This is a genomic window from Finegoldia sp. P1-F-LS, assembly GCF_052932205.1.
Genome location: NZ_JBRFJH010000007.1, coordinates 1 through 57,671 on the forward strand (window position 1 = coordinate 1; position 57,671 = coordinate 57,671).

The following is a 57,671-nucleotide window of genomic DNA, read 5'->3' on the forward strand; positions in this document are numbered from 1 at the left end:
TAAATCTCAAGGAAGTGACGAGTACACTCTATCTAATAACAATATTATACAGCAAACCTGAATAATACTTAGTCGAAAAAGGGTTATAGGTTACCTTTAACAACCTAAATACATTATATAAGGAAGTGATAAAAATGGCAGACAGTTTTCATTTTTCAGTAAACATAATATCAAGAGGAAAAGGCAAAAGTGCAGTAGCAAGTGCAGCATATATAAGTGGAGAAAAAATAAAAAATGAATGGGACGGAGTAACCCATGACTACACCAAAAAGCAAGGAGTAATTAGCAAAGAAATATATTTACCAGATCACGCACCAAAAGAATATAAAGACCGAAAAACCTTGTGGAACTCGGTAGAACTTTTTGAGAAAAACTCTAATGCCCAACTTGCAAGAAACTTTATCATATCATTACCAAAAGAGTTAAGCATAGAAGAAAATAAAAAGATGATAGAAGAATATGTTCAAAACAATTTTGTAAAAGAGGGAATGATAGTAGACCTAGCAATTCATGATGAAAGTAGAGAGGGGAATCAAAACATTCACGCTCATATAATGACCATAGTAAGACCAATAAATGAAGATGGAACATGGGGGCAAAAAAGTAAAAAAGAATATATCCTAGATGGAAAAGGAGAAAAGATTTTAAACAAAAATGGAAAACCTAAAACAAGAAAAGTAGAACTAACAAGCTGGAACGATAAAGGCAATGTAGAAAAATGGAGAGAAAATTTTTCAGACCTTTGCAATGAATATCTAGCAAAAAACAAGATAGAAAAAAGAGTAGACCATAGGAGTTTTAAAAGACAAGGTATAAAACAAATACCAACAATACATCTAGGGGCAAGTGCTAGTGCAATGGAAAGAAAAGGAATAAGAACAGAAAAAGGAGATATAAATCGTGAAATAAAAAAACAGAATGAACTATTAAAAAACATAGGCAATGAAATAAAGAAAATAACAACATGGTTAGTAGGCTTCAAAGATAAGCTAAAAGAATCATATAAGGAATATAAAGACCAAAGTAAAAAGCAAATCGAAAATGAATCAGGACTATTTAACCTCTATGAATATTTAAGCTTCTATCAAGAAATGCAAGAAAATAATAGAGCTGAATTATCATTTTATGGGAAAAGAAACAAAGCAATCTATGATCTAAAAAGATATGCAAGTGGAATAAATTATCTAAGAGAACATAAAATAAAAACCATATCAGACCTACAAGGGCATATAAATATCTTAAGAAGTAAAAACTCTGAAATATATAAGACTATAAAAGAAAATAGTCAAAAGATAGAAGACCTTAATAAGTGTTTAGCCTATGCAAAGACCGTAAGAAAAACAAAAGCAACCTACCAAGAATATGAAAGCAAGAAAATATTCAAAGAAAGCTTCTACAAGAATAATCAAAAGGAAATAGACCAACATATAAGGGCAAGAAGCTTAATTGAAAAAATCAGTGGAAAGAAAAACTTAAGAGAAAAAGAATGGTTAGGAGAAATTAAAAACTTAGAAGATGAAATCAGTAAACTAAATACAGAGTCAGAAAAGATAAGGGGAAGATACAAGGAAATAAATCATATCAAATATGCAGTAGAAGTAGTGAATGAAGAATATGATATCGACCTATCAATAGAAATTGACAAGGCGATTAAGAGAGGAGAAAAAGAAAGTATTATAGAAAAGATAAAAGAGTATAAGCAAGACAGTGATAATTTTAATAAAAAAAGACAAATCACCAAAGACTATTACAAAAATCAAGAAAGATAAGACCTGGTAAAAATATCTTATCCAAGCTATAATATGACCAAGAAAATAAAGGCAGATCTAGGAGGTAATAGAGATGAATAAAAGGCAAGAGCTAATAGATGAACTCATAAAAGCAGATCAAGATGGAACATACAAAACATATAGAAGCACAGAAGAAATAAAATCAATGAGCAATGAAGAAATACAGATTATATATTCTAACATGAAAAACTATCTATCAGACAAAAGAACACACACAAACTACTAAAGGTGGAAAGGTATTGTAAGCTATTTTAAATTATAAAAGGTATAAAGACCTAAGAAATATATAAAAACATCAAAATAAAGCATTCCACCACCAACAACAATAAAATAAAAACAATCAAAGGGAAGTATAGAAAAATTAAAGCCTATACTTCCCTTTTTTTAATTCAAACAAAGGAGAGAAAACATGATAAACGAAGAAATAAGCAAAGAAGCTGGTCAAGCAGCACAAACCATAATAACATACACAATAAAGGCAGCAAAAGAATCAATCAACTTAGACAAAGAAATAAGAAAAAAGATGAATGAAACTTTAGAAAAAGCAAATGGCAACCTAAAAAGTCTTATGGGCGATGAAATGAAAATAAAAGACCTCTACAAGAAAGGACAACTAGAAAATATAAGCATAGATCAATGCGACCTCAAAGACTTAAAAAAAGAACTAAATAAACTTGGAGTAAGTTTCTCAGTAATGAAAAACAAAGAAAGCAATAACTATGAAATATTCTTCCAAGCCAAAGACATAAAAGTAATGGAATATGCTTTTAAGCAAGTCATAGCCAAAGAAAATAAAAAAGAAAAAGAAAGTATCCTAAAACAAATAACGAAATACAAAGACCTATCCAAGAACAAGGATAAGACAAAAGAAAAAGTCAAAAGGAAAGTAAAAGAAAAAGTAAAACCAAACAAAAAAGATATGACCAGAGAAATCTAAGGGAGTAACGAAAAGTTACACCCTTAGATACCCAAAATAACAAGACTTCTGAAAAGCAGAAGTCCAGAATTCCGAAAATCGGAAATCAAGAATTTCGATTATCGAAATTCTTGAATACATCAATGTAGATAGGATATAAAATTGAATAAATGTAAAATTTATGATAAAATGACACTGATAATTGTTATCAACAGGAGATGAAAATGTTAAAAAAATTTTTTGAAAATGTAAAAAATCCTAAAAATAATTTCGGTGGTCGTTTCATGGTGAAAGGAATGAACGTTGGCCACGAAAAATTGGCGAAATGGGGCAGATCCTTTCTGCATATTAAAACCTCGGATGTAGTTTTAGATCTAGGATGTGGTGGTGGACGTAATGTTCAATACTTCTTAACAAAGGCTAAAAAAGTATATGGAATGGACTACTCTAAAACAAGTGTAGATATAGCAAGTTCAGTAAATAGCGAAGCTATAAGAGATGGCAGGTGTAAAATTATTGAAGCAGACGTGGCTAAGTTACCTTTTGAAGATGAATCCATAGATATAGTAACTGCCTTTGAAACCATTTATTTTTGGAAGAATATAGAAGTATCTTTTAGGGAAATTCATCGTGTACTAATTAAGGACGGTCAGTTTCTAATATGCAACGAAGGAGCATATAGAGAACATAAAAATATAAAAAAATGGGCGGATATGCTAGATTTTGAAGTTTATTCTCCCGAATATCTCACAGAAACATTGAATAAGATAGGATTTAAATGCGAATACCATCTGGACGAGGAAGATCATCTAGTATTTTTAGCTAGAAAATTATAAAAAAATTTGTGAATAATGAAAAATAAATTTTAAGGAGAAGTAGAGAAAAAATCTGCTTCTTTTTTTATTGCAAGGAGGATTAGAATGGCAATAAACAAAAGATATTATTGGATAAAATTAAAAGAAGAATTTTTCACAGACAAAAGGATAAAAAGATTAAGAAGAATATCGGGAGGAGATACCTACACGATAATCTATCTAAAACTTTTATTACTAAGTCTAAAAGATGAGGGCAAACTCTATTATGATGGAGTAGAAAGTGATTTTATAAAAGAGTTAGCACTAACCATAGATGAAACAGACGATGATGTAATGGTTACAGTTAATTATTTAATCAATCAAGGCTTACTAGAAGTTGTAACAGAAAATGATGAATACTATTTAACAGAAATACCAAACTTAATCGGATCAGAAACAGCATGGGCAGAGAAAAAAAGAAGATACAGACAAAATAAACAGAGGACATTGTCCTTAATGAGTCCAACACATGTCCGACAAGAGATAGAGATAGAGAAAGATATAGAGATAGATAAAGAGAGAGAGGGAGAGATATAAAAAGATAAAAAGTCCACCCCCATCTTTTATGGAGAATTCAAAAATGTAAGGCTAAGCAAAGAAGAATATAAAAATCTAAAAGAAAAACTAAACTCACACACAGAAATAATGATAAATAAACTATCAAGATACATGAAAAGCAGTGGAAAGACCTATCAAAACCACTATGCAACAATCTTAAATTGGTATGAAGGAGATAAAGATAAACTAACACAGAAAGGTTTAAATAAAAAAATGAACTATGATGTAGGAGAATCTTTATAGATAAAAAAGAGGTGGAAAGGTACTATTAAAGACTTTAAGTCTAAAAGGTATCAAAGTATGCCAGAGATAAAAAAATATAAATATGACACTTTAAAGGCGATTAGAAAATTAAAGAAAAGCCAGAAGACTTTTAGATGTAAATGTCAACCCCAAAATGGTCCACAGTTATTATCGGAAAGTGGTCCACATATAGTAAAAAATTGATCACATATCTCTTTCCCCTAGGGGAAAGGCATTTTACACAGTCTCTTACAAAAATTTAAAGACCATCATATTTTATTTAAAATTTATGACAGAATAATTTTTTTCGACTAGACGATAAAAAAAAAAGATGATATATTGATATTGATTATTAAATAGCACATAGAAAGAAGGTTAATATGAAACTTTATAAGAAATTATTTTCCTATATGCCTGAAAGAAAAATCCATGGAATACTTGCGGCGATGCTAGCTGTAGTTGGGAATTTGCTACAGTTCTATGCTTATTATTTAATTTGGATTTTGCTTAGAGATGTATTTTGTGGAGAAGATTTAATAAACCTTAAGATTTTCTCTATAAAAATTCTAGTCCTCTTTGCCAGCTGTAGTATCTTCTACTTTGGTGGAACATGGATGAGTCACTTAGCTGGATTTAGACTTGAAACTAGGCTTCGTGAAAAAGGACTTAGGCACCTACTTAGAGCTTCAAATACTTTTTTTGACACCCATAACTCTGGTGAGGTAAGAAAGATAATCGACAACAATGTGGAACAAACACACATGATTGTCGCCCACCTCATAACAGATCAAACTATGGCAGCTTTAACTCCTATACTCATGATAGCCTTGACCTTTGCAATTGACATCTATCTTGGAATATTTTTTGTAATCATCATTCTACTCAGTATGTACTTACTCTACAAAATGATAGGAGACCAATCATTTATGAAGAAGTACATGGAGAAGCTAGATGAAATGAATGCTGGGGCTGTGGAATATGTAAGAGGAATGCCAGTGGTGAAGATCTTCAACACGCCACTTATCGGTTTTACAAAACTTTACGACTCAATCATGGTCTATAAGGACATGGTCTACAAATATTCGATGTCCTGCAGGATTCCCTATGTCCTTTTCCAATGGCTTTTAAATATTTTTATAATCACGCCAGTCTTTCTAGCGATATTTATGGTTTCAAAAGGACAAGATCCCAATGTATGGGCGGCAAAAATTTTATTTTTTACTCTATTCATGGGGATATTCTTTTCTAACACAATGAAAATTATGTATGTATCTATGTTTGTTTTTCAAGCTAACTCTGCTGTAGATAATCTTGAAAATCTGTTCACAGAGATGAAAGAAAAAGAAATAGTTTTTGGTACACAAAAAGATTTACAAAAGAAGAATATAATCTTTAAAAATGTTGATTTTTCATACGATGACAAGAATAAGATTTTACATAATTTTTCTTTAAATCTTGACGAGAACAAAGTATATGCTCTTGTAGGTAGCTCTGGATCTGGTAAGTCTACCATTGCTAAGTTAATCTCTGGACTATATCCTGTGGATTCTGGAGAAATTTTAATCGGCGACAGAAATATTTCTTCCTACGATGGAGAAAGCTTGATGAAGAATATCGGCATAGTTTTTCAAAATCCTAAACTATTCCAAGGAATTTCGATTTTTGAAAATGTAAAACTCGCAAATAAAGATGCAGATGATGAAGAGGTCTACAAAGCCTTAAAGCTTGCCCGCTGTGATGACTTTATAGATAAGTTCAAAGACAAGTACGATGCGATAATAGGTGCTGAAGGGATAAATCTATCTGGTGGCGAGAAACAGAGAATCTCCATTGCGAGAATATTTTTGAAAGATCCAAAGATAATTATCCTTGATGAAGCTTCTGCTGCTGCAGATCCAGAAAATGAATATGAATTACAGATTGCCTTTAAGGAACTCATAAAAGATAGGACGACAATTATGATTGCTCATAGGCTTTCTTCGATTCGTGGAGTGGACGAAATTCTACTGGTTGAAGATGGAAAAATTCTAGAGAGAGGAAGCCACGATGAACTTATGAAGGAAGACAGCAGGTATAAGAAGTTTATCGAAATGTACAATGAAGCAAATGAATGGAGGGTTGATCTATGAAAAACTATTTAAAAGATAGATTTGCACTTACGGACAAAGGTGCAGAAGGAACCATCGTTGCGATTAAATATTCTACCTTAAAGAATCTGTCCTACATGCTTCCTATGTTTCTTCTTATGTATGTCATGCAAGGTCTCTTGGGTCTAGGCAAGTTTAATCTCAAGATTTCGGTGGTTTTATATATAGTAATTGCTCTTATAATGATTTTCGTAATAAATAAAGATTACATTACAACCTATAATGAAACCTATAAAGAATCTGCAAATTTAAGGATTGAACTTTCTGAAATAATAAAAGATCTTCCCCTTAGTTTCTATTCAAAAAGAGATTTAACTGATTTTTCTCAAACGATTATGAAGGATGTAGAGGCAATGGAGCATGGTCTTTCTCATGCAGTTTCAGGTTTTTATGGCTTTATAATAAACCTAGTTATTATTTCCATTTTGTTGCTAATTGGAAATGTAAAGCTTGGTCTTGCAGTTATAGCTCCAATTTATATTTCTGCTATTTTGAATTTGACTTCCACCAAAATCCAAAAGAAGGCGACGGCGACCTACTACAAAGAACAGAGAAAGTCTTCGAAGATGTTCCAAGAACTAATAGATCTATCCACTGAAATCAAATCCTACAATTTGACTGAAGAAAAGGAAAAAAGTGGCATTGACTTTGTTAGGTCCTTAGAAAAGAAACACATTAAGTCAGAACTGGGACAAGTTATCCCCATTGTTTCTGCAACAGTTGTGGCAAACTTATCCCTAGCCCTTGCAATATATGTTGGATTAAATAGCTTGATAAATGGAGAAATAAATATCTTGTATTTTGCAGGCTACCTATTTGCTTCAGCAAGATTAATTGATGGAGTTGCTGCCTTTAACCAATTTTATGGAGAGTTAATGTACATGGATTCTCCAATAGAAAAGATAAAGGCACTTAGATCAGAAGAAATCCAACCGGGAAGAGAAACAGAATTTAAATCATTTGATATAGAAGGAAAAAATGTAGAATTTTCTTATCTCGATGACAAAAAAGTCATAGATAATATTTCATTCAAGGCTTTGCAGGGAAAAACTACTGCTCTTGTTGGTCCATCTGGTTGCGGGAAGTCCACTCTAATAAAATTGGTGGCAAGGCTCTATGATTATGACAGAGGAGAAATCTTAATAGATAAAAAAGAGATAAATAAGGCGAGGACAGAAGATTTATTTAAACATATTTCCATGGTGTTCCAAGATGTAATTCTATTTAACGGTTCTGTAATGGAAAATATAAGGCTCGGCAGACCTACTGCAAGTGATGAAGAAGTGCTAGAAGCTGCAAGGCTAGCGAACTGTGACGAATTTGTAAAGAAACTTGAGAATGGATACGATACGGAGATTGGCGAAAATGGATCTAACTTATCTGGAGGAGAAAGACAGAGAATATCCATAGCAAGAGCATTTTTAAAGGATGCAGAAATAATCCTACTAGATGAAATTGCGGCATCACTTGATGTGGAAAATGAAAAATATATCCAAGAATCTCTAAATAAATTAATTAAAAATAAGACGGTGATGATAGTTTCCCATAGGATGAAATCAATCAGAAATGTAGATCAAATCATAGTTATGAAAGATGGAAAGATAGAAGATTTTGGAAAACACGATGAACTTATAAAAGAAAGTAAAACTTACCAAAAGATGATTGAATCATCTAAAAAATCTGAAGAATTTATATATTAAGGAGGGAAAAATGAATAAATTTGGAATTCGAGATTTAATAAATGCAGGAGTATTTTCGCTTTTAACTGTAATGGCACTCTGGTGTGGAGGTATGATAGGTTTTATACCTGTACTTATGCCCCTAGTTCCATTTGCTTGCGGTTTAGTTTCAGGACCAGTATTTATGCTTTATTCAACAAAGATAGATAAATTTGGCATGATCTTAATCATGGGAATAGTATTTGGACTTACATTTTCAATGTCAGGTCATGGAGCGATAGTTCTACCTGCCATAATTTTATTGTCATTAATCTGTGAAATTATATTAAAAAAGGGTGGCTATAAGTCAATAAAAACTGCAAGACTAACCTACACAGTCTTTATGATTTTTGCAGCTGCAAATTTAATACCAATCTACTTTGCTAGAGATGCCTATTTACAGTCTTTAATCGACCAAGGCTATGGGGCTGAATATGCAGAAAAACTACTCTCAGTTATGCCAAACTGGTCCTTTATACCTGTAGTTCTACTAGGTATGCTCGGTGGATACATAGGATGTACCATTGGAATTAAAATCTTAAATAAACATTTTAAAAAAGCGGGAATGGCTTAATGAAAATTGATTTTAGGACAAAATTATTCTTAACAATTATCATAGGGGTATCTGCAACAGAAGGTTCCATTAGTATGAGTTATAAATACCTTGGAATTTTGTTAGCTATATTTCCATACCTACTTGCAATCCTAGATAAAAAATGGTCCCTTATTGGTAAGGGACTTTTTTATACTGGGATAGCCGTAGTAGGACAGATAGTAGCATCCAAGTATCCAAATTCTTATTTAGGGATGGTCTTTAATCTCTACTGCGGAATAATACTTAGAATACTTCCAGGAGTGATGATGGGTTATTACACTGTGACAACTACTAAGATGAGCGATCTCGTCTATTCACTAAAGAAAATCAAATTTCCAGACTATATAATCATACCAATTTCTGTAATGTTTAGATTTTTCTATTCTATAAAAGAAGATTACAAAATCATCGGAGAAGCTATGTACATGCATGGACTTACGATGAAAAACTTCTTTAAAAATCCGGCGAAGATACTGGAATATAGATTTGTGCCATTACTTATGATTGTATCTCAAACAGCGGACAATGTTGCGATATCTGCCATGACAAGAGGCATGAAAATGAATAAAGAGAGGTCTTCCATATCATGTGCAAGGCTTAAAACGGCGGACTATGTCCTACTTAGTTTCGGAATTTATATAATAATATTATTTATAAGGATAAAAATATGCTAGAATTTAAGAATTTTTCTCTTTCATTCAAAGAAGATGAGGGAGAAAATAGAATACTTGAAGATATAAATTTAAAATTTGAAAAGGGATCTATAAATGTCATCACAGGCAGATCTGGATGTGGTAAATCATCTCTAATCAAGACTATAAATGGAATTATACCAGAAGTTGATATGGCAAAGATGGAAGGGGATCTTTTATTTGATGGAGAAAGTATTTTGAAGTTGGATATAACCGACAGATCAAAATTCATCTCAACAGTCTTTCAAAATCCAAAAAATCAATTCTACGCCATTAATTCCCTAGATGAAATCGCATTTGCCCTAGAAAACAGGAATGTTTCTAGGGATAAAATTTATGAAAAGATAGAATATTTTTCAAAACTACTAAATAGTCAGGATCTTTTAGGCAATGATTTATTCAAACTATCAGGAGGGCAGAAACAGCTAATAGCCATAAATTCTGTGGCGGTTATGGACAATGAAATATATATTTTCGACGAACCATCCGCATCCTTAGACAGAGAATCCATAGAAAAATTGACCCACTGCCTAGAGGTTTTAAAATCCTTGGGCAAGATAATAATCATCGCTGAGCATAGACTCTACTATTTAAAAGAAATAATGGATAGACTACTTGTAATTGAAAATCGGAAAATTTTATCCTATAGTAAAGATAGAATCTCAGAAGAAATACTTGAAAAGCACAGACTTAGAACCCTTAAAGACATAGAAAAAGAAGAACTTATAAGTAAAAGCTACGAAGTGAAGAACCTATTCGACCACAGTTTCGATGAAGAAAAATCACTTGTATGTAGAGATTTTTCCTGCCAATATGAAAAAAATCCCAAGCTATTTGATTTTTCAATGAGCTTTGATCCGGGAATATATTTCATAATAGGAGCAAATGGAATTGGTAAATCTTCATTTATAAGAAATCTTTGCGGTCTTAATAAGAAGCAAAAGGGCGAAGTATTTTACAAAAATAGAAGAATAAAAAACCATGGAGACTATATTTCTCTAGTGATGCAGGATATCAATTATCAGCTATTTACAGAATCCGTTTTAACGGAGATGAAAATAGTAACAGATGACGAAAAAAAGATTGAAGAAATATTAAAGAAACTAGAGCTCTGGGATAGGAGAGAAAGCCACCCACAGAAGTTATCTGGAGGAGAAAAACAAAGACTCGCTCTGGGACTAGCAATGGCAAGTCCAAAGGAAATCGTGGTGCTTGACGAACCTACATCTGGACTGTGTTTTGAAAATATGAAAAGACTAATTGGAATATTAAAAGAGATGAAAGATGAAGGAAAGACAATAATCGTCATAAGCCATGACTATGAATTTATAAAAAATTCGAAAGAAAATATAGTGGAGTTTGTATGAAAGAGAATAGACTTAAATCTTGGGGGTTCGAAGAATTTCCCACAGAGGATCCTAGAATTATAAATTATATAGGCTTAGAAAGCCCTGAAAATAAGATGACCTCTTACGAAATATTTCCGGGGGTCTTTGTACTCTACATCAGTCTAAAGAAGAAATACAACGCCCATAACTCTTCTACGGAGGGAAATAGAGGCTATAGGATAGGATACTGCTATGAAGGCAATCATTTCACTTACATAAACAATAGCAAAGTTCTCATAACTACAAATGAAATATTCGTAGGAAGATCAATACCAAATTCAAAATTTTCTTCCACAACAAGTCATCGAACCACGGCATTTAACATAGTAATAGCAGATAAAATCTTGGATAAAAATTCCCCCTACTTTCCATACATTGGAGAATTTATATATAAATTTAAAAATGTAAAAGACATGGGATGTGCCATTAAAAACGAAGATTTGGTAAAACTTGCAAATGAATTAATTCAAGCACTTAAAGAAAGGGATATGCTATTTATAAAATTAAAATCCTTGGAACTCATATATAGAATAGGAAAAGTTGGCATAAATCCAAGTAAGACCAATTATTTCACGCCCGGAGGGGATAAACTAATGGAAGAAGTAGAGAAATATATGAAAGAAAACCTGGATAAAAATCTAAACTTAGATCATCTAGCGAAAAAATTTAAAATATCAAAATCTACTCTAAACACAAAATTCACAAGATCCTTTCAATACACGCCGATGAAGTATATCCAAAGGTTAAAACTAATATATTCAGAAGATTTGCTTATAAACACAGATAAATCCATACTAGAAATAAGCAATGATCTAAACTTTCAGAATCCATCTAACTTCAACAGAGCATTCAAAGATTTCACAGGACTTAGTCCTAGCCAATATAGAAAACAAAACGAACCTGAATAATAAAATTTAGGTTCGTTTTAGATTTTTCATAACAGAATCCAAAAAATCTCATCTATTTTTTATTTCTAAATATAAAATGGTATAAAGAAGATAAAGATAAATTAAGACATCAAGGAGGAAATAAAAAAATGAACTATGATGTAGGAGAATCTTTATAGGTAAAAAGAGGTGGAAAGGCATTATTAAAGACTTTAAGTCTAAAAAGGTATAAAAGTATGCCAGAGATAAAAAAATATAAATATGATACTTAAAAGGCGATTAGAAAATTAAAGAAATGCCAGAATACTTTTAGATGATAGATACGAAAAGGGTCCAATTTTCACTGTTACTCATGCAGTGTGAATTGGACCTTTTTACATAAGCAATTCTATTTCAAAATTGGTTACCAAGAAATACTTCTTTTCACTGTTAAGTATAAGAGGGTAATTTTAAACAATTTTGTTTCATCAAGATAAGTATTTTCTGATGGTTAAATTTTAAAAAGATTAATAACTCTCGATAAAATTTGAACCTTAACAATTGAATAGACCATGACAAGACATTAATTATTTTTGGAGCGTAATAACCTATCCGCCAAGATCTTTCTGCTGAATAATTCGGCAAAACAAGTACTGCTAAGCAAAAAGAAAGTGGCGATAAGTAAGAGTTTGAATATAGGGAGGGATACCCTATCCGCTATGAAGAAAATGAGGATAATGATACTTCTAAGGTTGAAGCCGGCTCATCCGGAATAGAGGCGGAGGTGAGATTCCTATGTTGCTAATCCAAGGCACTTGTCAATGTCGTAAAACTTAATTAAACAAATAATTATTAGATATAAAACTTTAGAGGAGGTATATATTGGACAATGACTGGAATGGATTGGCTGATTTAATAGCAAATCTGATTGCAAAATATGCTGGTGCCTTAGATTTAGATAATCTGCCCGATCTAACGCCAGCAAAAAATCAAGAGATGAAAAATAGTTTTGACAAGGCAAAAACACAAGTTGAGACGAACTAATAAAAGTATTATAATATACTTGAAATGATAGTCCAAACTTAAATTCAAAAAATTATATATGATATAGAAAAATTATATTGAGGTTAATGCTATGTCAAAAGAAAAAATAAAAGTATACCTCTATACACGAGTATCTACATCAATACAGATAGAGGGGTATTCGTTAGAGGCACAAAAATCACGAATGAAATCTTTTGCTATTTACAACAATTATGAAATTGTTGGAGAGTATGAAGATGCCGGAAAGTCTGGTAAATCTATTGAAGGTAGAATTCAGTTCAATCGAATGATGGAAGATATAAAATCTGGAAAAGATGGAGTATCTTTTGTTCTTGTGTTTAAGTTATCAAGATTTGCAAGAAATGCCGCTGATGTTCTTTCTACACTTCAGATAATGCAGGATTATGGAGTTAATCTTATTTGCGTTGAAGATGGCATTGATTCATCTAAAGATGCTGGGAAACTAATGATTTCTGTTTTATCAGCTGTGGCTGAAATAGAAAGAGAAAACATACGTATTCAAACAATGGAAGGTCGCATTCAAAAAGCAAGGGAAGGAAAATGGAATGGCGGCTTTGCTCCGTATGGATATAAACTTGAAGACGGCAAGCTGTTTATAAATGAAGAAGAGGCAGTTGCCATAAGAACGATTTTCGACCAGTATGTAAACACTACGATAGGAGCCAATGGGCTATCTAAATACTTAGAGAATCATGGAATTAGAAAAATCCCAAGACAGAATGGTAAGAATCCTTTGTTTGATGCAGGTCTTATAAGAAAGATATTAAAGAATCCTGTATATAATGGGAAAATAGCATTTGGAAGAAGAACTTTAGAAAAAGTTCGTGGTACAAGAAATGAATATAAGCAGGTTGAACAAGATGAATATCTAATATCAGAAGGGATACATGAAGCTATAGTTTCCGACGAAGTTTGGCAAGCTGCTCAAGTTAAGTTAAAATCTCAAGCAAAGAAATATGAGCATGTGAATAAAGGAAAAGATACACGTACACACTTGCTTTCTGGAATTGTAAAATGCCCGATATGCGGAGTGGGAATGTTTGGAAACAAGTGTGCCAAGAAAAAGAAAGATAGCACAAAATATAAAGATTTTTATTACTATGGTTGTAAACATAGGCAGATGATAAGAGGTCATAAGTGTACTTTCCGTAAGCAAATTAGAGAAGAATTGTTAGATGATGCTGTTGCAGAGGTAATTGTCAAGATTGTAAGTAACCCGAAATTTGCTTCTATGATGCAAGAAAAAATCAACATGAAGGTGGACACCTCTGAAATAGAAAAAGAAATAGATAATTACCAAAAGGAATTGAGGAAGAGTCATTCTACAAAGTTTAAGCTAATTGAGGAAATAGATAATTTAGATGTTGAAGATAAGCATTATAAGAGAAGGAAACAGGATTTAGATGATAGACTATATCGTATGTATGACAAAATAGATGAATTAGAATCATCACTAATTGATGCGAAAGCAAAGAAACAGACTATTGAAGCTGAAAAACTCACAGGAGATAACATATATAAGGTTCTGATCTATTTTGATAAACTCTATAAAGTCATGAATGATGTAGAGCGTAGGCAGTTAATTACAGCTTTGATTTCTGAAATTCAAGTTTATGAAGAAAAACAACCTAACGGACAATGGCTAAAATCAATTACTTTCAAGCTCCCAATTATAGACGATGACCTAAATATAAGTTTGGACAATGATGAACAAGTTGAAGCTATAGCGTTGATACAAAAGATGTAAATTTAGAAATCCTGCATTTTAAGCAGTTTTATAAGCATTTTGTATTTGAAAAATATGAAGAAGGATATGTAAAAAAGACTCAAAAAAACTACATGGACGTGAGAGTAGTTTTGCAACTAGTATGAGGAAACACAAAAAATATAATTAACTTATTTTGTACTTTCTACAAGAGTAGCTTAAAAGGCTGCTCTTTTTTTCCAAAAAGTAGGTACATATAAATTTTTAAAATTACTAATAATACAAAATCTGATTTCCGAAAATCAGAAGTCCAGACATCCGAAAATCGGAATTCAAGAACTCCGAATAACAGATTTCTAGAACTCCGAAAATCGGAGAGTAATTATAATAATATTAGTAATATTGAGTTAAGAAAGAATAATTTTAGAAAGGGTGTAAGGATTCGTTACATCCTCTTCAAAATATAAAGCATTCACAAGCCAACTTTACATATTCGCTTTTATAAGATATAATAAAAGCGAAAACGAGAGGAGGCGGACTATGAATACACTTAAAGATTATATACAAGAAAATTTAGTAATCACCAACAAAGAAGCAGAAGAACTTGGATATACTAGGCATAATCTATCAGAATTAACAAAGAGCGGACAATTAGAAAGATTAAGACCAGGACTATATCAATTAAAAGGAAAAGTAATAGACGATTTTGTTTTAATATCATCAAATAGTAATCGAATTATATTTTCCCATCAAACAGCCCTCTATCTCCACGACATATCAGACAGAACTCCAAATGTATTTCATATATCTGTACCCCAAGGCTATAATGCAAGTCATATCAAAAATAGATATAAAGACCTCCAAGTTCACTATGTAAAAAAAGACTTGTACGAGATTGGCAAGACAGAAATAAAATCACCACAAGGCAACCTTATTCCAGTTTACGATATAGATCGAACAATTTGCGATATCATAATAGACAGAGAAAAAATAGATAAGCAAATTTTTACAGAAGCCATAAAAAGATACTTTAAATCACAAAATAAAAATCTAAGACGACTCATAAAATACAGTAGATTATTTAAAATAGAAAATGAAATTAGGAAATATATGGAGGTATTATTGTGATTAATATCGAGAGTATAAAGGGCAAGATAAGAAGCATGGCAGAGAAGAAAAATCTAAAGTCACAAGAAGTTTTGCAAATATATTTTTTTGAAAGATTTTTAGAAAGGATATCTAAATCAAAGTACAAAAATAATTTTGTAATAAAAGGAGGATTCCTAATATCTTCCTTAATTGGAATTGAAAATAGAACAACTATGGATATGGACACAACCATAAAAGGCACACCCCTAAAAGAAGAAAAAATAAAAGAAATCGTAGAAGAAATTATAAATATAAATGTAGACGATGGAATAAGATTTGAAATAAAAGACATCTCTTATATAAGAGAAGAAGATGAGTACGAAAACTTTAGAATTTCACTAATAGCCAATGTTGGTAAAACTAAAAATCCAATGAAACTAGACCTAACAACAGGAGATGCAATAACACCAAGGGAAATAGAATATACCTATCCCTGTATCTTTAGCAAAGAAAATGTAAAAATAATGGCATATCCATTAGAAACAATTGTAGCTGAAAAATATGAAACCATAATCAGAAGAAATATAACGACAACACGAATGAGAGACTTTTACGACCTATACACCCTCTACAAGCTGAAAAAAGATGAGATAGACTATAAAGTTTTAAAAGAAGCAATAGAAAGAACTTCAAACCAAAGAGGAAGTCAAAAGGAAATGCAAGACTATGAGGAAATAATCGAGGATATAAAAGAGGATTCATACATAAGATCCTTGTGGGAAGTATATCTCAGTGAAAATAAGTATATCGGTGATCTGACCTTTGATAAGGTAGTTGGTGCAGTGAGAATTATTTCAAATGGAATTAATGAGATGTAATTTAGCATACACTGTTTGGCATATCATAGATAAAAAATATTAAGTATTAGAGAAGTGAAATGATTTTATTTTTTTAAGCATAAATTTTATATCAAGGAGAACGTTTTATTTTTGACGTATATTTAATGGTATAATAGAATAAATAAAAGATTTAAGTAGGATGTAGTGATATCATTTAATTATAAAATGTTATTACAAAAATAAAAGAATTAGGTATGATAAATAGTGAATTTATGGAAAAGCAAAATTAGGAAAATTACATTTTATAAATTAAGACAGACAAAATTTAATTACAGATGTTCTGTTTTTGATATTTTTGAATTAGAAGGCATACAGAAGATTATAGAGTGATTTTTGAAAAAACTAATTAAATATTATAAAGGTTACATTATAAATGCATGACGACATAAAAGTGAGGTGATTATATTGGAATATTCGAACTATTATATGAATTTACCATTAGATTTAGCAGGTAGTAGAACGAAAAATAGATTTAGAGTTGAATTGTTGTGGGGAGTTGGTAAATTAATTGATGCATATAAGCTGTACGATGACTATACAATTGTGTTTGATTTCAAATGTGATATTGAATTGCATCGTGATAATGGTCTTGATTTTTACCAGGTGAAAACAATAAATAGAGGTAATCATAGTTCTAAAACACTAACTAAGAGAAAAGGAAATAGTAGATCTATTTTGGGAACATTGTATGCTCTTTACAACCCAAATCATAATATAAAGCTGGCTGTAGTTTGTAATAAGCATTTGAAAATTGATAGTAAAGAAGATTTAAGGCAAGAAGTTTGTTTAGGTGAGTTGGACAAAACAGTAATAGATTTTATTGAAGATAAATTGCAAGAAGAACTAAAGTTATCAGAAGTCATTCTTGATAATGTTTTTTATGTATGTGAAAGTATGGACTTAACAAATCCTCATTATGCTTTGCTTGGAAAGTTAATTGAAGCTTTCCAAGAAATAAAAAATGAAGAACCTAATAATCCTAATGCTTTATTTCGATTAGTATCTGATACAGCTCAGAAAAAAGCTTCTTATGAGATGGCAATCACTAATTATAATGATGTACTAGAATTAAAAGGAATTTCTAAAAATGAGTTTAATAAAATGCTTGAATCTCATAGGAAAAAATCTATAACAGGCATTGAGCAGGTTAAAGATTATATTAAAACTTTATTCCCATCAGAAAGAAGATTATATAATCAAGCTTTAACTAATTTACTGGAAATTGATCAAAGCCATGAGTTGAATGTATTAAAGATATCAATTTTTGAGTATATTGAAGGGAATATAGATAAGATAAAAAACGAAAATGACCTTTTTAATATTTTAAATAATGTATTTGATAGTGAATTCCCTATAGAATACACAAAATACATGAAAAAAGTATTTTATTTAATGGTATTTTATTTATACACAGAGGGAGGTGATATTTAATGGATGTTATTTTCAATAAAATATATATTTTTGATATTTTAACTAAAGAGGCTTTTGTTACATGTTTTGAAAAAGGTTTAAATATTGTTACTTCTAGTAATATTGATGGAACAGATAGAGGGAAGTCAGTCTTGTTACGTAGTTTATATCATACTTTGGGTGCTGATGCCCACTTCGATAAAAAATGGAAAAATGAAGATAAAGTATATATTTTAGAGTTTTCGGTTAACGATAATATATATTTTATATATCGCCATAAAAAGTTATTCAAAGTATTTAATGATGTTTTTAAGATATTATTTCAAACATCAACTATAATTGAGTTATCATATTTTTTAAGCAATATTTGGGATTTTGAAATATTTTTACCGAATAGAAGGACTGAGAAGCTGGAGATTGCTCCACCAGCATATACATATGTAATGAATTTTATTGACCAAGATTATTATGATGGAACATACTTTAGTTCCTTTAAGAGATTAGGACAATATCAAAATTTTAAACCTGATGTAATATATGCACAATTTGGAATATATGATAAGAATTATTTTGAACATGTTGAAAGTAAACAAAATTTATTGGAACGTATAAATGATTCAGAAGACGCATACAGAGAAACTAGTAGAATGAAAGAAAAAGTATCTAAACTATTAGGTAATATTGTTGTGCCTGAAAATTTAAAAGAGCTTGAAAGGGAGCTTTCTATTAGAACAAAGGAATATGATTATATTCTGAATTCTATTAATAAATTTAGGTATGAGCTTACAAATTTACGAAATGAAAAGTATGAGCTTGAAATTGCATTGAACCAAATTGAAAGGTTTAAGAATAAAAAGGAAAAAGAAATAAAGTATATTTTAAATACAGATATATGTCCTGAATGCCATTCAGTTTTGAAAGATACAACTGATCTTAGAAGTAAAAGATACAATTCAATTGAGGATTCGTTATATATAAAGGACAGCATATATGAGGATATAGAAAAGATTTCAAAATCAATTTTACAAATAGAGGGTAGTTATAAAGAGTTTTTAGATAAGTTGGAATCATACAAGAAAAACATTGGTATAGCTAAGACAGAAATAAAAAATTATAGCAGCTATATGGGGCTAAATGAACTATATAATAGTTTAAATTTAGAGTTATTTAATGAGTTTAATTTGCAAGGAGAACTTAAAGAGAAACTAGAAAATATTGAGGAAGACTTGAAGGAAGTATCTAAAATTAAATCGGATATCAATAAAAAATATCATGATATGATTGATAGGGAAGTCTTAAAGTTTGGATTGAATGAGTTAGAGGAAGCACAATATAAAGCAATTAATCGAGTTTTTTGTGCAAGTGGAAGTAATAAACCAATTTCAACAGTTATATGGTATTTTATACTTAATGATATTAAAAAAATTTTTAATAATAAATGCTTGAATTTACCTATGGTATTAGATAGCCCTAAGAATGCGGAGATGGATTATGATAAGGCACAATCCTTAATTGAATATATATTAGATAATTCATCAAATTATACCCAATTGATTTTTTCATCAATTGGGTTTGAAAGAAGGAATTTTGAATTTGAAAGCGAAATAAATATTATAGAGCTAAAGAATGACAAATATCAGTTGCTTGATTCTGAAACTTTCTCAAAATATAAATATGTTTTAGAAAATGCTTTAAGTGCCCAATTGATTAAATAGTAAGATAAAATCACCTATATATCTACATCCTAGTCTACATGAATAAATAATTTTTTTCTTATTTTATAAAGTTTAACGATATTGTATTTTTATTAAGAATACTCTTGCAAAAGGGTATTCTTTTTTTATTGCTTACTTTAGTGAATTGAGCGAACGAAAGAATTCATGTGGAGGAAATTAGCTTTAGCTTCAAGCACCAAGAAAACATCCTTAAAGTATAATTTTGATAATAGCATGGAAGCTGGATATGCAAAGATTATATAGTATTTGCACAAAAAAATAAGCTGAAATTAATTTCAGCTTAAGCTTGACTTTTGTTAGCAGGTTTTTGTTTCAAAAAATGCTATAGAATATGATTTTTCGTGTTTTCATAAATTGTATATGAGCAGTAGCTGGATGACATTTGAATGAAGATACCAAGACTTTTTCATCAGTTTTTTCACTATTAGTAATGTAGTCTATTGCCAAATTTAGAGTTGATTTTATAGGATGTATTTTTGTAATTGCCATATTAGTCACCAGAACTTTCCTTTGATTTATTAAGAAGTAGGGAATGGATCTGCCATATTTCTTTTGATAATTTTTCTATCTGTTTATTCATTGATTCAATTTCATTTTTGTAAATAATACCAGTTGTATTAGTTGCTTTTGCAATCTGGTTTATATTATTCGTAGCATTTGAAAGCAGCCATTGTATATTTCTAAATGGTTCTAAGTCTACAACATATATCTCTTTTTCTAATACACATTTCCTAAGAAAGTGGGACATAGTTTTGCAATTAGCAAGTTTCATTTTCTTTTCAAAAACTTCTTTTTCTTCTTTAGTTAGTTTTATTTCTATTCTTTCATTTCTAAATCTATTTGCCATTTTATTCTCCTTTATAAAATATATTTCGGGGTCTTAGGGTTCTCCCTAACAAGGTAAAAATTAAAAAAATGGAGCATTCCGTAAAGGGCTGCTCCATTAATTTTTTCGTAAGTGTCCGTACATTTACTGTGCTTGTTACATAAAGAATGAATTAGATAGCAAGCATTAAGCAAGTTTTGAATCTGTTATTAAATTATACCATAAGGACGCCATAATTTACACATGTAACTTGACAAATATTGAATTTTGATTCTAGTATCGTCAAACATTTGTGACAATACTAGATAGGAAACCGAATAAATTAGTAATTGATAATAATTATTGACAACACGGTTAGAATATGCTAAGGTAGTATCGAGGATATAGTCGATAAGAAAGGAGAGCGTTAATTTGACAAGACAGAGACTACCTAAAGAAGAAAGAAAACATCAAATTCAGGAAGCTGCAAAAGGTATCATTTTAGAAAAAGGATATGAAAACACAACCATGGACGAAGTAATAGAGAAATCTGGAATGTCTACTGGCGGAGTTTATCATTACTATAAAAGCGTATACGAAATTTTTTACGATATTATGTCGGAAGGTTTAGATTACGGAGAAGAAAGAAGTTTTTTGAATTCAGAAAATAGCATTCAGACATTCGTTGAATATCAGTTGGCAAAAATATACGATGACAATGAGTATAAATCTCTATTTTCCATATTGTTGCAGGGGATTGCAAGAAACGAAGAACTAAGAAAGATGTATATGGAATTAAATTTAAAATATGCAGATAAGCTTCATAGCGACTTTGAGAATAGTGATGTTTCTAGTTGTTTGTTAGATGATGAATTTTTAGTATTTTTCGTACATTCACTTATGTTAGGCTATGAATCTTTTGCTCCGTTAGGATCTAAAGAAGTTTTCAAGGATAATAAAGGGTTTATAAAAGAAGTTATTATATCTTATCTTAAAAAAATCAATAAAAATCAAGGAGGAAATTGAGATGCAATTAAAGTTAAAGGATGTAATTATTGTTAGTTTATTGGGGGTTGTAGGATTTATTTTGAGTATGTTTTCGTCCACAATCACCCAGATGTTTGGAACATATGGAGTTTTTGTACATGTGTCAATCGGTAGTTTGTTATGTGCACCGATTTATTTCGTTATGTGCCATAAGATTCCTAAGCATGGATCTATTTTTATTTATTACCTGTTAGCAGGCATTATTTACTCAATTATGGGATTTGTGCCAATGCTTCCAATAATGGCTGCTGCTGGTTTGATTGGTGAACTTTGTATAGGAAACAAAGAAAACTTTGAAAATGATAAAAGAATTAGTATTTCTTATGTCGTATCTCAATTGATATATGCACTTCATGGCTTCTTCTTTATTTTGGTATTTGGAGTAAATGGGTTGGTAAAAACTTTCCCTAATTTATTTACGATAGAAAAAGCCCAAATGGTAAAAGATACATTCTTTAATCCTAAAAACATGACAATTATTTTGGTGGTGGAAATCATTGCTGCTATATTAGGAAGTTTACTTGGAAAATTTATCTATAATAAGTTTTTCAACAAAAATATTAAAAGAGAAGGAATGCTATCTTGAGTTTTACAGATAATAGAAGCAAAAGAGAGCTCCAATTTAAACCGATTTCAATTGGTATTTTAATGATCATGTATACAAGCATTGTGTTTTTTAGCACAATGCTTGTGTATTGGTTGATGCTTGCATTTAGTTTCCTTTTACTTGTAGCTATGAAAAAGAAAAAAGCCATGTCTTTTGCTCTATTTTATATATTATTGTTTGGTCTAATTATGATAGCTTCAAAGAAATGTGTAATTACCGGTTGGATAGGTTCTCTTTACACAATGGGATTGATTATACTGAAACTTTTTCCGTTATGGATTTTAGCTGCAGTGTTATCAAGTTTTGGGACATCAACTATGATTTACTCATTACGAAAACTTCATTTGCCAAATTCTTTATGTATTGGAGTATCTATTTTTTTCCGTTTTATTCCGGAATACAGAGAATATTTATTGGATATAAGAGAAGGCTTAAAGGTTAGAAGCATGGGGTTCAGTATTATGAGACCAATACATAGTTTGGAAATTTATTTGGTTCCTATGATTTATAAGGCTTTTGAAACAGGTGAAATTTTAACATGTGCATTGATAACAAAAGGGATTGAATATGATTGTAAAAAAACATCATATGAGGATCTTTCTTTCACGTGGAAGGACTATAGTGTTATTTTCATTGGACTAATATTTATGGGGATTACGATATGGCAAAAAATATAGAAGTAGATATAGAGAAATTTTCATATAATGAGGAAACTATTTTAAAAGATATACATTTTTCAGTAGAAAAAGGAGAATGTGTTGTTATTACAGGTTTGTCGGGATGTGGTAAAACCAGTTTGTTAAGATTGCTAAATGGATTGATTCCGACTTTATATGATGGGGATTTATGTGGAGATATAAAGATATTAGAAAAATCTATTCCTGATTATAAAACAGGTGAACTCGCAAGATATGTTGGCAATGTATTTCAAAATCCAAATGATCAATTCTTTGCAAAAAAAGTTGAAAATGAAGTGGCTTTAATAGGCGAGAATATGGGAATGGATTTTCATCAATTACATACAAGAGTTAGAAGCTCACTAAATGAAATTGGTATTTCAGATTTGAGAACTAAAAATGTAAGGGAATTGTCTGGAGGACAAAAACAAAAAGTGGCAATTGCTTCAACTTTAGTATTTGATAGTGAGATTATTTTCTTAGATGAACCATCAGCTAATTTAGATTATAAATCAATAATGGAGCTTGAAAGTATATTAAGAAATTTAAAAGAACAGGGGAAGACAATTGTTATTGCAGAGCATAGATTATCATATTTAAGTAAGTTATTGGATCGCCTGATTCTTCTAAAAGATGGAAGTATTAAGACGATTTTTTCATCGAAAGAATTGAATGATGAAATTGAAAGAGAAAATGACTTGCGTTGCTTTAATCATCAGGAATTAAAGTCAACAATGAAGATTCCAGAGAAAGAGCAGATGATTAAAGCAGAAAACATTTATATATCTAATAACGGATATAGATTAGACTCGCCTATAAATTTTAGACTGCATCGTGGAGAATGCATGGCACTAATTGGTGAAAATGGTATTGGAAAGACAACATTAGCAAAAGAATTAGTAGGTTTGCTCCCGATGCAAAAAGGAACAACGAATTATGGAAATTCCATTAAAAGTAGACTGTCTAATACAGCAATAAGTCTTCAGAATTGCAGTAATATGTTTTTTTGTGAAACTGTTGAAAAAGAATTGATACCTAAGGACAAGAGTAAAGATGAATCCTATTTATCCAAAGCAAGACATTATCTTCTTAATCTGGAATTATGGGAAAAGAGGATGTTAAATCCACATGATTTATCGGGTGGTGAAAAACAAAGGTTAGCACTTCTAATTGCTTTGCTAAAAGAATCAAAATTTATTATTTTAGACGAGCCTACAGCAGGGTTGGATTACAGAAGAATGCAATTAGTAGCAAATGTAATCCAAGAGAAAATAGAAATCACTCCTGTTATGTTGATTACACATGATATAGAACTCATATTTAAAATATGCAATACTGCATATTTAATTTCAAAAAATGGAAGTGAAAAAATAAATGTTCGAGGCAATGAAGCTAAAATCATAGAATTTTTTAATAGTATGGGAAAGGATAAGGTATTCAGAACCGGCAATAGGAAAGGAGATTAAAACTATGGATTTAATAAAAAAATATGTAAAAAAGAGAAAAGGCTCATATTTTATGTCAATCTTACTGGCAATAATTGGAGTAGTTGCTGGGCTTTTTTCCTATATATACATGGCAAAAATTGTTGTAAACTTAATTAATGGTGCAAATGATATGAGTTTATATACTCCACTATGCATAAATATTTTAATAACATTTGTTATTAAAGAAGTGGCAGCAGGAATATCAACAAGTATTTCCCATACGGCAACCTTTAATTCATTAGGAGAAATTAGAAATGATATTTCTAAGAAACTTTTTAAGATGCCACTGGGAGATGTTCTTTCAAGATCTTCAGGGGAATTTAAAAATATAATTGTTGAGCAAGTTGATTCTATGGAAACATCCCTTGCCCACTTAGTGCCAGAATTTACTGCAAATTTAGTAGGACCTATTCTATTGTTTATTTACATGTTTACATTAGATTGGCGTTTAACTTTATTATCACTAATTCCATTTGTGGTGGGAATGGCTACCATGATGTCTGTTATGAATGCTCATTATAAAGAAATGTTTGGAAAGTCAGTTGCCATTGGTCAACATATGAATAATTCCATTGTTGAGTATATAAACGGTATTGAAGTAATAAAGACCTTTAATCAAAGCGAATCATCTTATAAAAAATATGCTGATGCAGTTTATGATAATGCAAGCTTTTATTATAACTGGATGGGTGAATCTATGAATAGGGTTGCCATAGGTAGATTACTTTCTCCTATGGGAATTATTACAATCATACCCTTTGGGATTTTATTTTATATAAATGGAAGTATTGATTTAGGAAATTTAATTACCTTAATCGTCTTATCCTTTGCTACGGTTTCTAGCATTTTAAAAATCATGAACTATATGGATGATATGTCAAGAATATCAACTATAACTTCTGAAATAGGAAAGATTTTAGATTCAAGAGAGTTAGAAAATATTGGCAATGGAGAAAAAATAGAATCCTATAATATAGAACTTCAAGACGTAGACTTTTCTTACGATGGAAAAAATAAGGTTATAGATAATCTTTCTATGGAAATAAAAGAATCTTCTGTTTCAGCCCTCGTTGGTCCTTCTGGGTCAGGCAAGTCCACAATAGCAAAACTCATTGCTGGATTTTGGAATGTAGATAAGGGATCTATTAAAATTGGCGGAGTAGAAACAAAAGATGTGTCGCTCGAAAACTTGTCTTCACTTATTTCTTTTGTATCCCAAGACAATTTCCTCTTTGATATGACTATAAAGGAAAATATTAGGCTTGGAAATAAGAATGCCTCTGACGAAGAAATTATAGATGTATGTAAAAAATCTGCCTGCCATGATTTTATTATGAATCTATCTAACGGTTATGATACAAGAGTTGGAGAAGGTGGAGGTCATCTATCTGGAGGAGAAAGACAAAGAATATCTATTGCTCGTGCCATGCTAAAGAATGCACCAATCGTAATTTTAGATGAAGCAACTTCTTATATAGATCCCGAAAATGAAGCTCTAATACAAAACGCCTTGGCAAATCTAGTTAAGGGTAAAACTTTAATCATAATCGCTCATAGGTTAAAGACAATTGTTGATGCAGATAGGATATTTGTTATTAAAGATGGCAAATTAAATTCTTATGGTACTCATGAAGAACTATTAAAGTCATCAGAACTTTATAAGGAAATGTATGTTGCAAATTTAAGGGGTGATGAAAATGCTTAATGTGTTTAAAAAGATATGGAATTTTTCAAAAGAAGAACAGGTATATATTAGGAAATCTATTCTCGCTGGATTTTTGCACGCAGTATTTAATGCCCTTGAGTTTGGAGCAATTTACTATATGCTAGTAAATATATTTTCTAAAACTTTAGACTATAAGGCTATCTTTGTTTGTCTTGGAATATTAGTTATATCCCTTGTTGGAAAGATAATGACACAAAAATCATCACAAATGGCACAAACACACGCTGGATATTTTATGGCAGCTCATAAGAGGATAGAAATAGGAGAAAAAATAAAAAGAGTTCCTATGGGTTTCTTTTCAAGCTTTTCACTAGGAAGATTAACTACTATTGCTACATCTTCACTTTCCCAAGCAGAAATGTGGGTGCCTATGCTTTTGGTTCTTGTACTTGGTGGAGTTTTAAATACTTTAGTCTTTGTCCTTGGAACTTTAATTTTTAACGTAAAGGTAGGACTGGTTGCTGTAGCAGGTGTGGTAGTATTTTTCATCGTTACATCAATGATGGAGAAAAAATCATCAGCTAATGCAGACAAAATGACAGAAACACAAACAAGACTTACAAAAGAAGTATTAGCAACTTTACAAGGAATGCAGGTTATAAAATCCTATAATCTTGGTGGAGAAAATAACAGAGCTTTGAGAAAGTCTATAAAAGATACATCAAATATACTTTTAGATTTAGAAATATCTGTAGCACCTTACACAGTTATCCAAAGAATTGTAATGGGAATAACAACAGTAGCTATGGTCTATGTATCATTAAAATTAAATTTATCAGGTGAACTTCCACTTGCTGAAACAATTCTTATGATTATGGCATCCTTTATTATCTTTGAAGGCCTAATAGGGGCAGGATCAAACATGGCAATCCTAAGAGCTTGCGAAAATGCCATAGATTCTGTAGGTTTTATCGACTCTATGCCTGATATGAGAGAAGGAAGTATTACAGAGCCTATAAAAAATCATGATATAGTCTTTAAAAATGTCAGCTTTTCTTATGATGATAGACCAATTTTAAAAAATGTATCAGCAGAGATAAAAGAAAATACTATGACTGCCATAGTTGGTCCATCTGGATCTGGTAAGACAACATTTTGTAATCTTATTGCAAGATTTTGGGATGTAAATTCTGGCGAAATTTTAATAGGTGGAAAAAATATTAAGGATTATAAGATAGAAAATCTTATGAATTCAATTTCCATGGTATTTCAAGATGTATATCTCTTTGAAGATACAATTGAAAACAATATAAAATTTGGAAAACAAAATGCAAGCCATGAAGAAGTTATAGAGGCTGCTAAAAAAGCAAGATGTCATGAATTTATAGAAGCTTTACCAGAAGGATATGACACTATCATTGGTGAAGGTGGAGCAAGCCTATCTGGTGGAGAAAAACAAAGAATCTCCATAGCCAGAGCCATGCTAAAAGATGCGGACATCATAATCTTTGATGAAGCCACAGCAAGTATAGATCCAGAAAATGAAGATAAACTAAAAGAAGCAATAGAATCATTAACAAAAAACAAAACAGTAATTATGATTGCCCACAGACTAAAAACCATTAGAAATGCAGATCAAATCTTAGTCTTAAAAGATGGAGAAATAGCAGAACGTGGAAATCATGAAGAACTGATTAAAAATAATGGACTTTATTCTGATCTTATCAATGCAAAAGCTATGGCGGAATCATGGAAATTAAATAATTGATATAAAAGAAATATTTAAAGTCTTTGAAGAACAAAATATAGATACTTTGACAATGAATGGAGAGTTACTATTAACAATATTAAGTTCAGTAGCTCAACAAGAAGTAGAAAATACCTCAGCCCATGTAAAAAAAGGACTAAAAATGAAAATGGAAAAAGGGGAGCTTATTGGTTTTCAAGGTTGTCTTAGCTATGATTATGACCCTACAACAAAAAGTATCTCTATAAAAGAAGAAGAAATAAATGATAATACTTTAGTCAAAGATTTGAAAAAGTTAGAAAACCAATTAAATAGGATCATTAGTCAAGAAAGAAAGTTAGTTGATCTTCGTTTAGAAGATAGTATAGACGAAGAAGTTTGTGCTAAAAAGTATAAAAAACTTACAAGACAAAAAGAAGAATTACTTGATGAAAAGAAAACACTGGAACTAACAATAAAAGATGAAAGTTTTATTAAAGAAAGACTAAAGCAATTTAAAAAGATCTTAGAAAATAAAGAAATTATAGAGGAATTTAACAGAACAGTAATTGAAAGCATAGTTGATAAAGTCGTGGTGGGCAGAATCGACAAAGACGGAACAGTCCATCCATATGACTTAACATTCTACTTCAAAACAGGAATTAAAGATAGTCAAGATTCTAATAATTTCAAAGATAAAAGAAAAAATGCCAAAGACAATGACACTAATAAATTGTGCTCCCACAAGAATGACGAGGATAAAAAAATTATGTTCCCAAGCAAAAGACAATGCATGTTGAAGCCCTAGCCCTACTTGTCAAGAAGCGAAGCTACACTGAAAAGTAGAGGCAGGTCTCATGCAAAGATTTCCCAAGAGAAGCGGCCGAATAGGAAGCTTTGATTGGCAGGAATCGACTGCTGAAGCTATAGCGTTGATACAAAATATATAAACTTAGAAATCCTGCATTTTAATAAGTTTATAAGCATTTTGTCTTTGAAAAATCTAAAGAAGGATATGTAAAAAAGACTCAAAAAAACTACATGGACGTGAGAGTTGTTTTGCAACTAGTATGAGGAGACACAATAAATATAATTAACTCATTTTGTGCTTTCTACAAGAGTAGCTTAAAAGGCTGCTCTTTTTTTATTAAAGGGTGTAAGGTTTCGTTACATCCTTTTTCAAAAATTAGTGAATTTTATAGAGTAGATTCTAGAATAAGACTTTCTTATTAAATTACAAAAACAATAGAGTTGTTATTATTTTTAAATTTAGATGAAAGTTCAGATACATTTAAGTTAACGTTTTTTCAGAACCAGTATATAAAGCAACTGTAGAATCATATAATACGATTCCAAATAATCCTTTTGAAAGATATTCTATTTCTGATTTATCAAAAAAATATGCTATTTCAGAATCATGTACCAACCTCAAAAAGTTATACCAAAATCTAACGATTGAGAGGTCGGTACATGATTTTCTTGCTGGCTCGTTTTTTAATTGTGATTTATGATTAAAATAAAATTTAATTAATCAGGTCAAAGATAAAGGAAACGTCAAGGCCTTGGTCCTTATTCTCTATAGAAAATTTCCCATCATGCAATTCGGCTATTTGTTTAGAAATAAAAATCCCCAAACCGTGCCTTGTAATATTGGTCAAATCTTCGTCATTAATTCTCTTTATTATATCTTCATCTATCCCACAGCCTTGGTCTAAGACCCTTATAATTAGCTGGTTATCTGGGTTTGAAATTATCAATTCGATTTTCCCCTCAGTATAGGCAAGGGGATTTTTTATGATATTTTCGACCATCCTATAAAACAAGGTTGGATCCATTTTGATTTTTATATCTGGATCTCTTAGCCTATTTTCAAAGACAATTTCTCTTTCGGGATTTTCATTTAACTTATCGACTATGACTTTTCGGATTACTTTTAAGGGGCTTTTTGCCTCAAAATTCTCCTTGTCGATGTTGGCAAGGGACATAGTTAGATTGAGACCTTCTAAAATATTTGAAATTTTTAAAACTTGGTCTTGGATATTTTTTGTATCGAGGTCATTTTTGTTTTCTTTATTAAGTTCCCAGGAAATTTTTGCAAGAGGGGTCCTAACATCGTGGCTAACTCCCCTTATCCACTTACTTTGTGATTTTTTTAAGTTATTATATTTTTCGTTTGCCTTGTTAATTGAAAGGGCGAGGTCTCTTAATTCTCCACTTTCATCTAATTTTTCATAGTCATCTTCAAAAAGCCCATCAATGGCCTTTTGAAAAGGAGCAATATTTTTAAGTATATCCCTTATATCCATCCTGTAAAAAACATAGACAAATATAAAGAATAAAATTACAAAAACTAAAAACATTTCAAAATTAAAAAGCAAATTCTTGAAATTATAATAATTAAAGGGAAACTTATCCAAAGAATTTTTAGGATAAGCAAATAGGATTAGACCATCTTTTAATATGTAGGTAAAGACAGGGTAGTCGGCCAAATAATACCTGGTAAAGCCTGCTACATCAGTAAGGTCAAACTTGTTCTTAACTTCTTTTGGCTTATTAAAACTTTCAACGATTTTTCCATTTTTATTAATTCTTATGGCCCAAATATCTTTTTCTTTTAAAAATTCCTTGTTTTTTTCATTTAGGTAAATACTAGTTTTATTGTCTTCTACATAAGAATAAATCTTGTCGGGGTTTGGGTATTGGTCTTTAAGCCTATAGTTTAGGTAGAGGAAAATCATAAATAAAAATATTAAAAAAAACATTAAAGCTAGTATCCTAATAACAATTTTTTTGAACCTTTTTATTATAAAATCAAACATTATTCATCCTCTTTGACAAGCTTATAGCCAAGTCCCTTTATAGTAATTAAAAGCTTTGGATCTCTTGGATTATCCTCAAGCTTTTCCCTAAGTCTATAGATGTGAGTAATCAAGGTATTTTCATAACCATAGGAATCTTCCCAAATATTTTCCAAAATACGGTCAATAGAGACAATCATATTCATGTTGTCGGCTAGGTAGGCCAGGATTTTAAATTGGGTAGCAGTTAGAGGGATTTCCTCTCCATTTTTTATGAGGATGCCCTTGGACTTATCGAAAATTACCTTTCCTAAATTAATTTTCTCTTCGTTTTTTATATTTTTACTGCGTCTTAAAACCGCATCAATCCTCCAAAGGAGTTCATCAGGGAAAAATGGCTTGACTAGGTAGTCGTCGGCCTTGTTTTCAAAACCTTCCTTCCTATCATCTATCCCATCAAGGGCGGAGAGGATTATGACTGCCATATCGGAAGTTTTTCTTATTTCCTTTAAAAGATCAAAACCACTCCCATCTGGAAGCATCAGGTCAAGGACCACTAGGTCAATTTTGAAATTTGTAAGCTTAAACCTAGATTCTTTGAGGTTTTTGGCGGTATAAATCTTATTAAAACCCTTTTTTTTCAAAAAATTATATAAATTTTCCAATAAATTTGTTTCGTCATCTACTATTAGTATAGAAAAATTATTTCTAAAATCCATTAAGCTCCTCCATGTTATCCTAATTATACACCAGACTTTTGATATTTTGGTTTTTGTGATGTAAAAGTGACCTTGTTTAAAGCTTATCTTTATATGAGCCTGGTATCCTTTTTGTAGGAGGAATAATTATGGAAAAAATCTTAGAAATAAAAAATCTACAAAAATCATATAACAAGAAGAAAGTCCTAGATATTGACTATCTGGAAATCGAACAAGGTTCAATTTATGGCCTAATAGGCAAAAATGGAGCGGGAAAGTCAACACTTATGAAGCTTATACTTGGTCTTGTGAGAAAAGATGGAGGGGATATTAAGGTTTTTGGCCAAGAAGTAAGTCCTAGAAACCAAAAAGACCTTAACAAAAATCTCGGTGCCCTAATTGAAAATCCTTCCTTTTATGACCACTTAACAGGCTATGAAAATCTTGAAATAATTTGCGAGCTTAAGGGAATAGATAAGGCAGAAATTTCAAAAACTCTTGACCTTGTTGGCCTTAATAATGTGGGCAAGAAAAAAGCAAGGGATTATTCGCTGGGTATGAAGCAAAGACTTGGAATTGCAATTGCCCTAATAGGTAGTCCAAAGTTATTGATCTTAGATGAACCTATAAATGGCCTTGATCCTCAGGGAATTGAGGAAATGAGAAACTTATTTAAAAACATAGTGAAAAACACTTCTACAAGCATTCTGATTTCTTCTCATATTCTTGATGAGATGGAAAAAATTTCTACACATATTGGTATCCTCAAGGCAGGGAAATTAACATACAATGGAAGCTTGGAAGACTATAGGAAACTTCATCCACCATTTATTTCCATCCAAACATCTGACAATCAAAAAGCTGCTAATCTTTTAGACTTAGATCAGGTAAGGATAGATGGTAAAAAGATTATTTTGGGCAAAGTTTCTAACCAAAAAATATCTGAAATAGTAAATTTCTTGCACGGAAAGGTTGATATATACAGGATTGAAGAAGAAAAAGAAAGCCTAGAAAAACTTTTTATCGAAGAAAGCAGGTTTTAATATGGCAAACTTAGAAAGAAAAAAATACAAAAGACTTGGGATAAATTTTTTAATACTAATAGTATTTTTCGCTCAAATGCTAATGGTGGCAGGGGTCAGCCATTCAAAATCATTTGCAGAAGGGAATTATCCCCTAGCCTATATCTTAGACACATATCTATTTATTTCCTTATTGATAAATCCGATTTTAATCTCTTCTTTGGTAAAAAAAGTGATTGAAATCGAGGAAAAAAACAAGATGTGGCAGTTGCAAGTAAGTCTTGGAGAAAAAGTAAACTCTATACTCATAAATAAATTTAAAAACCTATCCCTAAAACTAGTTTTATTGCAAATAGTAGAAGCTATTGTCTTTCTCCTATTAGCAAAAAAGTCGGGTCATTTTAATATGGATACTGACATGATATTAAGATTTGCCTTGGTAAATATATCTGCCATATTAATAAATTTATTTTTTATGGGCCTATTTATGATAATAGAATTGAAATCAAAAAGAGTCTATACCCTATCATTTATAGGAATAATAGGCGGTCTTACTGGAGTAATAACCATGCTTACATCAGAGACTCTTGCCTTTGTAAATCCCTTTGCTTGGATGGCAAGTTTATTAAATATTTCTTATGTAAGCGAAGGAGGGAAATTTATCCAGGTTCTAAATCCAATAAATTTTTATACACCAATAATTGCCCTGATCCTTTTAATAGCCTGCCTTGGCTACTTAAAGGCAATGAAAACTTATAATCTATACAAGGACTAGGAGGACTTATGTTAAAATTAGAATTTAAAAAAATAAAATTTACAAATATCTTGTTGGTAAGTCTGATAATTCCCCTACTAGCTAACGCCTTTGGCCTTATAAACTTTATGGGAAATAAGGAAACATTGACCAATGAATGGCAATCTTTGTGGACCCAGGTAAGCTTGTTTTACTTTTCGTTTTTCTACATTCCCTTAATTGCAATCGTAATAGCAAGCCTTTGGGCGACAGAACACAGGGCAGGCCTAAAATTTATTAGACTTAGCCCAAAGAAAAATATGGCCTTTGTGGGAGCAAAATTGATTTTGGCTTTTCTTATAATTTGCCTTTGCCAAATATATTTTCTGGCCCTTTTCTACCTGGGAGGAAAATATATAGGAGGATTTTCGACCATTGATTTTTCTATATATTTTTATTATATAGGCCTTAGCATCTTGCTTGCCCTTCCAATAATTGGGATTTTTGGAGCTCTTTCCATAAGGATAAGGTCTTTTGGGATTATAGTGCTCTTATCTACAATCTTTACCATGTTTGGTTTTGCGAGCGCTTTTAGGTCTTTAAAAATTGTAGGTCTAAGCTTTTTGGCAATAGAGGCTAATAATTTAAGGTTCATAAACCCACATGATTTGGTCTTGCTGAGTGCTTTTGCCCTAGGAGAATTATTCACATTTTTGTATCTTTCTAATAAATTTTTAAAATTTGAAAATAAATAGCTATGAAAAGATATTAAGAAAAAGCTAATAAATTATAATACAAATATAGCCCCAAATTTAAGTTTAAATCTTAATTTTGGGGCATTTATTTCTATATTTTTATTAAATTTCTCCTATAGGAATGTCATAGATGTCTTCGTAGAGGTAGGACTTGTCGATTCCTTTCATGAAAACTTCTCTATTGTCTATTTTATCTGTAAGAGCAGATTGTAAAAATGCTTGATTTCAGGTGTTTACAACCGATATCTTCATGGCGGACAGATAAGCGTATTTATCGATTGTTTCCCAATCTACACATTTTTTAGGTTTTTTTAAGAATAAATTAAGCCAAATCCTATTCGTCCTGCTATTTCCCTCTCTAAAAGGATGGGCTATGTTCATTTTAACGTATTTGTATACAATAACATCGAACATGGTTATGCGTGGAAATGGATTTATGAAAAAGCCATGCCTATTATGGGCCAGGAGCTCTCTTAAACATAATTCTTGATCTTATTCTAATGAAATTAATGGAGAAATATGCAATTGAAGGTGCAGCACTTGCAACTATTACAGCACAATTGGTTCAAACAATAATAACACTCCATTATTTTAATCACAACAATCACAATTCAATTTGTGATGATTGCAAGCTAAATTACGGACTTCACTTGGAAGTTTTCCCTTGTACCTTTTGTAATAAATGGAAAATTTGCTAGCAGATGAATACCCAACAGACTCAGCTATTTCTTTTATAGGCAGTTCGGTATTTAAGAGAAGAGTTTCAGCTACATTCATTCTTTTTCTTTGAGTGTATTCTGTAATGCTTTGACCATATTTTTCTTTGAAAAAATTTTTTAATTTCGTTCCGCTCATTTTAGATATTTTTTCAAGGGTTTTTTGATTTACATTCATGGCGAAATGATCATCTAAGAATCTTGCTACATCTTCAAGTGCTTTATTATCATCAGACTCAATTTTATATTTCTTCCTATTTAAGTATGTGTCAATCACAATACTTACCCATTCATTTGCCTTTGCTTTAAAGAAAAAATCTGCGGCAGGGGCATCCATCTTGCAATTTAATATTTCCATTGCCACTTTTTCCAATGACTTTGTAAGTATTATTTGATTCGTTTCAAGTAAAGATGAATAAAAAGATTCTGGATCTATATTAATGGATGATAGATGTTTCTCCAAAAGTTCTCTTTTAAAGCCTATAGAAACAGCAAGATAATAGCAGTTCTCGTGTAATAAAAATAGGAAGTCATCTTTTATATTATCAAAATCAAGTGTGCATAATGAGTTTGCGGTAAGCGTTTGATAAGGACTGAATTTCTCCCCATTTGCGCTGACTATGTAGCTTGTGTATATTGAAGCGTAATCTGCCATACTATAGGTACTATTTTGAACTACTTCCTCTCTGATATAAAAATCGTGTACATCAATAATGAAACCAGCTCCTTCATAAAACCAATACAGGCCTTCTCCATAAGTTGAGTCTTCTTTATTCCAACAAAAAGTGTGGCCTGCACTTGAATACTTCTTATTGTTTTTACATTCATCTACTTTCATATAATCTTTTACAAAATCATAATATGTCATAATACACCTATCCCTTTTAGACAATGTTCCAATTAGCCTTATTAATTTAAAACTATTGTATTAGTAATTATAACCGATGTATAATAAAAATACAATGATAGGCATTATCAAATAAGTAAATTTATATCTAAAAGGGATATCAAAGAAAGGAGATGTCATTATGAAGATTTACAAAAAACTATTTGCTTATGTACAGGATAAAAAATATTTCGGCTTTTTAGCTATAGTTTTTTCTGCTATATCTGCTGTACTTACGGTATATGGATTTTATTTAATCTACAAATTTCTGGATAATTTAATAATTAATTCAGATTTATCTGGTGCAGAGAGCATAGCATTAAAATCTGTTATCACACTAACAAGTGGAGCAATATTTTATTTTGTTTCAGGAACATGTTCTCACATACTAGGTTTTAGGCTCGAAACAAATTTAAGAAAAAGAGGGATTGATGGCTTAGAGAAAGCAAGTTTTAGGTTCTTTGACTTAAATCCATCTGGTCAAATAAGAAAGATTATAGATGACAATGCAGCGCAAACTCATGCAGTTGTAGCTCACATGATACCCGATAGCTCTCAGGCAATAGTTACACCCGTGCTTGTACTAGCACTCGGCTTTATAGTAAGTATAAGGGTTGGCGTAACTTTGCTTGCTCTTACAATAATCGGAGGATTAATTTTGGGGGCAATGATGGGCGAACAAAAATTTATGCAAATATACCAAGAAGCCCTATCTAAACTAAGTGCTGAAACTGTTGAATACGTTAGAGGAATGCAAGTTGTAAAAATATTTAGAGCAAATGTAGAGTCATTTAAAAGTTTTTACAAGGCGATAAAAGATTACTCAAAGTATGCTTATGATTATTCATTATCTTGTAAAAAACCTTATGTTTGGTATCAATGGTTATTTTTTGGTTTGATTGCAATTTTAATCATACCTATAGTTTATTTTATGACTAGCTTAGGCAGCGCTAAGGTGATTTTACTTGAACTTATCATGATTTTATTTTTATCGGGTGTTCTTTTTGTTTCATTCATGAGAATGATGTGGTACTCCATGTACATTTCTCAAGGCAATTATGCAGTAGATACTTTAGAAGCGCTTTACAAAGATATGCAAAAAGACAAATTGATGCATGGCAATGTCAATAATTTTAAAAACTACAATATAGAATTTGACAATGTAAGCTTTGCTTATAACGATAAAGCTGTCATTGAAAATTTATCCTTTAAATTAGAAGAGGGAAAGTCATATGCATTAGTTGGTTCATCTGGATCAGGCAAATCAACAGTAGCAAAACTTATATCAGGTTTTTACAATGTTAATGAAGGAAGCATAAAGATAGGCGGCGTAGCAATAAGCGAATATTCTGACGAAGCCTTAATTAAAGCTATTTCCTTTGTTTTTCAAGATTCGAAATTATTCAAGAAAACTATTTATGATAACGTCGCTTTGGCTAATAAAGATGCGACGAAAGATGACGTTATGAGAGCCTTAAAATTAGCAGGATGCGATCTGATATTAGACAAATTCCCAGAAAGAGAAAATACAATCATAGGCTCAAAAGGAGTTTATTTATCTGGTGGAGAAAAACAAAGAATTGCAATTGCTAGAGCAATTTTAAAGGATTCCAAAATTATTATTATGGATGAGGCCTCAGCTTCTATTGACCCAGATAACGAGTTTGAATTACAAAAAGCTTTCAAAAATCTTATGAAGGATAAAACAGTTATCATGATTGCACACAGACTATCAACAATTAAAGACCTCGATGAAATACTTGTGATGGATAGCGGAAAAATTATAGAAAGAGGTTCTGACAAGGAATTAATGTCAAAAGACACAAGCTATAAGAGACTGCAAGATATGTTTAACAGTGCAAATGAATGGAGGGTTTCAAATGAAGGAGTTTTATAAAAAAAGATTTGCTCTTACAGATAAAGGAGCAAGAAATTTAAGTAAAGCAACACTGGCCTCATTTTTCGTTTACTGTACAAACATGCTTCCTGCGATATTACTAATGATTTTTGCTCAGGAAGTTTTGGAAAATATGGGCCAAAGCAAGGGATTTTATATAGTATTCTCGGTTTTGACCTTGATAGCAATGTATATTTTGCTTTCTATCGAATACGATAAATTATATAGCACAACATATCAAGAAAGTGCGGATTTAAGGGTAAGAACAGCAGAGAATTTATCAAAACTACCTCTATCATACTTTTCTAAGCATGACATTTCAGACCTATCACAAACAATCATGTCCGATATTGAGGGTATAGAGCATGCAATGAGCCACGCAATACCAAAAGTGGGCGGCATGGCACTCTTCTTCCCACTAATATCCATCATGATGCTAGTGGGCAATGTCAAGATGGGTTTAGCTGTAATTATTCCAACGGTTCTAAGCTTTATATTTATACCCCTATCTAAAAAACATTCAGTTAAGGGAGAGAAAGAATATTATAAGGTCTTAAGAGAAAATTCTGAAAGCTTTCAAGAAAATATAGAGATGCAAATGGAGATTAAAGCATACGGCTTATCAGAGGAAATGAAAGAAAACCTATATGAAAAAATGGATAAAGGTGAAAAAGTGCACTTAAAAGCAGAAATTGCAAACATCTTAATTATGTCACTTTCATCAATTTTTAGCTTTATTTCTCTTGCTGTTGTAATATTTGTTGGCGTAAATCTAATTATTAATAAAGAGATAAGCGCTCTCTACCTTGTAGGTTATTTACTAGCGGCTATGAAGATAAAAGACGCTCTTGATGCATCTAAACAGGGAATGATGGAGATATTTTATTTATCGCCTAAAATTGAAAGATTAAAAGAAATTCAAAATCAAAATTTACAAGAAGGCGAAGACTATAATTTGAAAAAATTTGATATTGATCTAAAAAATGTTGAATTTGCTTATAATAAAGATGCAAAAATTTTAAACGGTGTAAGCTTTAAAGCTAAACAGGGAGAGGTTACTGCTTTGGTAGGAGCAAGTGGCTGTGGCAAAACAACTATCTTGAAACTTATATCAAGACTTTATGATTATGACGAGGGACAAATCCTAATCGATGGCAAAGATATAAAAGAAATATCAACAGAATCTCTATTTGACAAGGTATCAATAGTTTTCCAAGATGTGGTTCTCTTTAATCAAAGCGTTATGGAAAATATTAGACTTGGTAAGCAAGATGCAAGTGATGAAGAAGTTAAAATAGCAGCAAAACTTGCAAATTGCACAGATTTTATAGAAAAAATGGATAAGGGTTTCGATACAGTTATTGGTGAGAACGGTGCTGAGCTATCAGGCGGAGAAAGACAAAGATTATCAATAGCCAGAGCCTTCTTAAAAGATGCACCGATATTGATTTTAGATGAGATAGCAGCAAGCCTTGACGTTGACAATGAGAAAAAAATTCAAGAGTCATTAAATAACTTAGTTAAAGATAAAACTGTCGTCATCATTTCACACAGAATGAAATCCATAGAAAATGCAGACAAGATAGTAGTTCTTGAAAACGGAAAAGTAGAAAGCGAAGGCAAACATGAAGAGCTTTTACAAAAATCAAAAGTTTATAAAAATTTAATAGAAAAAACAAAAATGGCAGAAGAATTTATATATTGAAAGAACTAAAAATGAAACAAAACATGAAAGAACAGTTGTTGACCAAGAAGCCATTGTCTTTAATGTTTCAATTATCTATACCAGCAGTAATTGGCATGGTGGTTATAGGTCTATATCCACTTATGGATGGAATATTTGCTGGACAAATAATTGGTGAGAATGCTATGGCGGCTTGCTCAATAGCTATGCCACTTACATTTTTTAATAATGGGATTGCAACGCTTATAGGGATAGGTTCGGCATCAATTTTATCAAGAGCCATGGGAAAGAGTGATAAAGATACTATAGACAAGCTTATGGGAAATCTTATCTATTGGATTATATTTTTTTCAACGATCATAACAATAGGAGGAATACTTCTAGGACCATATTTTTTAGATTTAATTGGAGCAACAGGAGAAATAAAGGCATTAGGCATAAGGTATTTAAGAATAATATTTCTAGGCTCAAATTTTGTAAACTTTACCCAGTCAGCCAATATGGTTATGCGTGGTGAAGGACTTATGAAAAGAGCAATGAGTATCATGGGACTTGGTGCCTTTATCAATATAGCTCTTGATCCAATACTAATGAAATTAATGGGTGATTATGCCATTGAGGGAGCAGCTATAGCAACTGTAACAGCACAAATAATTCAAGCGGTTATTACTCTTTATTATTTTAAGAGTAAAAGTGAAAATGTAAAAATAAAGAAAATAAAAAAAGAAAAAGATATATCAAAGGAAATGTTTGGAGTAGGAGTATCAGCTATGATCATGCAAGTATTTTTCATGGTTCAACAAACATTGCTTTATAGACAAGCTTTTAGATATGGAGGAGATCCAAATGCAATATTAATGTCTGCAACTTTGAGATTTTATGGATTTTCATTTATACCAATTTGGGGAATGAGTCAGGCATTACAGCCGATTATTGGTACAAACTTTGGAGCAAAACAATACGATAGAGTAAAGGAAACTATGAAGATATTTTCTATAGGAGGAACAGTACTTGCGGCAATTTTTTGGTTACCAGCACAAGTATTTTCAAAACAGTTACTTGGTTTATTTAAAGTAAGTCAGGATATAATTTCAAGTGGGGTTAATAATTTCAGAATGTTCTATTCAGTATTTATTCTTTATGGAATTATGATTATGACAATAACTTTTTTCCAAGCGATAGGGGATGGAAAAAAAGCTGGAATGATTGTAATGTTAAGACAGCTAATACTACTTGTTCCAGCCTTACTTATATTACCAAGAGTATTTGGAGCAGCGGCTGTTTGGTGGACAGAACCAGTTGTAGATTTTACTATGATAATGGTAGGTTTAGCAATGCAAGCAAAGGCTCTTTCAAATATGAATGTAAATGATTAAAAATAAAATAAAAAGAAAAATAAAAATGACAGAAGAATTTATTTATTAGGAGGTTTAAATTGGATAATAAAAAATTAAAAGTCAAAGATTTAGTAAGTATCGGTGTTTTTGCCGTAATTTATTTCGTCTTGATGTTTGGTGTTGGCATGATGGGCATGATCCCAATATTGTTTTTAGTTTACCCAACAGTTTTAGCCATAGTTGCAGGAACTGTAGTTATGTTATTTATGGCTAAGGTTCAAAAACCATGGGCATTATTTATTCTAGGTATGATATCACCGCTTGTGATGTTTGCTATGGGACATACTTATGTAGTTGCAGTCTTATCACTTATAGTAATGACAATAGCAGAATTAATTAGAAAGATTGGTAATTACAATTCCTTTAAATACAATATGCTTTCTTATGCAGTTTTTAGCACATGGATATGTAGCTCTTTAATGCAAATGCTTTTAGCTAAAGAGAAATATATTGAATTATCTATGATGATGGGAAAAGATTATGTTGATGCAATGGAAAAACTAATAACATATCCTCACATGGCCTTAGTAGCCTTAGGTGCTTTTCTAGGAGGAATAATTGGAGCATATATAGGCAAGGCTCTATTGAAAAAACACTTTGAAAAAGCAGGCATTGTATAATGCCTACCTTTTCTTCAAATGTTCCCTTTAACCCCAATCCAATAAGTAAGATATTAGTCGTATTTCTTACAGGCTTAACTGTTGTGCATAGCTTAAACATCCGTTTTGAGCTAGCGATTGTTTGTCTTATTGGGATTTTGTTTTATTTAAATGGATACAAAAAAACACTTTTTAAATGGATAATTTTATGCACAATATTATATGCTTTACCTAATTTTATGGTGCTATCTAATATAAATCCAATAATTAAGATGTTTTTAAGCTTATTTATTATCTTCAGAATGTTTTTATTGCCATTTATGGCAGCTAGCTTCATGATAAAGACCTCTGATGTAGGTGCAATAATTTCATCAATGGATAAGCTTAAAATTCCAAAAAATCTTTCCATACCTATTGCGGTTATGTTTAGATTCTTCCCATCTTTTAAAGAGGAGAAGAAAAATATCAAAATGGCTATGAGAGTAAGGGGTATAAATTTTAAAAACCCAATCAAATATCTTGAATATGTTTCAGTACCACTACTAATTATATCTTCAAACATTGCAGATGACATTGCAAAAGCAGCAGAAACAAAGGCGATAGAAAATCCAATTGCCAAGACTAGATATATTCGAGCAAAGATACAGATAATTGATTTTGTTTATGTATTAGCAGTTGCTGGACTTATTGTGGGAGGCTTAATATGGTAGAAGTTAAAAATCTAAGTCTTGATTATGGCGAAGAGCATATATTAGATGATATATCACTATCAATATCCGAGGGAGAGTGTGTGCTATTTACAGGAAAAAGCGGAAGTGGTAAGTCATCTTTAATAAATTCTATCAACGGACTAGCTGTAAGGTATGATAACGCAAAAACAAAGGGCGAAATAATTATTGATGGTAAAAATATAAAAGATTTGGAGCTTTATCAAATCTCAATGCTTGTCTCAACTGTGTTTCAAAATCCTAAGACATATTTCTTTAATGTTAATACGACATTAGAATTATTGTTTTATTTAGAAAATATTGGACTTGCAAGAGAAGAGATGGACAGGCGTTTAAAGGACATGCTTGAAATATTCCCGATAAAAAATCTATTGAACAGAAATATATTTAATCTATCCGGCGGTGAAAAACAAATTCTTTGCATTGCAGCTTCTTATATAGCAGGCACAAAGATTATTGTAATGGATGAGCCTTCATCGAATTTGGATATTAAAAGCATAAGTATTTTGACACAAATGGTTAAAATACTAAAAGAAAAAGGCATAAGCATAATTGTAGCAGAGCATAGAATTTATTATTTGATGGATATAGTTGATCGTGTATTTTTGATAGATAAAGGCAAACTTAAAAAAACTTATACTAGAAGTGAATTTTTAAAGTTTGATAAAAATGAATTGAACGCTTTAAGTTTAAGGGATAAAGAATTAAGCAAATTAGAAGTTCCTTATTTAAAAGGAGAGGGAGAGTATCAGATAAAAGATCTTAACTACAAATTTACTGATGATGAGTGTTTAAGTGTAAAAGAGATCTCATTTAAGCTTGGGAAAATTTATGGCATAATAGGATCCAATGGACGAGGAAAGTCAACGCTATTAAGATGCTTAATTGGTCTTGAGAAAAAATCAAAAGAAGAAATTTATTTTAAGGGAGAGAAATTATCTAAAAAAGAAAGACTGAAAAACTCTTCACTTGTTATGCAAGACGTAAATCATCAATTATTTACAGATGAAGTATTCAAGGAACTTAGCCTAGGAGTAAAGAATTTTGATGAAGAAAAGGCAAAAATCATTTTAAAAGATTTAGGCTTAGATGAATTTATTGAAAGGCATCCAATGAGTTTGTCAGGAGGACAAAAGCAAAGGCTTGCAATAGCATCTCTTATGTGTAAGGATTCTCCATTTGTCTATTACGATGAACCTACAAGTGGTATGGATTATTCCAATATGATGAAAATATCGGAATTAATCAAAAAATATAGAAATAAAGATAAAATAATTTTTATTGTTTCCCATGATATAGAATTTTTAAACGAAGTTGCAGATGAGATTTTTGAATTGTAAAATAGAGCCTGTTAAACATATCAATAGAACAGGGAGATTATTTATAAATTTCATGATATTTATTTATGGTATTAATATTTTCCGTATCTTTAGGCAAATTCTTTATTTACTTACCTTAATTAAAGAGATGAGAGATAAAAACTGGCAGTCTATTGACTGTCTTTATTTTTTGCTTAGTTTAACGTAGTACATCACATAATTGAAAGGAATCAGCGTTATATGCTATAATTATACTGATAATAGATATCATCTAAATAAAAAGAGGTGTTTAGTTGTGACTTTATACATGAGTATAATAATTGGTCTTTTTGGTTCATTCCTGATGTTTTTAGGAGACATGACCCTATATTATGATCCAAATGATTACGATGGCAGGGATACTATAAATAATATTATTGGCATAATGAAAAGTGTCAACATAAAAAGATTATACATTGGTGGTCTTTTAGGGCCAATAGGTGCCTTTATATATTCCATTGGATTTTACCATATTGTTTTGGCAAGCCAAGAAAAATATTTAAATCTTGCTTGGTTTGTATTTTTAATGAATACGTTTGGCATCATACTTGGTGGAGCTTATCATATGCAGTGTGCCTACTTAGGTCTTTTATCAAGACACAAAAATAATGGAGCTTTCGATGAATTTTTAAAATTTTTAAAATTTCAAGCAAAAATAGTTTTTGGAATAATGGCTTTAGCAAATATAGCAACAGCATTGATAATTTTATTTGGATTCACAGTATTTCCAAGATGGCAGGCCGTATTTACACCCATATTTCTTATAATTTTGACTCCAATTGCCGAGAGATTGCCAAAAGGACTACATATGATTATTCGTGGAGGTTGGCTTAACATAATATTTTTTATTTACTACTTATCTTTACTTATTAACTTTAGTTAAAAATTCACAGGAGAAATGTTTATGGAACAATTAAATTTTATTGATAACAAGAAAACAAAACCTGATTATAGAAACTGGGTTCCTGAAAGCTTACTTAGAAATTTTATCGGAGCAACCGTAATTACTTTTATTCTCTTTATAATTTTCGCAGGGACAGACCTTGTTTTCAGTGGAACTCATAGGATTATCTGTGGAATTATTTTAGGAATTGGAGTCTTGATACTTCTATTTTCTTCAATTATGCTTTATGTTATGTATCGAACATTTGACTATAGGGGTAAGAGGAAACTCGCCAAAACTATCATAGAAGGTGTGGCTCAATATGTTGAGATACCAGATGGTGGAGTTGGACTTGATGTAGGATGTGGTAGCGGTGCACTTACCATAGCTTGTGCAAAAAGAAATCCAAAAGCGACCATGGTGGGCTGTGATATTTGGAGTGGCTCATATAAAACTGAATTTTCTAAGGAACTCTGTGAAAATAATGCAAAATTAGAGGGAATAGAAAATGTGAGATTTAAAGAAGGAAATGCAGTGAATCTTCCATTTGAAGATGAAAGCTTCGATGTGGTGACAAGCAACTACGTTTATCACAATATAATGGGACATAATAAGCAGAAACTACTATTGGAAACTTTGCGTGTTCTTAAAAAAGGTGGAGTTTTTGTCATACATGATTTGATTAAGAAATCAAATTACGGAGATATAGAAAAATTTATCGAAGAACTTAAAGAAGAAGGATACGAAGATATAAAACTAATAGACACGACCAATGGAATGTTTGTCGGGCATAGAGAAGCTAAGTTTTTGAGTCTTGCAGGTTCAATGTTGTTCATCGGTAGAAAACATAGATAGGGAATAAAAACTTATTCAGATAATGAGGAATTAAATGAACTTTATTACCTATGGAAATAGAAATAATAAGTCAATATTATTTATTCATGGGCTTGCCTCAACTGCAGACCTATGTTTCAACCCCCTTTTGCCTTATTTGCAAGATTATTTTGTAATTTTCTGTGAATTGGACGGACATTATGGAAGTAATCCAAAAGATTTAACTTCAATGGAAGAAATCATAGATTCAATAGAAAGCTACATATTAAATGAAATGGGCGGGACTGTCTATGGAATATGCGGCTTTTCTATGGGAGCAACCATCGCAGTTGAACTCATTGGAAGAGGAAATATTTCTGTTTCGAAAGTACTTTTAGATGCGGCGATTACTGCCGAGTTGGGCTTGATGGCAAAGCCTTTTACCTATGCTTTTGTCATTGGGACAAGTAGAATCAAAAACAAAAAACCAATACCTAAATTTTTATTAGATAAGATTATGGGCAAGGATAATCTAAGCGTAATAGAAATGGCCTATCCGCAAATTTCGAAAAATACTATTAAGAATGCCTGCAAGTTTATCTATCATTACAAAGTCCCAGAAAATTTAGCCAAGTTTTCAAATCCAGTAATGTTTTGGAGGGGGAGCGAAGAGCCAATCCCTGAAAAAAGTGAAAAGATATTAAGAGAGTATCTTCCACAAATGGAAACAGAAGTATTTGAAGGAATGGGCCACGGACAATTTCTCCACGAACATCCCAAAGAATATGCTGAGAAATTAAAGTTATTTTTGGAAAATAAATAAGGAGAATATTATGGATATAAGACGAGCAATATTAGATGGAATTGCAATGGCTGCTATCTTTAACGGTGCAGTGGCAGCTTTCGTACTGATTAACCCGAGATTTTTCTTCGATTCCTATCCAAAAGAAATACAAAATTCTGCTCCAGAGAAGATGACGAAAGAAGAAAAAAGAATAAATACAATACTTACTATTATAATTTCAGGAATCGTATTTATATATGGAGTGAGCTCTCTTTTACATACTGGAATAAGAGGGCTTAGAGATCTTTTTTTGGATGAGCTATATTCAGTGGATAATATTAAACTTGGGAGATTTCTTTTTATTGGATGTACTTTTATTCCAGGGCAAGTACAAGGATAGGATAGTCATACCGGGTACAGAAGGACATGAGGACTACGAGTTTGGAAATTGGATGAAACATTTGGCCATTAAGGAACATTTTATCTTGGTGCCATTTTTACTAATTCCAATCGTATCTATAGTAGAAGCGTGGATAGTGCTGCTACTTGGATTATAAAATAAAATTTGAAAGAAAGGAATACAAGAAGTCGCAATAGAAAAAGCTTTTGTTGAAAGCTATAGGCAATTATGTTATGCAGATTCAACAATAATAGATGACTTTTTAAAATTGTTGAAGAAGAAATTAATGATAACACTTTATTTAAATGATTAAACAATTCGTTCAGTAGCTGAAACTAAAAAAATATCTCATCCAGCTCTCATAAAGAGAAGAAATAAGATATTGGACAAGATGAGAGAATTGCTGAAAGACTTTAAATAGTGTTTAAAAGAAGCATGCAGAGTAAAATCTGCCTGCTTTTAAAATGGAAAATCATACCGAAAAATGATATAATTAATATATATTTTTTAGGGAGAAAATAAGATGAGCAGTGAGTTTCAATCTCCAATTACAATAAAAGATGCAATAGATAACATCCATACTAGACAATTTTTATTACCAGCAATTCAAAGAAAATTTACTTGGTCGAGTAATCAGATTGAGATGCTATTTGATAGTATTATGCAAGGGTATCCTATTAATTCTTTTATGTTTTGGAAGATAACAGATAGCAAAATAAAAAGAGGCTATAAATTCTATGAGTTTATAACTAGATACAGAGAATTCTTTTCGGAAAATAATAGAGATATTGATACAAGGGGAGTTCCTGATTTTGATGCAGTTATAGATGGACAACAAAGATTAACAAGCTTATACATTGGCTTAAGAGGTAGTTATGCATATAAAATGCCTAGAAAATGGTGGAAAGATACAGAAGAATGCATTCCTACTAGAGAATTATATTTAAATTTAATTGCACCTATAAATCAAGAATATGATAATCAAAAGGAATTTGATTTTAGATTTCTGTCAAAATTAGATTTAGAGAAATTTGATAAAGATCGAGATAAATATTTTTGGTTTAGAGTCGGTGAAGTGTTAGACCTAGATACTAAAGATAAAGTTGATAAGTATCTAGATGATAATAAACTAAATGAGAATAATTATGCTGACAAGACATTAAATCAATTATTTCAAGTTATTCATATAGACAAGTTAATAAATTATTATCTACAAGAAGAACAAGAACCTGATAAAGTGCTTGAAATTTTTATTAGGACTAATAGTGGAGGGACACAATTATCTTTTTCGGATTTACTTATGTCTATTGCGTCTGCTAATTGGAAAGAGATAGATGCTCGTAAGGAAATAGAAAAATTAGTAGAGGAAGTTTATATGATTGGGCGTCCTGGTTTCATTATTGATAAAGATTTTGTTTTAAAAACTTGTTTAGTACTATTTAATGAAGACATAAAGTTTAAATTAAAAAATTTCACATATGAAAATGTTAATAAATTTGAAAATAATTGGAGTAGAGTAAGAAAAAGCATAATTGCAGCATTTTCTTTATTCGAATCTTTAGGATTTAATGACAAAACTTTTAGAGCAAAAAATGCAGCAATTCCAATAATATATTATATCTACTATAACAATCTAGAAACAACTATTTCTAGTCCTATCTACAAGAATAAAGAAAATAAAGATAGAATAGCAAAATGGTTAATACTTACGTTTATTAAGTCGGTATTCGGTGGACAAACTGATTCCGTTCTAAAGAAAATGAAGTCTGTTTTGGAAGCGAATTCAGGAAAAGACTTTCCGGATAAAGAGCTAATGGATGCTTTTAAAAATGATCCGGCAAGAAATTATAGTTTTGATGACGAATTTATAGATGGTTTATTAGAAGCAGAGAAGGATTCTAATAATGCATACTACATATTGCATTTAATGTATTCAAATTTGGATTTTTCAAACCAAGATTTTCATCAAGATCATTTACATCCGTCAACCATTTTCACTGACGAGAAAAAATTTAATAATTTGATTCCATATGAAGTTCAAGATTTTGCCAAGAAAAGAGAAAACTGGAATGGAGTTGCTAATTTGCAATTATTAAACGGAAGGCAAAATGAATCTAAGAAGGATAAGTCTCTTAAAGAATGGGTTGATGCGGAAAACAAGACACATGATGATTTATTTTTATCTGATGAAATTAGTTTGGAAATAAAAGATTTTAAGGATTTTATTATTGATAGAAAAGCAAATATAAAAAAATATATTAAGAGTATTATTGGATAGTTAAATTAGCAGATCTTAATGGTCTGCTTTTTTTTTAAAAATTTCGTTACCAAAGATGGCAAATTTCACTTTATACAGTGAGGGATATTGACCTGCCCCAAAAGTTAGACCTAAAATCTAAAATAGAGCAAGACCTTCAAAAGAAAAAGTTTTCTAATAAATCAAAATAAGAAAACGTGGTATAATATAGATGAGAATAAGTATCAAGAGGAGGAGGAAATGTTTAAGCGTTTTTTTGAAAATTTTAGAAAACCGAAAGACAATTTTGGCGGTAGATTTATGTTAAAAAGCATGAATAGAGGACATGAAAAATTGGCAAGTTGGGGAAGGTCTTACATAAACATTGAAAACGATTATATTGTCCTAGATTTGGGCTGCGGCGGGGGTCGTAACATAGAATATTTTTTAACTAAAGCAAAAAAAGTTTACGGAATTGACCACTCAGAAACAAGTGTAAAGATGGCTAGTGAGATAAATAAAGAAGCGATTGAGTCTGGAAGATGCGAGATTTCATTGGGAGACGTAAAAAGCCTTCCTTTTGAAGATGAATCCATAGATATCGTCACAGCGTTTGAAACTATTTATTTTTGGAATGATATAGAAGAATGTTTCAAAGAAATTTATCGTGTGCTTAAAAAGGGCGGACAATTTTTAATATGCAATGAAGTATCATCTATGAAAAGAAGAGATGTAAAAAAATTAGCACATATGATAGAAATGGAAGTATACACACCCTACGACTTAACAAGAATGCTTGGAAAATTGGGATTTAATTTTGAATATCATTTAGATAGAAAACAACAACTCGTATTTATCGCAAGAAAATAGGAAAGACAAAGAAAGGCAAGGATAAAAATGAAATATCACAGTTTTTATTTCTATCAGTTTCGACATCCTATGAAAAAAGTTTTGGTGGAAAGATATGGAAAAGAGTATGCCAGGGATATCCTCAAAAAAAGCAAAATAATTTATCGAAAACTAGTAGAAGAAGCAGATGATATCGGAGATGATAATCCAATGGCATACAATGAGATGTTCGCTCTTGTATTTGTTGCGCCATATTTAGCAAGTGAAAAAGAAATTCCTCCAGAGACCATCCAGGAAATGATGCGTCGCTCTCTGTATTTTGTCAAATGATTTTTTTCATTAATTAATCTAAATACTAAGAGAGGAAAAAAGGCCAATAAGAAAAATATAGTTAAGTATTATAAATGGTATACCGAGGAAAAAGAAAAACTCTATCCCACATCATTTAAGGTCGATTTTGAGGGAGAACCATATGAGGGCGCCTGTTATTACAGAATTACTCGTTGTCCTATTTGTACATATACTAAAAAGCTTGGGGTACATGAATTAATGCCGCTATTCTGTGAATTGGATGAGGTTATGATAAGTCTTCAACATGGAGTTTTACATAGAAAAGGCACGATAGCAAATGGAGCAGATTGTTGTGATTATTTTATCACAGGAGATAGAGAATGAACCAATGTTATATGAATAAGAAATTGGTAAAGTTTGTGATTAATTTATTATTATTGGAGTAGAATAAAATGAGCTTAACTTATAAAATTGCATCGACAATAGTAAGACTTATCGGAGTCAAAAAAATGTTTTTAAAGAACAAAGAAGAGATGCTTGAGTATGCAAAAGGTGAAAATGCAAAAATAGTATTTGATTTAGAAAAGGCAAAGGCAAGGGCTACGAGAAAAAATTACTATCTTTTTGATAGGGATGTTATGGGATACAGACTGATTTCATATCAAAAAAATCAAACGCCCGCCGACGGTGCAGTTCTTTATCTATTTGGCGGAGGAATGATTACACAACCGAATAAACTGGATTTTAAATTATCGGAAAGAATAATGGAACAAACCGGAAAAGATGTTTGGTTTTTATTTTATCCACTATGTTCAGAAAATGTAAAGATAGATAAGACATATGAAGTATCATTTGAAGCCTATAGGATGATGACCGAAAGTTACAAGGCAGAAAATATCAGCGTCCTTGGATTTTCATCAGGAGCTTGTCTATCACTAGGGATTTTTTTGCACAACAACGCCACAGGAAGACCACTTCCAATGCCAGGCAAGATTATTTCGGTATCTCCAGGAGGAATTCCAGATGTAACTGTCGATGAAAACAAAGAAATTTGGGAAAGAGTAAATGCACTTAACTACAAGGATGTAATGATTGATCCGACGTATATTAAAACTGCAAGAGAAATCGCAAAAGGCGATGAAGACATACCTGAGTATATGCTAGATGGAACTGTAGGAGATTTTACCGGTTTTCCGAAAACATATTTTTATTTTGGAGAAAATGAATGCCTCTACGCCTTTGCGCAAACCTTTAAAAAAGCAATGGAAAAATACCACGTCCCATACGAAATTATTGTTGGGAAAGGAATGTGCCACTGCTATCCATTGGTGAGATTTTTTAGAGAGGGAAGAGAAGCACAGGATGAAATTATTGAATTGTTAGGACAATAATTGAGGACAGACAATGAAATCACAAAAATTTAAAATGCCGATATTCGGTGTCGGGCCAATATATGTAATTACTTGTCTAATACTTACAATCGCTGGGATATGGCTTCATCTCAATGGATACATTTATCAAGGGAAAATGATTAAAGGCAAAATATTTTTTATCATAGTTGGGATATTCATGATCCTTTTAGGAATATATTTATGGATACAAGCAGTAATAGTTCAGAAAATAAATAAAAAAGTTACAGAAAAAAAGTTGATAACAACAGAAGTATACAGCATAGTAAGAAATCCTGTTTATTCAGCATTTATATTTATATTCACAGGTATACTTTTATTTACAGCAAACTATATTTTATTAATACTTCCATTTGTATTTTGGGCTTTTTTAACAATATTAATGAAAAATACAGAAGAAAAATGGTTAAAAAATGAATTTGGAAAAGAATATGAAATATATTTAAAACAAGTAAATCGAGTAATACCACGGATCAGAAGAAAATAAAATTAATTCTATACGAGCATCTACAGTTGTAGGTGCTTTTTTATGGATAATTTTAGGAAGAGATAGTAAATACAGAAAAATATAAAGCTGAACCGCCAAATACTTGAATGAAAAAGCGTCAAATACTTGAATGAAAATACGCCAAATACTTGAATGAAAACACGCCAAATACTTGAATGAAAATCTACTAAAGTAACTTGCATGGGAATAAATTATTCAAAAGTATTCAATATTAGATAAAGATAATAAATAATAGGTAAAAATATTACACATAAATGCTGCCTTAAATTAACATAAATTGCTATTTATGGAGAAATACAAATTACCTTTAAGAAAATAAGTTAATGCATCAATAAAAAATGAATAGAATCATTGTTGAATTTAAAGGTAAGGATATAAATAGAAGATAGATCCGATGAATTATATCGTAAATAAAACAAGAATATATGTGATATTGAAAATTTAGAAGAAAACTTAAAATTTATTAATATTCTGGATTAATTTTTTTGCTATTACAGATTAATCTATAAAATTTTTGAATTCTTTCAACAGGACTATCTTATTCAAGAAGGTATGCTATATAATATAGGTATACATCGAAAATAAACTGCATAAATTTAAGAATTACGGGTGGTCGTGAAATGAGTAAAATATTAAATAAAAAACAAATGACCGAAGAAGATATTAAACTTCATTATATTACACCGTCTATTATCTCTAAATGGGATAAAAACAAGATTACTATGGAAACTAAAATTACAGACGGAAAGATTAATATTCGTGGGAATCTAATATTTAGAGAAAGACCAAAGAGAGCTGACTATATACTATACTTAAATAACAACAATCCGATCGCTGTTGTAGAGGCAAAAGATAATCGAAAGAGTGTTTCTCATGGTTTACAACAAGCAATTGAATATGCAAAGATGCTTGATTTGCCATTTGCTTATAGTTCTAATGGTGATGGTTTCATGGAGCATGATTTTTTGACAGGAAAAGAGCGAGAGCTTTCTATGTCTGAATTCCCTACTGAGGAAGAATTGATTAGACGATTTAAAGACGAAAAAAATAATGGAATGGGAATTACAGAACAAGAAGAAAAAATTATTGAACAACCATACTATTCTAGTAAAAGCACCTATCCACCACGATATTATCAAAGAATTGCGATAAATAGAACTCTTGAAGAAATATCAAAAGGAAAAGATAGATTGCTTCTTGTTATGGCAACAGGAACAGGTAAAACATATACTGCTTTTCAAATAGTGTATCGTTTATTGCAAAGTGGTCAAAAGAAAAAAATATTATACTTAGCAGATAGAAATGTTTTAGTTGACCAAACAATTTCACAAGACTTTGCGCCATTAAAAAAAGTTGTACACAAGATTAATGTTGCAAAAGATGATTCTACAACAATTACATCTCATCAAGTTTATTTTTCTCTGTACCAGCAATTAGTCGGAGATGATGACAAGGAACATTTTTCTGAACTATTTAATCCAGATTTTTTTGACTTGATAATAGTTGACGAATGTCACAGGGGATCAGCAAAAGAAGATTCTAGGTGGAGACGTATATTGGAATATTTTAATTCTGCGACACAAATCGGTATGACGGCTACTCCTAAAGAAACAAAATACGTATCTAATACTCATTATTTTGGGGAGCCGATATATACTTATTCACTTCGTGAAGGCATTGAAGATGGATTTCTTGCTCCATTTAAAGTTATCAACATTACCACAGATATTGGAGAAGGATGGCGCCCATTAAAAAATCAACTAGATAAATATGGCAAAGAAATAGAAGACAGAATATACAATAATACTGACTATGACTATAATATTGTAATAGAAGACAGAACACAGCAAGTTGCAAAGGAAATAACGGCTTATTTAAAAGCTACAGATAGAATGGCGAAAACAATTGTATTTTGTCCTACAGAAGATGCGGCAGAAAGAATGAGAGTAGCGCTTGTCAATTTAAATTCTGACATAGTTAAATATCATCCAGACTATTGTGTTCGTATTACAGGTAGCGATGAAATTGGTAAAGGGAAATTAGATTACTTCATATCAGTATCTTCAAAATATCCTGTAATAGCAACTACATCTAAACTTTTATCTACTGGTGTAGATACGAAAATGGTGAAACTGATTGTATTAGACCAAATGCTAAACTCAATGACAGAATTCAAGCAAATTATTGGTAGAGGAACAAGAATTAGAGAAAACGAAGGAAAGACACATTTTGTAGTAATGGATTTTAGAAATGTAACTAGATTATTTGCAGATCCAGACTGGGATGGACCGATTATTGTTGATACAGGGTTTGATCCTAATAAACATCAATCAGATAGAGTACGTGAAAAAGATGAGCCATACGGATTCGATAAAGATAAACGAAGCGTACCTACTATAGATAAAAATGGACTGAAAGTTAAAATAATCAACAAGACAGTTTCTATTTATGATACAAACTCCAAACTACTGAAACGAGAAAGTATAATCGATTATACTAAAGGAAACATACGAGGAGAATATGCTGATTTAGATGATTTTATTCGCAGTTGGAGAAAAGATCCAAAAAAAGAGATTATAAGAAAAATGTTAGAAGAATCAGGAATAGATATAGATTTTTTGAAGCAAGAGAACAACATGGAAAATGTTGATGATTTTGATTTTATTTGTCACATTGCTTATGATAAAAAACCATTGACAAGAAAAGAAAGAGCAGATAATGTAAAGAAACACGATTTCTTTAGCAAATATAGTGGTGTAGCAAGAGAAGTTTTAGAAGCATTGTTAGATAAATATATGAATCAAGGAATACGAGAAATTACAAGCATTGATGTACTAAAATTAGATCCAATTATTAGACTTGGAAAACCATCAAAAATCATTAAAGAGTTTGGTGGCAGTGATTTATACAATAGTGCAATCATTGATTTACAGAATGCTATATATGAAAATGAGGTAGGTTAAAATGATAAATTTAAGTGGCTTTGTAAAAAAGCTTAGAGATATAATGCGTAACGATTCAGGTATAAATGGTGACGCACAACGTATTGAACAAATTGCCTGGATGTTATTCTTAAAAGTCTACGATAGTAAAGAAGATGATTGGGAGATAGACAATATAAATTACGAATCTATTATCCCAGATGAATATAGATGGGTTAATTGGGCACACGATGACAAAACAGGAAAAGCGTTGACAGGAGATGAATTATTAGATTTTGTAAATAATGGACTGTTTCCAACCTTGAAAAATCTCCAAGTAGATATGGACACACCGATCAACAAAGCTATTGTTAAAACTACTTTTGAAGATGCAAATAACTATATGAAAGATGGCGTACTTTTGCGCCAAGTAATAAATGTAATTGATGAGATAGATTTTTCGGACTACGAAGAAAGCCACGCTTTTGGTGACATATATGAATCTATTTTAAAAGAACTTCAAAGCGCTGGATCATCAGGAGAATTCTACACTCCACGTGCAGTTACAGATTTCATGGCTATGATGATTAGACCTGAAATTGGTGAAAAAATGGCGGATTTCGCATGTGGAACAGGGGGATTTTTGACTTCTTGGTTAAAAGAATTAAGAAAACAAGTAAAAACAGTTGCTGATGAAGAAGCTTATAGCAATTCGATTTACGGAATTGAAAAGAAACAATTTCCATATATGCTTTGTATCACGAATATGCTCATACATGACCTAGATGTACCAAATATTTACCATGATAATTCACTACTAAAAGATATATTAGATTATACAGAAGAAGATAAGTTTGATGTAATACTGATGAATCCACCATATGGTGGGTCAGAAAAAGAAGACGTAAAAAACCACTTTCCATCTGACTTAGCAAGTTCTGAAACAGCAGATTTATTTATGTCGGTAATAATGTACAGGTTAAAAGAAAATGGAAGAGCAGCAGTCATACTACCAGATGGATTTTTATTTGGATCAGATAACGCAAAAATAAATATCAAAAAAAATCTTATCAATAAGTTCAACCTGCACACAATTATAAGGATGCCTAACAGCGTATTCGCACCATATACATCAATAACAACGAATATACTTTTCTTCGACAATACAGGGAAAACTAAAGAAACTTGGTATTATAGAATGGACATGCCAGAAGGTTACAAGAATTTCTCCAAGACAAAACCAATGAAGTTAAAACATTTTGATAAAGTTGTTGATTGGTGGAATAATCGTGAAGAAATAGAAATAGATGGGTTCTACAAATCCAAGAAATTCACAGCCCAAGAAATAGTAGACCAAAACTACAACCTCGACCAATGCGGATACCCACACGAAGAAGAAATAATTCTAGACCCGATGGATTTGATCTATGAATATCAAGAACAAAGACAAACCCTCAATGCAAACATAGACACAATCCTAAATCAAATAACAAAACTACTTGGAGAGCAATAATGACACCGCAAGAATTAAAAAATTCTATATTACAAAGAGCTATAGAAGGTAAATTAGTAGACCAAAGACCTGAAGAAGGAACAGGAGCGGAACTCTTTGAAAAAATACAGAAAGAAAAAAAGAAACTTGTAGAAGAAGGAAAAATTAAAAAACAAAAATCACTAGAAGAAATAAAAGAAGACGAAATTCAATTTGATATTCCTGAAAATTGGAAATGGGTAAGATTAGGTGAAGTAGCCAACATAACAGCTGGCGGAACTCCTAGTCGTACAAATCCACAATATTGGGATGGAGATATTCCTTGGGTAAAAATTGCCGATATGAATAATAAGTATATTAGTAAAACAACTGAAAAAATATCAAAAAAAGGACTTGACAATTCATCTGCAAAAATTTTTTCAAAGGGCACCTTGTTATATTCAATATTTGCTTCAATAGGAACAGTAGGTATTTTAAAAATTGATGCTTCTACAAATCAAGCTATCACAGGAATTAATTTTTATGGATTAATAGACATAGATTACATGTATTATGTAATGCTAGGATTGAAATCTATTTTATTATCTAAAGCTAGAGGCATGGCTCAATTAAATATAAATCAAACTATACTGAAAAATACAATAATACCGATGCCACCACTTGCAGAACAAAAACGCATAGTAGATAAAATTGAAGAGCTTATGCCACTTGTAGATAAGTACGAAAAAAACTGGCAAAAGCTAGAAGAATTGAACAAAAAATTCCCTGAAGATATGAAAAAATCACTACTTCAAGAAGCAATAAAAGGGAAATTGGTAGAGCAAAGACCTGAAGAAAGTACAGGCGAAGAGCTTTATAAACAAATTCAAGAAGAAAAAAATAAACTTGTAGAAGAAAGAAAAATAAAAAAACAAAAACCACTAGAAGAAATAAAAGAAGATGAAATTCCATTCGATATACCTGAAAATTGGAAATGGGTAAGATTAGGTGATATAGTAGAGTTAAACCCTAGAAATCAGTTAAACGATGATTTAAAGGTTGGTTTTGTTCCTATGGCATTAGTTGAAGATGGCTATAAAAATAAGCACACATACGAAATAAAAAAATGGGGAGATATTAAAAAAGGATATACACATTTTGCTGATGGGGACATAGGAATAGCAAAAATAACACCATGTTTTCAAAATAGAAAATCTGTAATACTAAATAATTTACCTAATGGACATGGGGCTGGTACAACAGAACTAAGCATAATCAGAATATACTCAAACTATTTATATTCTAAATATATTTTTAATTTATTCAAATCACATTATTTTATTAATGGTGGTGTAAAAAGTTTTAGCGGTACAGCAGGACAACAAAGAATTGATAAAGATTATTTGAGGTTACTTTATATCCCTCTCCCACCACTTGCAGAACAAAAACGCATTGTAGAAAAACTTGATGAAATGCTACCATATTGTGATGAGCTTCTGAAAATAATTTAATCAATATTAAATTTTGGAGTAAAGAGTGAAATAATCAGAAAACAAATTAATCAGAACAGCTTTCTTGCTTTAATAACTCTTAACAAAATATTTTGTACAAAAAAACGGGTGACGCTTTTAAGCATCACCCGTAAATTTTTGGTTTCAGCTCGGTAATTAGTTCAAATATTTTTTGTGTAAATTCTTTTTATCCCTAGTTTCCATAAAAGACTTATCGGCAATACCTATTGGGTATAAATATACAAGGAGGAATTTATGGATGTTTTTTTGGTAGCAACTAGATTAATATTAGCAGCGATACTGGGAGCTGTAATTGGAATAGAGAGAGAAATCAAGAATAGGGCTGCGGGTTTTAGAACTCACATTATTGTTAGTGTTGGGGCGTGTTTGATTATGCTTATTGGAATTGACGGTATTGGTAAGTTTTCATCTGACACGTCGAGAGACACTGCGAGGATTGCGGGACAAGTTATAAGCGGTATTGGTTTTTTGGGTGCTGGTACTATTCTTCAAAAAAAGAATGCGGTAACAGGATTAACTACGGCTGCGACTTTGTGGCTATCTGCGGCGATTGGGCTTGCGGTAGGAATTGGATATTACGAAGGGGCAATCATTGCGACTGTGATTTGTCTTGTAAC

At 31.2% G+C, this 57,671-nt stretch carries 47 protein-coding genes and 7 pseudogenes (1 of these 54 running past the window's edge); 48 read left to right on the forward strand and 6 right to left on the reverse strand.

Annotated features, from left to right (window positions below; translation table 11 throughout):
• The first annotated feature begins 134 nt into the window (after window positions 1-134).
• From mobQ to ACU68Y_RS06645, 18 genes and pseudogenes are all read left to right on the forward strand, one after another.
• Complete coding sequence (gene mobQ, locus ACU68Y_RS06560) at window positions 135-1,769, forward strand: MobQ family relaxase (protein ID WP_446765328.1); 1,635 nt, start codon at window positions 135-137, stop codon at window positions 1,767-1,769.
• Window positions 1,770-1,842: 73 nt separating this feature from the next.
• Window positions 1,843-2,016: a hypothetical protein gene (locus ACU68Y_RS06565; protein ID WP_035111366.1), complete on the forward strand. Its 174-nt coding sequence runs from the start codon at window positions 1,843-1,845 to the stop codon at window positions 2,014-2,016.
• 183 nt (window positions 2,017-2,199) lie between these two features.
• The gene (locus tag ACU68Y_RS06570; RefSeq protein WP_002836962.1) at window positions 2,200-2,727 is read left to right on the forward strand and encodes a PcfB family protein; all 528 of its coding nucleotides are present in this window, start codon (window positions 2,200-2,202) and stop codon (window positions 2,725-2,727) included.
• Between the two features lie 203 nt (window positions 2,728-2,930).
• A complete protein-coding gene (locus ACU68Y_RS06575) occupies window positions 2,931-3,542 on the forward strand; it encodes a class I SAM-dependent methyltransferase (protein ID WP_002837070.1) in 612 nt (203 codons plus the stop codon).
• A gap of 84 nt (window positions 3,543-3,626) precedes the next feature.
• Window positions 3,627-4,361: pseudogene (locus ACU68Y_RS06580) on the forward strand (phage replisome organizer N-terminal domain-containing protein).
• Between the two features lie 380 nt (window positions 4,362-4,741).
• Window positions 4,742-6,490 carry an ABC transporter ATP-binding protein gene (locus tag ACU68Y_RS06585; protein ID WP_446755681.1) on the forward strand — a complete coding sequence of 583 codons (1,749 nt, stop codon included), beginning with the start codon at window positions 4,742-4,744 and terminating at the stop codon, window positions 6,488-6,490.
• Window positions 6,487-8,208, forward strand: a complete 1,722-nt coding sequence (locus ACU68Y_RS06590; protein ID WP_002837056.1) for an ABC transporter ATP-binding protein — start codon at window positions 6,487-6,489, stop codon at window positions 8,206-8,208. The genes ACU68Y_RS06585 and ACU68Y_RS06590 overlap by 4 nt, the downstream gene beginning before the upstream one ends.
• Before the next feature lie 10 nt (window positions 8,209-8,218).
• Window positions 8,219-8,800: an MptD family putative ECF transporter S component gene (locus ACU68Y_RS06595; protein WP_002840789.1), complete on the forward strand. Its 582-nt coding sequence runs from the start codon at window positions 8,219-8,221 to the stop codon at window positions 8,798-8,800.
• On the forward strand, window positions 8,800-9,495 hold the full coding sequence (locus tag ACU68Y_RS06600) for an energy-coupling factor transporter transmembrane component T (RefSeq protein WP_002837063.1): 696 nt from the start codon (window positions 8,800-8,802) through the stop codon (window positions 9,493-9,495). The genes ACU68Y_RS06595 and ACU68Y_RS06600 overlap by 1 nt, the downstream gene beginning before the upstream one ends.
• Entirely contained in the window at window positions 9,489-10,880 is a 1,392-nt protein-coding gene (locus ACU68Y_RS06605; RefSeq protein ID WP_002836952.1) for an ATP-binding cassette domain-containing protein, read from the forward strand. The genes ACU68Y_RS06600 and ACU68Y_RS06605 overlap by 7 nt, the downstream gene beginning before the upstream one ends.
• The gene (locus ACU68Y_RS06610; RefSeq protein ID WP_002836989.1) at window positions 10,877-11,809 is read left to right on the forward strand and encodes a helix-turn-helix domain-containing protein; all 933 of its coding nucleotides are present in this window, start codon (window positions 10,877-10,879) and stop codon (window positions 11,807-11,809) included. Before ACU68Y_RS06605 ends, ACU68Y_RS06610 begins: the two co-directional genes overlap by 4 nt.
• A 71-nt stretch (window positions 11,810-11,880) precedes the next feature.
• Window positions 11,881-11,967, forward strand: a pseudogene (locus tag ACU68Y_RS06615) (phage replisome organizer N-terminal domain-containing protein); the annotation flags it as partial.
• A 682-nt stretch (window positions 11,968-12,649) separates the two neighbouring features.
• Entirely contained in the window at window positions 12,650-12,811 is a 162-nt protein-coding gene (locus ACU68Y_RS06620) for a hypothetical protein (protein ID WP_035111374.1), read from the forward strand.
• A 91-nt stretch (window positions 12,812-12,902) separates the two neighbouring features.
• Complete coding sequence (locus ACU68Y_RS06625) at window positions 12,903-14,579, forward strand: recombinase family protein (RefSeq protein WP_446755680.1); 1,677 nt, start codon at window positions 12,903-12,905, stop codon at window positions 14,577-14,579.
• A 498-nt stretch (window positions 14,580-15,077) separates the two neighbouring features.
• Window positions 15,078-15,665, forward strand: a complete 588-nt coding sequence (locus ACU68Y_RS06630; RefSeq protein WP_446755679.1) for a type IV toxin-antitoxin system AbiEi family antitoxin domain-containing protein — start codon at window positions 15,078-15,080, stop codon at window positions 15,663-15,665.
• Window positions 15,662-16,504 carry a nucleotidyl transferase AbiEii/AbiGii toxin family protein gene (locus tag ACU68Y_RS06635; protein WP_446755678.1) on the forward strand — a complete coding sequence of 281 codons (843 nt, stop codon included), beginning with the start codon at window positions 15,662-15,664 and terminating at the stop codon, window positions 16,502-16,504. The genes ACU68Y_RS06630 and ACU68Y_RS06635 overlap by 4 nt, the downstream gene beginning before the upstream one ends.
• Window positions 16,505-16,951: 447 nt before the next feature.
• A complete protein-coding gene (locus ACU68Y_RS06640) occupies window positions 16,952-17,956 on the forward strand; it encodes a DUF4297 domain-containing protein (RefSeq protein ID WP_036738102.1) in 1,005 nt (334 codons plus the stop codon).
• Window positions 17,956-19,650 carry a hypothetical protein gene (locus tag ACU68Y_RS06645; protein ID WP_316533784.1) on the forward strand — a complete coding sequence of 565 codons (1,695 nt, stop codon included), beginning with the start codon at window positions 17,956-17,958 and terminating at the stop codon, window positions 19,648-19,650. Before ACU68Y_RS06640 ends, ACU68Y_RS06645 begins: the two co-directional genes overlap by 1 nt.
• Before the next feature lie 357 nt (window positions 19,651-20,007).
• Here the strand turns inward: ACU68Y_RS06645 and ACU68Y_RS06650 are convergent.
• A pseudogene (locus ACU68Y_RS06650) lies at window positions 20,008-20,160 on the reverse strand (relaxase); the annotation flags it as partial.
• Between the two features lies 1 nt (window position 20,161).
• Window positions 20,162-20,518 (reverse strand): plasmid mobilization protein, encoded by a 357-nt coding sequence (locus ACU68Y_RS06655; RefSeq protein ID WP_316533786.1) that lies wholly within the window; start codon window positions 20,516-20,518, stop codon window positions 20,162-20,164.
• Between the two features lie 390 nt (window positions 20,519-20,908).
• Here ACU68Y_RS06655 and ACU68Y_RS06660 point away from each other — a divergent pair, with 390 nt between their 5' ends.
• The 7 genes and pseudogenes from ACU68Y_RS06660 to ACU68Y_RS06690 all read left to right on the forward strand — a co-directional run.
• Window positions 20,909-21,502 (forward strand): TetR/AcrR family transcriptional regulator, encoded by a 594-nt coding sequence (locus ACU68Y_RS06660; RefSeq protein WP_316533788.1) that lies wholly within the window; start codon window positions 20,909-20,911, stop codon window positions 21,500-21,502.
• Between the two features lies 1 nt (window position 21,503).
• A complete protein-coding gene (locus tag ACU68Y_RS06665) occupies window positions 21,504-22,109 on the forward strand; it encodes an MptD family putative ECF transporter S component (RefSeq protein ID WP_316533789.1) in 606 nt (201 codons plus the stop codon).
• Window positions 22,106-22,807, forward strand: coding sequence for an energy-coupling factor transporter transmembrane component T family protein (locus ACU68Y_RS06670; RefSeq protein ID WP_446755676.1), 702 nt, complete (start codon window positions 22,106-22,108; stop codon window positions 22,805-22,807). Before ACU68Y_RS06665 ends, ACU68Y_RS06670 begins: the two co-directional genes overlap by 4 nt.
• Window positions 22,792-24,273: an ABC transporter ATP-binding protein gene (locus ACU68Y_RS06675; protein ID WP_446755675.1), complete on the forward strand. Its 1,482-nt coding sequence runs from the start codon at window positions 22,792-22,794 to the stop codon at window positions 24,271-24,273. The genes ACU68Y_RS06670 and ACU68Y_RS06675 overlap by 16 nt, the downstream gene beginning before the upstream one ends.
• Window positions 24,274-24,277: 4 nt before the next feature.
• Window positions 24,278-25,999: an ABC transporter ATP-binding protein gene (locus ACU68Y_RS06680; RefSeq protein ID WP_446755674.1), complete on the forward strand. Its 1,722-nt coding sequence runs from the start codon at window positions 24,278-24,280 to the stop codon at window positions 25,997-25,999.
• Window positions 25,992-27,728 (forward strand): ABC transporter ATP-binding protein, encoded by a 1,737-nt coding sequence (locus tag ACU68Y_RS06685; protein ID WP_446755673.1) that lies wholly within the window; start codon window positions 25,992-25,994, stop codon window positions 27,726-27,728. Before ACU68Y_RS06680 ends, ACU68Y_RS06685 begins: the two co-directional genes overlap by 8 nt.
• Before the next feature lie 22 nt (window positions 27,729-27,750).
• Window positions 27,751-28,486: pseudogene (locus ACU68Y_RS06690) on the forward strand (hypothetical protein); the annotation flags it as partial.
• 723 nt (window positions 28,487-29,209) lie between these two features.
• Here ACU68Y_RS06690 and ACU68Y_RS06695 read toward each other — a convergent pair.
• Complete coding sequence (locus tag ACU68Y_RS06695) at window positions 29,210-30,505, reverse strand: sensor histidine kinase (RefSeq protein ID WP_446755672.1); 1,296 nt, start codon at window positions 30,503-30,505, stop codon at window positions 29,210-29,212.
• Window positions 30,505-31,203 carry a response regulator transcription factor gene (locus ACU68Y_RS06700; protein WP_446755671.1) on the reverse strand — a complete coding sequence of 233 codons (699 nt, stop codon included), beginning with the start codon at window positions 31,201-31,203 and terminating at the stop codon, window positions 30,505-30,507. Before ACU68Y_RS06700 ends, ACU68Y_RS06695 begins: the two co-directional genes overlap by 1 nt.
• 128 nt (window positions 31,204-31,331) lie before the next feature.
• Between ACU68Y_RS06700 and ACU68Y_RS06705 the strand changes: the two genes are divergently transcribed.
• From ACU68Y_RS06705 to ACU68Y_RS06715, 3 genes are read left to right on the forward strand one after another with little or no spacing between them, the layout of a single operon-like run.
• Window positions 31,332-32,225, forward strand: coding sequence for an ABC transporter ATP-binding protein (locus ACU68Y_RS06705; RefSeq protein WP_060790682.1), 894 nt, complete (start codon window positions 31,332-31,334; stop codon window positions 32,223-32,225).
• 1 nt (window position 32,226) lies between these two features.
• A complete protein-coding gene (locus ACU68Y_RS06710; RefSeq protein ID WP_002839453.1) occupies window positions 32,227-32,979 on the forward strand; it encodes an ABC transporter permease in 753 nt (250 codons plus the stop codon).
• An 8-nt stretch (window positions 32,980-32,987) separates the two neighbouring features.
• Window positions 32,988-33,692: an ABC transporter permease gene (locus ACU68Y_RS06715; RefSeq protein ID WP_012291065.1), complete on the forward strand. Its 705-nt coding sequence runs from the start codon at window positions 32,988-32,990 to the stop codon at window positions 33,690-33,692.
• Between the two features lie 225 nt (window positions 33,693-33,917).
• Here ACU68Y_RS06715 and ACU68Y_RS06720 read toward each other — a convergent pair whose 3' ends face one another.
• Complete coding sequence (locus tag ACU68Y_RS06720) at window positions 33,918-34,106, reverse strand: Fic family protein (RefSeq protein WP_080552389.1); 189 nt, start codon at window positions 34,104-34,106, stop codon at window positions 33,918-33,920.
• Here ACU68Y_RS06720 and ACU68Y_RS06725 point away from each other — a divergent pair.
• A pseudogene (locus ACU68Y_RS06725) lies at window positions 34,087-34,286 on the forward strand (MATE family efflux transporter); the annotation flags it as partial. The gene ACU68Y_RS06720 and the pseudogene ACU68Y_RS06725 sit on opposite strands and share 20 nt — an antisense overlap.
• On the opposite strand, the gene ACU68Y_RS06730 reads toward ACU68Y_RS06725, so the two are convergent.
• The gene (locus ACU68Y_RS06730) at window positions 34,284-35,276 is read right to left on the reverse strand and encodes a helix-turn-helix domain-containing protein (protein ID WP_446755670.1); all 993 of its coding nucleotides are present in this window, start codon (window positions 35,274-35,276) and stop codon (window positions 34,284-34,286) included. The pseudogene ACU68Y_RS06725 and the gene ACU68Y_RS06730 sit on opposite strands and share 3 nt — an antisense overlap.
• A gap of 160 nt (window positions 35,277-35,436) precedes the next feature.
• Here ACU68Y_RS06730 and ACU68Y_RS06735 point away from each other — a divergent pair, with 160 nt between their 5' ends.
• The 19 genes and pseudogenes from ACU68Y_RS06735 to ACU68Y_RS06825 all read left to right on the forward strand — a co-directional run.
• Window positions 35,437-37,191 (forward strand): ABC transporter ATP-binding protein, encoded by a 1,755-nt coding sequence (locus tag ACU68Y_RS06735; RefSeq protein ID WP_446755669.1) that lies wholly within the window; start codon window positions 35,437-35,439, stop codon window positions 37,189-37,191.
• Window positions 37,175-38,896, forward strand: a complete 1,722-nt coding sequence (locus ACU68Y_RS06740; protein ID WP_446755668.1) for an ABC transporter ATP-binding protein — start codon at window positions 37,175-37,177, stop codon at window positions 38,894-38,896. Before ACU68Y_RS06735 ends, ACU68Y_RS06740 begins: the two co-directional genes overlap by 17 nt.
• A gap of 11 nt (window positions 38,897-38,907) precedes the next feature.
• Entirely contained in the window at window positions 38,908-40,251 is a 1,344-nt protein-coding gene (locus ACU68Y_RS06745; RefSeq protein ID WP_154274006.1) for an MATE family efflux transporter, read from the forward strand.
• 59 nt (window positions 40,252-40,310) lie between these two features.
• Window positions 40,311-40,892 (forward strand): MptD family putative ECF transporter S component, encoded by a 582-nt coding sequence (locus ACU68Y_RS06750; protein WP_002839646.1) that lies wholly within the window; start codon window positions 40,311-40,313, stop codon window positions 40,890-40,892.
• On the forward strand, window positions 40,892-41,581 hold the full coding sequence (locus tag ACU68Y_RS06755) for an energy-coupling factor transporter transmembrane component T family protein (protein WP_446755667.1): 690 nt from the start codon (window positions 40,892-40,894) through the stop codon (window positions 41,579-41,581). Before ACU68Y_RS06750 ends, ACU68Y_RS06755 begins: the two co-directional genes overlap by 1 nt.
• Complete coding sequence (locus ACU68Y_RS06760; protein WP_446765329.1) at window positions 41,575-42,939, forward strand: ABC transporter ATP-binding protein; 1,365 nt, start codon at window positions 41,575-41,577, stop codon at window positions 42,937-42,939. The genes ACU68Y_RS06755 and ACU68Y_RS06760 overlap by 7 nt, the downstream gene beginning before the upstream one ends.
• Window positions 42,940-43,213: 274 nt before the next feature.
• The gene (locus tag ACU68Y_RS06765) at window positions 43,214-43,840 is read left to right on the forward strand and encodes a DUF6796 family protein (protein WP_446755653.1); all 627 of its coding nucleotides are present in this window, start codon (window positions 43,214-43,216) and stop codon (window positions 43,838-43,840) included.
• A 21-nt stretch (window positions 43,841-43,861) separates the two neighbouring features.
• The gene (locus ACU68Y_RS06770; protein ID WP_002836967.1) at window positions 43,862-44,695 is read left to right on the forward strand and encodes a class I SAM-dependent methyltransferase; all 834 of its coding nucleotides are present in this window, start codon (window positions 43,862-43,864) and stop codon (window positions 44,693-44,695) included.
• A gap of 34 nt (window positions 44,696-44,729) precedes the next feature.
• Entirely contained in the window at window positions 44,730-45,476 is a 747-nt protein-coding gene (locus ACU68Y_RS06775) for an alpha/beta fold hydrolase (protein WP_446755652.1), read from the forward strand.
• A gap of 10 nt (window positions 45,477-45,486) precedes the next feature.
• Window positions 45,487-45,994 (forward strand): annotated as a pseudogene (locus ACU68Y_RS06780) (hypothetical protein).
• 366 nt (window positions 45,995-46,360) lie between these two features.
• Window positions 46,361-48,115 carry a DUF262 domain-containing protein gene (locus ACU68Y_RS06785; protein WP_094225957.1) on the forward strand — a complete coding sequence of 585 codons (1,755 nt, stop codon included), beginning with the start codon at window positions 46,361-46,363 and terminating at the stop codon, window positions 48,113-48,115.
• A 219-nt stretch (window positions 48,116-48,334) separates the two neighbouring features.
• The gene (locus ACU68Y_RS06790) at window positions 48,335-48,943 is read left to right on the forward strand and encodes a class I SAM-dependent methyltransferase (RefSeq protein WP_446755651.1); all 609 of its coding nucleotides are present in this window, start codon (window positions 48,335-48,337) and stop codon (window positions 48,941-48,943) included.
• Window positions 48,944-48,970: 27 nt separating this feature from the next.
• Window positions 48,971-49,597: pseudogene (locus ACU68Y_RS06795) on the forward strand (L-2-amino-thiazoline-4-carboxylic acid hydrolase).
• 68 nt (window positions 49,598-49,665) lie between these two features.
• Window positions 49,666-50,604 carry an alpha/beta hydrolase gene (locus ACU68Y_RS06800; RefSeq protein ID WP_446755650.1) on the forward strand — a complete coding sequence of 313 codons (939 nt, stop codon included), beginning with the start codon at window positions 49,666-49,668 and terminating at the stop codon, window positions 50,602-50,604.
• Between the two features lie 13 nt (window positions 50,605-50,617).
• The gene (locus ACU68Y_RS06805) at window positions 50,618-51,109 is read left to right on the forward strand and encodes a methyltransferase family protein (RefSeq protein WP_446755649.1); all 492 of its coding nucleotides are present in this window, start codon (window positions 50,618-50,620) and stop codon (window positions 51,107-51,109) included.
• A gap of 641 nt (window positions 51,110-51,750) precedes the next feature.
• Window positions 51,751-54,093 carry an EcoAI/FtnUII family type I restriction enzme subunit R gene (gene hsdR, locus ACU68Y_RS06810; RefSeq protein ID WP_446755648.1) on the forward strand — a complete coding sequence of 781 codons (2,343 nt, stop codon included), beginning with the start codon at window positions 51,751-51,753 and terminating at the stop codon, window positions 54,091-54,093.
• A gap of 1 nt (window position 54,094) precedes the next feature.
• A complete protein-coding gene (locus ACU68Y_RS06815; protein WP_446755647.1) occupies window positions 54,095-55,564 on the forward strand; it encodes an N-6 DNA methylase in 1,470 nt (489 codons plus the stop codon).
• Complete coding sequence (locus ACU68Y_RS06820; RefSeq protein ID WP_446755646.1) at window positions 55,564-57,033, forward strand: restriction endonuclease subunit S; 1,470 nt, start codon at window positions 55,564-55,566, stop codon at window positions 57,031-57,033. Before ACU68Y_RS06815 ends, ACU68Y_RS06820 begins: the two co-directional genes overlap by 1 nt.
• 255 nt (window positions 57,034-57,288) lie before the next feature.
• Window positions 57,289-57,671: the 5' portion of an MgtC/SapB family protein gene (locus ACU68Y_RS06825; RefSeq protein ID WP_446755645.1), read on the forward strand. It continues 289 nt past the right edge of the window; only the first 383 of its 672 coding nucleotides appear in the window; its start codon is at window positions 57,289-57,291; its stop codon lies beyond the right edge, outside the window.

Bases quoted from the DNA above. Each gene is read 5' to 3' on its own strand.
- ACU68Y_RS06740 (WP_446755668.1), top strand. From the start codon at position 37,175: ATGAAGGAGTTTTATAAAAAAAGATTTGCTCTTACAGATAAAGGAGCA.
- ACU68Y_RS06705 (WP_060790682.1), top strand. From the start codon at position 31,332: ATGGAAAAAATCTTAGAAATAAAAAATCTACAAAAATCATATAACAAG.
- ACU68Y_RS06820 (WP_446755646.1), top strand. From the start codon at position 55,564: ATGACACCGCAAGAATTAAAAAATTCTATATTACAAAGAGCTATAGAA.
- ACU68Y_RS06645 (WP_316533784.1), top strand. From the start codon at position 17,956: ATGGATGTTATTTTCAATAAAATATATATTTTTGATATTTTAACTAAA.
- ACU68Y_RS06800 (WP_446755650.1), top strand. From the start codon at position 49,666: ATGAGCTTAACTTATAAAATTGCATCGACAATAGTAAGACTTATCGGA.
- ACU68Y_RS06775 (WP_446755652.1), top strand. From the start codon at position 44,730: ATGAACTTTATTACCTATGGAAATAGAAATAATAAGTCAATATTATTT.
- ACU68Y_RS06730 (WP_446755670.1), bottom strand. From the start codon at position 35,276: ATGACATATTATGATTTTGTAAAAGATTATATGAAAGTAGATGAATGT.
- ACU68Y_RS06675 (WP_446755675.1), top strand. From the start codon at position 22,792: ATGGCAAAAAATATAGAAGTAGATATAGAGAAATTTTCATATAATGAG.
- ACU68Y_RS06640 (WP_036738102.1), top strand. From the start codon at position 16,952: ATGAATTTACCATTAGATTTAGCAGGTAGTAGAACGAAAAATAGATTT.
- ACU68Y_RS06585 (WP_446755681.1), top strand. From the start codon at position 4,742: ATGAAACTTTATAAGAAATTATTTTCCTATATGCCTGAAAGAAAAATC.
- ACU68Y_RS06815 (WP_446755647.1), top strand. From the start codon at position 54,095: ATGATAAATTTAAGTGGCTTTGTAAAAAAGCTTAGAGATATAATGCGT.
- ACU68Y_RS06605 (WP_002836952.1), top strand. From the start codon at position 9,489: ATGCTAGAATTTAAGAATTTTTCTCTTTCATTCAAAGAAGATGAGGGA.
- ACU68Y_RS06595 (WP_002840789.1), top strand. From the start codon at position 8,219: ATGAATAAATTTGGAATTCGAGATTTAATAAATGCAGGAGTATTTTCG.
- ACU68Y_RS06745 (WP_154274006.1), top strand. From the start codon at position 38,908: ATGAAACAAAACATGAAAGAACAGTTGTTGACCAAGAAGCCATTGTCT.
- ACU68Y_RS06685 (WP_446755673.1), top strand. From the start codon at position 25,992: ATGCTTAATGTGTTTAAAAAGATATGGAATTTTTCAAAAGAAGAACAG.
- ACU68Y_RS06770 (WP_002836967.1), top strand. From the start codon at position 43,862: ATGGAACAATTAAATTTTATTGATAACAAGAAAACAAAACCTGATTAT.
- ACU68Y_RS06610 (WP_002836989.1), top strand. From the start codon at position 10,877: ATGAAAGAGAATAGACTTAAATCTTGGGGGTTCGAAGAATTTCCCACA.
- ACU68Y_RS06760 (WP_446765329.1), top strand. From the start codon at position 41,575: ATGGTAGAAGTTAAAAATCTAAGTCTTGATTATGGCGAAGAGCATATA.
- ACU68Y_RS06785 (WP_094225957.1), top strand. From the start codon at position 46,361: ATGAGCAGTGAGTTTCAATCTCCAATTACAATAAAAGATGCAATAGAT.
- ACU68Y_RS06590 (WP_002837056.1), top strand. From the start codon at position 6,487: ATGAAAAACTATTTAAAAGATAGATTTGCACTTACGGACAAAGGTGCA.
- ACU68Y_RS06805 (WP_446755649.1), top strand. From the start codon at position 50,618: ATGAAATCACAAAAATTTAAAATGCCGATATTCGGTGTCGGGCCAATA.
- ACU68Y_RS06625 (WP_446755680.1), top strand. From the start codon at position 12,903: ATGTCAAAAGAAAAAATAAAAGTATACCTCTATACACGAGTATCTACA.
- ACU68Y_RS06665 (WP_316533789.1), top strand. From the start codon at position 21,504: ATGCAATTAAAGTTAAAGGATGTAATTATTGTTAGTTTATTGGGGGTT.
- ACU68Y_RS06715 (WP_012291065.1), top strand. From the start codon at position 32,988: ATGTTAAAATTAGAATTTAAAAAAATAAAATTTACAAATATCTTGTTG.
- ACU68Y_RS06600 (WP_002837063.1), top strand. From the start codon at position 8,800: ATGAAAATTGATTTTAGGACAAAATTATTCTTAACAATTATCATAGGG.
- ACU68Y_RS06710 (WP_002839453.1), top strand. From the start codon at position 32,227: ATGGCAAACTTAGAAAGAAAAAAATACAAAAGACTTGGGATAAATTTT.
- ACU68Y_RS06755 (WP_446755667.1), top strand. From the start codon at position 40,892: ATGCCTACCTTTTCTTCAAATGTTCCCTTTAACCCCAATCCAATAAGT.
- hsdR (WP_446755648.1), top strand. From the start codon at position 51,751: ATGAGTAAAATATTAAATAAAAAACAAATGACCGAAGAAGATATTAAA.
- ACU68Y_RS06695 (WP_446755672.1), bottom strand. From the start codon at position 30,505: ATGTTTGATTTTATAATAAAAAGGTTCAAAAAAATTGTTATTAGGATA.
- ACU68Y_RS06700 (WP_446755671.1), bottom strand. From the start codon at position 31,203: ATGGATTTTAGAAATAATTTTTCTATACTAATAGTAGATGACGAAACA.
- mobQ (WP_446765328.1), top strand. From the start codon at position 135: ATGGCAGACAGTTTTCATTTTTCAGTAAACATAATATCAAGAGGAAAA.
- ACU68Y_RS06630 (WP_446755679.1), top strand. From the start codon at position 15,078: ATGAATACACTTAAAGATTATATACAAGAAAATTTAGTAATCACCAAC.
- ACU68Y_RS06720 (WP_080552389.1), bottom strand. From the start codon at position 34,106: ATGTTCGATGTTATTGTATACAAATACGTTAAAATGAACATAGCCCAT.
- ACU68Y_RS06575 (WP_002837070.1), top strand. From the start codon at position 2,931: ATGTTAAAAAAATTTTTTGAAAATGTAAAAAATCCTAAAAATAATTTC.
- ACU68Y_RS06565 (WP_035111366.1), top strand. From the start codon at position 1,843: ATGAATAAAAGGCAAGAGCTAATAGATGAACTCATAAAAGCAGATCAA.
- ACU68Y_RS06680 (WP_446755674.1), top strand. From the start codon at position 24,278: ATGGATTTAATAAAAAAATATGTAAAAAAGAGAAAAGGCTCATATTTT.
- ACU68Y_RS06570 (WP_002836962.1), top strand. From the start codon at position 2,200: ATGATAAACGAAGAAATAAGCAAAGAAGCTGGTCAAGCAGCACAAACC.
- ACU68Y_RS06735 (WP_446755669.1), top strand. From the start codon at position 35,437: ATGAAGATTTACAAAAAACTATTTGCTTATGTACAGGATAAAAAATAT.
- ACU68Y_RS06655 (WP_316533786.1), bottom strand. From the start codon at position 20,518: ATGGCAAATAGATTTAGAAATGAAAGAATAGAAATAAAACTAACTAAA.
- ACU68Y_RS06790 (WP_446755651.1), top strand. From the start codon at position 48,335: ATGTTTAAGCGTTTTTTTGAAAATTTTAGAAAACCGAAAGACAATTTT.